The sequence below is a fragment of the Sphingobacterium corticibacterium genome (assembly GCF_004208525.1).
GTDB classification, from domain to species: domain Bacteria; phylum Bacteroidota; class Bacteroidia; order Sphingobacteriales; family Sphingobacteriaceae; genus Sphingobacterium; species Sphingobacterium corticibacterium.
On record NZ_SGIT01000005.1, the window covers coordinates 173,014 to 230,684 of the forward strand.

47 protein-coding genes and 1 other RNA gene (2 of these 48 only partly in view) are annotated in these 57,671 nt (G+C 41.3%); 28 read left to right on the forward strand and 20 right to left on the reverse strand.

Annotation, left to right across the window (positions count from 1 at the left end; translation table 11 throughout):
- Positions 1–360 carry the 5' portion of a hypothetical protein gene (locus tag EWE74_RS19245; RefSeq protein ID WP_130143287.1) on the reverse strand. It extends 1,659 nt beyond the left edge of the window, so 360 of the gene's 2,019 nt are visible here — the first part of the coding sequence; it begins with the start codon at positions 358–360; the stop codon falls past the left edge of the window.
- Between the two features lie 148 nt (positions 361–508).
- Between EWE74_RS19245 and EWE74_RS19250 the strand changes: the two genes are divergently transcribed.
- From EWE74_RS19250 to EWE74_RS19295, 9 genes are all read left to right on the forward strand, one after another.
- Complete coding sequence (locus EWE74_RS19250) at positions 509–3,523, forward strand: ligand-binding sensor domain-containing protein (protein WP_130143288.1); 3,015 nt, start codon at positions 509–511, stop codon at positions 3,521–3,523.
- A gap of 8 nt (positions 3,524–3,531) precedes the next feature.
- Complete coding sequence (locus EWE74_RS19255) at positions 3,532–4,134, forward strand: response regulator transcription factor (RefSeq protein WP_130143289.1); 603 nt, start codon at positions 3,532–3,534, stop codon at positions 4,132–4,134.
- A gap of 48 nt (positions 4,135–4,182) precedes the next feature.
- Positions 4,183–5,085 (forward strand): hypothetical protein, encoded by a 903-nt coding sequence (locus EWE74_RS19260; protein ID WP_130143290.1) that lies wholly within the window; start codon positions 4,183–4,185, stop codon positions 5,083–5,085.
- 230 nt (positions 5,086–5,315) lie between these two features.
- Positions 5,316–6,356, forward strand: coding sequence for an AraC family transcriptional regulator (locus EWE74_RS19265; RefSeq protein ID WP_130143291.1), 1,041 nt, complete (start codon positions 5,316–5,318; stop codon positions 6,354–6,356).
- Positions 6,357–6,955: 599 nt separating this feature from the next.
- Positions 6,956–7,573 (forward strand): hypothetical protein, encoded by a 618-nt coding sequence (locus EWE74_RS19270; RefSeq protein WP_130143292.1) that lies wholly within the window; start codon positions 6,956–6,958, stop codon positions 7,571–7,573.
- A 181-nt stretch (positions 7,574–7,754) separates the two neighbouring features.
- Positions 7,755–8,471, forward strand: coding sequence for a hypothetical protein (locus EWE74_RS19275; RefSeq protein ID WP_130143293.1), 717 nt, complete (start codon positions 7,755–7,757; stop codon positions 8,469–8,471).
- A 134-nt stretch (positions 8,472–8,605) separates the two neighbouring features.
- A complete protein-coding gene (locus tag EWE74_RS19280) occupies positions 8,606–9,310 on the forward strand; it encodes a LuxR family transcriptional regulator (RefSeq protein ID WP_130143294.1) in 705 nt (234 codons plus the stop codon).
- Positions 9,311–9,414: 104 nt separating this feature from the next.
- Positions 9,415–12,393: a WG repeat-containing protein gene (locus EWE74_RS19290; RefSeq protein ID WP_165384772.1), complete on the forward strand. Its 2,979-nt coding sequence runs from the start codon at positions 9,415–9,417 to the stop codon at positions 12,391–12,393.
- Between the two features lie 21 nt (positions 12,394–12,414).
- Positions 12,415–13,215, forward strand: a complete 801-nt coding sequence (locus EWE74_RS19295) for a toxin-antitoxin system YwqK family antitoxin (protein ID WP_130143297.1) — start codon at positions 12,415–12,417, stop codon at positions 13,213–13,215.
- A 189-nt stretch (positions 13,216–13,404) separates the two neighbouring features.
- On the opposite strand, the gene EWE74_RS19300 is transcribed toward EWE74_RS19295, so the two are convergent.
- Complete coding sequence (locus EWE74_RS19300; protein WP_130143298.1) at positions 13,405–13,602, reverse strand: hypothetical protein; 198 nt, start codon at positions 13,600–13,602, stop codon at positions 13,405–13,407.
- Between the two features lie 390 nt (positions 13,603–13,992).
- Here EWE74_RS19300 and EWE74_RS19305 point away from each other — a divergent pair, with 390 nt between their 5' ends.
- Positions 13,993–15,279 carry an ATP-binding protein gene (locus EWE74_RS19305; RefSeq protein ID WP_130143299.1) on the forward strand — a complete coding sequence of 429 codons (1,287 nt, stop codon included), beginning with the start codon at positions 13,993–13,995 and terminating at the stop codon, positions 15,277–15,279.
- An 18-nt stretch (positions 15,280–15,297) separates the two neighbouring features.
- On the opposite strand, the gene EWE74_RS19310 is transcribed toward EWE74_RS19305, so the two are convergent.
- Positions 15,298–15,495, reverse strand: a complete 198-nt coding sequence (locus EWE74_RS19310; RefSeq protein WP_130143300.1) for a hypothetical protein — start codon at positions 15,493–15,495, stop codon at positions 15,298–15,300.
- 176 nt (positions 15,496–15,671) lie between these two features.
- On the opposite strand from EWE74_RS19310, the gene gltB reads away from it, so the two are divergent.
- Entirely contained in the window at positions 15,672–20,186 is a 4,515-nt protein-coding gene (gene gltB / locus EWE74_RS19315; protein ID WP_130143301.1) for a glutamate synthase large subunit, read from the forward strand.
- Positions 20,187–20,206: 20 nt separating this feature from the next.
- Complete coding sequence (locus EWE74_RS19320; RefSeq protein ID WP_130143302.1) at positions 20,207–21,673, forward strand: glutamate synthase subunit beta; 1,467 nt, start codon at positions 20,207–20,209, stop codon at positions 21,671–21,673.
- 52 nt (positions 21,674–21,725) lie between these two features.
- Here EWE74_RS19320 and EWE74_RS19325 read toward each other — a convergent pair whose 3' ends face one another.
- Genes EWE74_RS19325 through tgt form a run of 3 tightly spaced genes read right to left on the reverse strand, consistent with a single transcriptional unit; the run spans position 21,726 to position 24,841 of the window.
- Entirely contained in the window at positions 21,726–22,625 is a 900-nt protein-coding gene (locus EWE74_RS19325; protein WP_317125973.1) for a DMT family transporter, read from the reverse strand.
- A complete protein-coding gene (locus tag EWE74_RS19330; RefSeq protein ID WP_130143304.1) occupies positions 22,625–23,707 on the reverse strand; it encodes an LptF/LptG family permease in 1,083 nt (360 codons plus the stop codon). Before EWE74_RS19330 ends, EWE74_RS19325 begins: the two co-directional genes overlap by 1 nt.
- A gap of 3 nt (positions 23,708–23,710) precedes the next feature.
- Entirely contained in the window at positions 23,711–24,841 is a 1,131-nt protein-coding gene (gene tgt, locus EWE74_RS19335; protein ID WP_130143305.1) for a tRNA guanosine(34) transglycosylase Tgt, read from the reverse strand.
- Between the two features lie 148 nt (positions 24,842–24,989).
- Between tgt and EWE74_RS19340 the strand changes: the two genes are divergently transcribed.
- Both EWE74_RS19340 and rsmG read left to right on the forward strand, forming a co-directional pair.
- Positions 24,990–26,132 (forward strand): glycosyltransferase, encoded by a 1,143-nt coding sequence (locus tag EWE74_RS19340; RefSeq protein WP_130143306.1) that lies wholly within the window; start codon positions 24,990–24,992, stop codon positions 26,130–26,132.
- An 8-nt stretch (positions 26,133–26,140) separates the two neighbouring features.
- Positions 26,141–26,776: a 16S rRNA (guanine(527)-N(7))-methyltransferase RsmG gene (rsmG, locus tag EWE74_RS19345; protein WP_130143354.1), complete on the forward strand. Its 636-nt coding sequence runs from the start codon at positions 26,141–26,143 to the stop codon at positions 26,774–26,776.
- A gap of 13 nt (positions 26,777–26,789) precedes the next feature.
- Here the strand turns inward: rsmG and EWE74_RS19350 are convergent, their stop codons facing one another.
- Positions 26,790–27,032, reverse strand: a complete 243-nt coding sequence (locus EWE74_RS19350) for a hypothetical protein (RefSeq protein ID WP_130143307.1) — start codon at positions 27,030–27,032, stop codon at positions 26,790–26,792.
- A 65-nt stretch (positions 27,033–27,097) separates the two neighbouring features.
- Here EWE74_RS19350 and dprA point away from each other — a divergent pair, with 65 nt between their 5' ends.
- The 3 genes from dprA to accD all read left to right on the forward strand — a co-directional run bounded on the left by dprA (position 27,098) and on the right by accD (position 29,451).
- Positions 27,098–28,195 (forward strand): DNA-processing protein DprA, encoded by a 1,098-nt coding sequence (gene dprA / locus EWE74_RS19355; protein WP_130143308.1) that lies wholly within the window; start codon positions 27,098–27,100, stop codon positions 28,193–28,195.
- A gap of 122 nt (positions 28,196–28,317) precedes the next feature.
- Positions 28,318–28,415: signal recognition particle sRNA small type (gene ffs / locus EWE74_RS19360), an RNA gene on the forward strand.
- A 193-nt stretch (positions 28,416–28,608) separates the two neighbouring features.
- Positions 28,609–29,451, forward strand: coding sequence for an acetyl-CoA carboxylase, carboxyltransferase subunit beta (gene accD / locus EWE74_RS19365; protein ID WP_130143309.1), 843 nt, complete (start codon positions 28,609–28,611; stop codon positions 29,449–29,451).
- Position 29,452: 1 nt separating this feature from the next.
- Here the strand turns inward: accD and EWE74_RS19370 are convergent, their stop codons facing one another.
- Positions 29,453–29,803 carry a hypothetical protein gene (locus EWE74_RS19370; protein ID WP_206365305.1) on the reverse strand — a complete coding sequence of 117 codons (351 nt, stop codon included), beginning with the start codon at positions 29,801–29,803 and terminating at the stop codon, positions 29,453–29,455.
- A 93-nt stretch (positions 29,804–29,896) separates the two neighbouring features.
- Here EWE74_RS19370 and EWE74_RS19375 point away from each other — a divergent pair, with 93 nt between their 5' ends.
- From EWE74_RS19375 to EWE74_RS19385, 3 genes are all read left to right on the forward strand, one after another.
- The gene (locus tag EWE74_RS19375; protein WP_130143310.1) at positions 29,897–31,759 is read left to right on the forward strand and encodes a DNA topoisomerase IV subunit B; all 1,863 of its coding nucleotides are present in this window, start codon (positions 29,897–29,899) and stop codon (positions 31,757–31,759) included.
- A 30-nt stretch (positions 31,760–31,789) separates the two neighbouring features.
- Complete coding sequence (gene purU / locus EWE74_RS19380; RefSeq protein ID WP_130143311.1) at positions 31,790–32,632, forward strand: formyltetrahydrofolate deformylase; 843 nt, start codon at positions 31,790–31,792, stop codon at positions 32,630–32,632.
- A gap of 99 nt (positions 32,633–32,731) precedes the next feature.
- On the forward strand, positions 32,732–34,501 hold the full coding sequence (locus tag EWE74_RS19385; RefSeq protein ID WP_130143312.1) for a hypothetical protein: 1,770 nt from the start codon (positions 32,732–32,734) through the stop codon (positions 34,499–34,501).
- A 10-nt stretch (positions 34,502–34,511) separates the two neighbouring features.
- Here EWE74_RS19385 and EWE74_RS19390 read toward each other — a convergent pair whose 3' ends face one another.
- From EWE74_RS19390 to EWE74_RS19400, 3 genes are all read right to left on the reverse strand, one after another.
- On the reverse strand, positions 34,512–35,411 hold the full coding sequence (locus tag EWE74_RS19390; RefSeq protein ID WP_130143313.1) for a class I SAM-dependent methyltransferase: 900 nt from the start codon (positions 35,409–35,411) through the stop codon (positions 34,512–34,514).
- A 65-nt stretch (positions 35,412–35,476) separates the two neighbouring features.
- Positions 35,477–36,232, reverse strand: coding sequence for an ABC transporter ATP-binding protein (locus tag EWE74_RS19395; RefSeq protein ID WP_130143314.1), 756 nt, complete (start codon positions 36,230–36,232; stop codon positions 35,477–35,479).
- A 10-nt stretch (positions 36,233–36,242) separates the two neighbouring features.
- Complete coding sequence (locus EWE74_RS19400) at positions 36,243–36,977, reverse strand: MlaE family ABC transporter permease (RefSeq protein WP_130143315.1); 735 nt, start codon at positions 36,975–36,977, stop codon at positions 36,243–36,245.
- A gap of 167 nt (positions 36,978–37,144) precedes the next feature.
- Here EWE74_RS19400 and EWE74_RS19405 point away from each other — a divergent pair, with 167 nt between their 5' ends.
- Positions 37,145–38,071: a LiaI-LiaF-like domain-containing protein gene (locus EWE74_RS19405; RefSeq protein WP_130143316.1), complete on the forward strand. Its 927-nt coding sequence runs from the start codon at positions 37,145–37,147 to the stop codon at positions 38,069–38,071.
- Positions 38,072–38,126: 55 nt separating this feature from the next.
- Positions 38,127–40,130, forward strand: a complete 2,004-nt coding sequence (gene ispG, locus EWE74_RS19410; RefSeq protein ID WP_130143317.1) for a (E)-4-hydroxy-3-methylbut-2-enyl-diphosphate synthase — start codon at positions 38,127–38,129, stop codon at positions 40,128–40,130.
- Positions 40,131–40,145: 15 nt separating this feature from the next.
- Here the strand turns inward: ispG and EWE74_RS19415 are convergent, their stop codons facing one another.
- Complete coding sequence (locus tag EWE74_RS19415; RefSeq protein ID WP_130143318.1) at positions 40,146–40,562, reverse strand: T9SS type A sorting domain-containing protein; 417 nt, start codon at positions 40,560–40,562, stop codon at positions 40,146–40,148.
- A 200-nt stretch (positions 40,563–40,762) separates the two neighbouring features.
- Here EWE74_RS19415 and EWE74_RS19420 point away from each other — a divergent pair, with 200 nt between their 5' ends.
- On the forward strand, positions 40,763–42,706 hold the full coding sequence (locus EWE74_RS19420) for a KUP/HAK/KT family potassium transporter (protein WP_130143319.1): 1,944 nt from the start codon (positions 40,763–40,765) through the stop codon (positions 42,704–42,706).
- A gap of 51 nt (positions 42,707–42,757) precedes the next feature.
- Positions 42,758–43,636 (forward strand): GTPase Era, encoded by an 879-nt coding sequence (gene era, locus EWE74_RS19425; RefSeq protein ID WP_130143320.1) that lies wholly within the window; start codon positions 42,758–42,760, stop codon positions 43,634–43,636.
- A 181-nt stretch (positions 43,637–43,817) separates the two neighbouring features.
- Here the strand turns inward: era and uvrC are convergent, their stop codons facing one another.
- Both uvrC and EWE74_RS19435 read right to left on the reverse strand, forming a co-directional pair.
- Positions 43,818–45,614 carry an excinuclease ABC subunit UvrC gene (gene uvrC / locus EWE74_RS19430; protein ID WP_130143321.1) on the reverse strand — a complete coding sequence of 599 codons (1,797 nt, stop codon included), beginning with the start codon at positions 45,612–45,614 and terminating at the stop codon, positions 43,818–43,820.
- Positions 45,615–45,695: 81 nt separating this feature from the next.
- Complete coding sequence (locus EWE74_RS19435; protein ID WP_130143322.1) at positions 45,696–47,945, reverse strand: penicillin-binding protein 1A; 2,250 nt, start codon at positions 47,943–47,945, stop codon at positions 45,696–45,698.
- A gap of 128 nt (positions 47,946–48,073) precedes the next feature.
- Between EWE74_RS19435 and EWE74_RS19440 the strand changes: the two genes are divergently transcribed.
- Positions 48,074–49,297 carry a TCR/Tet family MFS transporter gene (locus EWE74_RS19440; protein WP_130143323.1) on the forward strand — a complete coding sequence of 408 codons (1,224 nt, stop codon included), beginning with the start codon at positions 48,074–48,076 and terminating at the stop codon, positions 49,295–49,297.
- Here EWE74_RS19440 and ispF read toward each other — a convergent pair.
- Positions 49,281–49,760, reverse strand: coding sequence for a 2-C-methyl-D-erythritol 2,4-cyclodiphosphate synthase (gene ispF, locus EWE74_RS19445; RefSeq protein ID WP_130143324.1), 480 nt, complete (start codon positions 49,758–49,760; stop codon positions 49,281–49,283). The genes EWE74_RS19440 and ispF overlap by 17 nt on opposite strands.
- Before the next feature lie 118 nt (positions 49,761–49,878).
- Between ispF and EWE74_RS19450 the strand changes: the two genes are divergently transcribed.
- Together EWE74_RS19450 and EWE74_RS19455 are read left to right on the forward strand one after the other, a co-directional pair.
- Positions 49,879–50,448: an RNA polymerase sigma factor gene (locus EWE74_RS19450; protein ID WP_130143325.1), complete on the forward strand. Its 570-nt coding sequence runs from the start codon at positions 49,879–49,881 to the stop codon at positions 50,446–50,448.
- A 17-nt stretch (positions 50,449–50,465) separates the two neighbouring features.
- Positions 50,466–51,566, forward strand: a complete 1,101-nt coding sequence (locus EWE74_RS19455) for a S1C family serine protease (RefSeq protein WP_130143326.1) — start codon at positions 50,466–50,468, stop codon at positions 51,564–51,566.
- Between the two features lie 38 nt (positions 51,567–51,604).
- Here the strand turns inward: EWE74_RS19455 and EWE74_RS19460 are convergent, their stop codons facing one another.
- The 4 genes from EWE74_RS19460 to proB form a co-directional block, all read right to left on the reverse strand.
- Entirely contained in the window at positions 51,605–52,240 is a 636-nt protein-coding gene (locus EWE74_RS19460; protein ID WP_130143327.1) for a peroxiredoxin, read from the reverse strand.
- 89 nt (positions 52,241–52,329) lie between these two features.
- Positions 52,330–52,734 (reverse strand): hypothetical protein, encoded by a 405-nt coding sequence (locus EWE74_RS19465; protein ID WP_130143328.1) that lies wholly within the window; start codon positions 52,732–52,734, stop codon positions 52,330–52,332.
- Positions 52,734–53,987, reverse strand: coding sequence for a glutamate-5-semialdehyde dehydrogenase (locus tag EWE74_RS19470; RefSeq protein ID WP_239018726.1), 1,254 nt, complete (start codon positions 53,985–53,987; stop codon positions 52,734–52,736). The genes EWE74_RS19465 and EWE74_RS19470 overlap by 1 nt, the downstream gene beginning before the upstream one ends.
- A gap of 50 nt (positions 53,988–54,037) precedes the next feature.
- Positions 54,038–55,072 (reverse strand): glutamate 5-kinase, encoded by a 1,035-nt coding sequence (gene proB / locus EWE74_RS19475; RefSeq protein WP_130143329.1) that lies wholly within the window; start codon positions 55,070–55,072, stop codon positions 54,038–54,040.
- Positions 55,073–55,194: 122 nt separating this feature from the next.
- On the opposite strand from proB, the gene EWE74_RS19480 reads away from it, so the two are divergent.
- Positions 55,195–55,623, forward strand: coding sequence for a hypothetical protein (locus EWE74_RS19480; protein WP_130143330.1), 429 nt, complete (start codon positions 55,195–55,197; stop codon positions 55,621–55,623).
- Positions 55,624–55,633: 10 nt separating this feature from the next.
- On the opposite strand, the gene uvrB is transcribed toward EWE74_RS19480, so the two are convergent.
- A protein-coding gene (gene uvrB, locus EWE74_RS19485; protein ID WP_130143331.1) for an excinuclease ABC subunit UvrB crosses the window boundary here: on the reverse strand, positions 55,634–57,671 show its 3' portion. 5 nt of this gene lie beyond the right edge of the window; 2,038 of the gene's 2,043 nt are visible here — the last part of the coding sequence; its start codon lies off the right edge, out of view — the gene reads right to left on this strand; the stop codon is at positions 55,634–55,636.

Here is a 57,671-nt window from a genome sequence, read left to right on the forward strand (position 1 = left end):
GTTATCCAGGACCTTAAACGTTGTATCCGGCAATTTATCGATCAGCACACCATCCCGGAGTATGGCAATGCGATGGAAGACCATGTGTTCGGATGGATAAAGGACAAACTCATTGACAGACGCAAACTCCAATGTACCCGGTTGTTGCACGCTATATGCCATACAATTGTATTCCGCATTCTGTGTATCGTCTGTATATTGGATTTTACGTAGGAAATAACAATAATCCTTACCTTCATCATATTGTTGTTGGGAAAAGTCATTTTCCACAATATTAGACAACAATTCTTCTTCCGATAATGGGGTAGCCCATGCTGCCGGTGCTCCGATTTTGTATTTTTCTTCTAATTCTTGTTCCATAAGAAACGATTGGTTTTGGATAAAAATAGGAAAAACTTGTCTGAATTCACAACCAAAAAAAATACCCACTAACGGGTATTGGCAACAAGAAATGGTTTCCCTAACTTTGAATAGCATCCGAAAGAATTATTAACCTTTCGCAAAAGAAATGAGAAAACGATTCCTCCTGTATCTTATGGTGATCACAGCATGGTTCTCGGGCAACGCACAAACAGCACCCGGTGACACACTTGCTGTCCTTCAAATTGCACAGGAAGAAGGTCTCTCCCAATTAGGCGCCACATCGCTACAATTTGATAAAAACGGCTATTTGTGGATCGGTACACAAAATGGCCTGAACCGTTTCAACGGTCACCAAATGAAAGTCTGGCTCGCCGAGGAAAAAATCAACGATTTTCCGAACGATCTTATCCGGGCAATGCATTATGAGAACGACACCCTGTGGATGACCACCCATATGAATGCACTCTGTGCCTACCTTCTGGCCGAAAACAGGTTTATTCATTTTTCCGATCAATTAGATTTTGAAAACACACCGTCCCTCAAACATAGCTTGGCACTATATGCCGCGTCGGACAATCAATTGCTAATTGGCACGGCCGGTCATTGTTTACTTTTCAACCGGCATACGTTAACCTATGAAACCTTACAGATCCCACAACTACTTGAACATGATTTCGTCACCTGTATAGAATCGATTGACGAACGTCACTACTTAATAGGCACAAATGCCAGTGGTTTATATCTACTAGACCTCCGATCAAAATCCTTATATGCCACCGATTATTTAAAGGCGCTACAAAGGAGACAGATAAACGTCTTGTATAAACAACCGAGCGGCGATATACTCATCGGGACAGATCGCGGACTATATACATTGGCACCGGATACAAAAGAACTGAAACAAGAAAGTGAGCAGGTTATACGCGGTATTTATCCTTGGGACGATAATTGCCTATTAATGAGCGGTGCCAGCACAAATTTTCTCGTAACGGAAGGCTGGAAATGGCAAAGATTAACGTTCGTCGATCATCGCGGAAAAGAATTGGAAGCCGTTATTTTAGCCTATGAACAAGATGCACAAGGCGGAAAATGGTTGGGTACAGAAACGCGGGGTTTGTTTTATTACCATCCCTATCAAACCAAATTCAGACCGCAGCTTATCCAGGCAAGCAACGCTCCAAAAAAGGATTTTATCAGCATCTTCAATTTTTTACGATCGGCGAACGATTTATGGATGGCCACCGAATTTGGGTTTGTAAAACATCCGTTAAAATCTGCTGATTACAAACTGTACCGAACAGATTTTGTAGGATATACACTCGCCGAGGATGCCGTAGGCAAAATTTGGGCAGGTGGTTATGACCAAGGTCTTTTGCGCTATAACGCACAAACCGATAAATTTGATCGTATCCCTTTACCTATTGTGGATCGTGACGTTATCCAGATAACCCCTATCTCTCCCGACACGATATGGATCCACACGTTGGCCAGCGGTATTTATGCGCTCAACATCCACGATCTAAAAGCAAATCCGGTGGGTCTTTGGGAAAGGCCCATTCTAGGCTCAAGAGCCAGTTATGTAGACCGCAAAGGCAATATATGGATCGGGAGTGAGAATGGTCTCTATTGCGTCAATCGCGATAGAAACATCACGTATTACGATTCGCTATCCAACGGACGGGTGTTTGCGATCACGGAGGATCAACAGCACATCTGGATCGGTACGGCAAAAGGACTAAATAAGCTCCACCCCCGGACCGGAAAAATCACACACTACACGAAACAGACGGGGCTCCCGAACGATTTTATTTACGGCGTGCAAGTGGATGACAACCACAATATTTGGGTATCGACCAATTACGGTATTTCTATGCTGGATCAACGAACCGAAACATTTAAAAACTATACCGAAGATGACGGGTTGCAAAACAACGAGTTTAACGGCAAGGCTGCTTACCGCGACAGTTTAGGCAATCTTTATTTTGGCGGAATGAATGGATTTAACATCTTTCATCCAGACAGCATCCCGATCAACGTTCATACAGGGCGAACACATATTGAGAATGTGCTCCTCTTCGGAAGACCTATTGCACAAAATATCCTCTACACGGACACACTCGTTTTTTCGCACGACCAGAACGTTATTACTTTTGACTATGTGAACCTAAACTATTTATGGAGCAAAAAGAACCGGTATCAATTTATGCTGGAAGGGTTCGATAAAGAATGGCGTCCCGTAACGCGCGACCGCTCCACCACGTATACCAACCTTTCTCCCGGAACCTATACCTTTAAAGTACGTGGAAGCAACAACGAGTTGTTATGGGGTGATATAGATGAAATAACGGTCATTATCCGCTCTCCCTGGTATGCTACCACCATTTTCCGAATCGGATTTATTTTGTTTGTATTAGTACTCATCGCCGGCGGATTTTCCTACAAAACCTATCAGCAACGGCAAACTAACCGCCGGCTGCTCCACATGGTCCAGGAGCGTACCGAAGAACTATCGGAGGCCAACAAAGCGCTCCACCAGTCATTAGAATTGACACAGCATCAAAAAGAAAATATTTCTTTCCTGATGCAAGAACTCAATCATCGTGTCAAGAATAATCTACAGCTGATTACCAGTCTTATCGACATACAAAGTTTTGAAATCAGCGACCAACGTATTCAGGATAAATTGCGCACCCTGCAGTCACGCATTTTTACCGTATCCAAAATACATGATCTCCTCAATGTACGCGATTCAGAACAAGGTGTATATATCAACACCTTTATCGATAACCTTGCACAAGATCTGATTATTTTTTCGGGGCAAGATATCGACTTCCACGCCGACATGGAACAAGTGATACTACCATCAAATAGGTTAACGTATATCGGACTTATCATCAATGAGATGATCACCAACTCCATAAAACACGCCTTTCAAGATCAGCAGACAAATAAAACGATCTATATTCGCCTAGATACCAATGGAGACAACATGATCCTGCGGTATCAGGACAATGGTGTCGGGTTTAACAAAGACAAAATATGGGATGCTGGCCACCAAGGAATGAACCTCATCCATTTACTCATCGCCGAACTAAAAGGTACGATTGATTTAGAAATCAACGGCGGAACCATATTCATTATCGAACTACCTACAAAATAACAAAAGCCATGGAAACCAACATATTAATACTAGAAGATGAAATCATCATTGCGCGGAGCATCAAACTTCATTTGGAGACAAATGGTTACGCTGCCGAAATGGCAACGAGTCCAGAGGAAGCCATGAAGCTATTGGAACAACAATCGTTCGATTTAGTACTCAGCGATATTAACCTCCGCCATGCTATTGATGGTATTAGCTTTGCGAAGCAGTTTATCCCGGAGCGCACACCCGTCGTATTTCTTACGGCCTATTCTGATCTTCAAACGCTACAAAAAGCAGAGCTCGTCATGCCTTATGCCTACCTTCTCAAACCTTTCCACAAGGAACAGCTGCTGCTCACCATTAATCTCTCCATTGCACATGCGCGAAAAAAGGTGCTACCGTCATCGATAGCTATTAACGGCAACAACGAGGAAATTACCTTAAGCGCAAGAGAAATAGAAGTCGTACAACTCGTCGCTCAAGGAAAAACCACGACCGAAATTGCCCATCAACTTTGTATAAGCCCGGAAACGGTTGCTACCCATCGCAAAAAAATTACGCGGAAAACAAAATGCAAAAACGTCGTCGAGCTGATTGCACTCGCCGTGGATAAAGGTTGGTTGTAACTTATTGTATTTTTTATTACTTTTGAGAAGTATCAACGTAAAACCATTATGACAAATTTGCTCAACAACTACAAACTTTTACCTAGAAGAGTAATGATCAGTGTATTCACCGATCTCTTTAAAATCTTACCTGAACTAATTGAGGAGTTAACACCACAAGGATGGGAAAAAAGTGTATATCATGCATTATTCCATCTCAACGCGAGAGAATATTTTTTTGAGAAGCTCTATTACAAGGTTATCGACCATAACTTTGAAGTGCAGTTCGGAACAGACTCCCGCATTCAAAAAACAGGCGTTCTTTCGGATAATCCATCCGAGGAAGAAATCTGGGAGTGGTTAAATGCGATTGGCCCTATCAAAGCGCATTACAAGAAGGAACCCTATAGCCCTGAACTGGAACTGGCCTCTTTACTTTCGGAAACGCTCGTTTTTATATCGAGTTGCCTTTATTTTCAATCCAAGGATTCCGATCTTTGGTTAGAAGTACATCCGGAAGTTGCCGGTAATGCTGCTGCGATCGTTGCCCGTGATTTAGAAATATTTGAAGGATCCTCTTATATGCAGTTCCCAAAGATATATTGGTATAAACGGATGTTGATTCACAATGTGAAATGGCTTCCTCTTATGAAAATAATTATACGGGCATTCCAAAAAACCGAATATTCCCTCGTATATGTTGACACAGAACTTTTACACATTATAGATGAACACCTCCATGCGGATCATGAAGCACCCAACAAGATTCCTAACTACAAAAATAAGGAGCACTACCGGCTGGGTATAACCAGTGACCCCGATATAGATGAGGTGTTTGATAACACCGCGAGAGAATTGCCATCGGAAGCTGTTGTGGCGTATTTCGATGTGTATGGCGATTGGCCTCCGGGCTACCCGCCCACCAAGGAAGAATATTTTGCCTTGTATAACAAATTGGAGGGTAAGGGGTAGACGGTCGCGAGAAGTGGAATATAGCACAAATCGGACATTTTCAACGAATTACGTTTTATTTTGTCCGATTTGTATTATAATCCGTGCCGAACTTTGATTAAGGCTATCATTACCTACAATAATAAGCAGATGGGAATCGTAAACTATTTCATTACCTTTAAAGAAACAATATAACAAATTATGAAAAGCCAGATTCTACTAACTAGAGATATGGGCACTAACAAGAAGAGATGACATCTATTTATAATGACAGTATCCGAATTCCACCCCTTCAATCTAACACCGCAAGCGACGGCAATCTGCCAACCCTTAATCTAAATTTTCTTACAGAAGCAGATATTGCCCTTTGGGACGGCAAGCAGTATATGGCTTTCAAACAGCTGGAAGGACTCCACGTAATCGAAGTCAAGGGAACATACCAAACAGATTGGCATTTTGATCTGCTCTTACCAGACTGCTTTTGGCTGTTCTTCCAGTTTACCGGGCATTCTAAACGGGATGCCTTATCGCATACAGCTTTGTCTGCCGGTGAATATAGAGGCTTTTACAGCATACGCGATACACACAACATACAGATAAAGGCCGGCAAGACGTGGATGGTGCTTCTGGGCGTAAAAATCAACGATACAGCAACCTTTACATCGGAATGGCCGCAGCTCGTAAAACCTGCAACAATAGATCAGCCTTATTTTTCCAGTATAAACATCGGTTACCGCATCAGGCAGATCTTTGAAAAAATCCAGCAAAATACGGCTACCCCCTATTCCCTGCGTAGCAATATCCATTACCATCTTTGTCAGTTGATAGAGGTATATCATCAAGACCTGAAAGACAAAGCCCGTTCGCTTCACAAAGAAGATATTGTCATCTATAACGAGGCTATTGATTATATCGTAGAACATTATATGGACGAGGATATTAATAAAAATACCATTGCTGAAAAATTGCAAGTCAGCTCCCGCAAACTATATCGCGTCTTTGAAGGTAAACATACGACAATCCACAGCGCCATACAGACCATACGCTTATATAAGGGAAGGGAGATGCTGCGTGAAACGGATATGTCTGTAGACGGCATTGCCTTCAGCTTAATTTTTCGACAGCCCATTATTTTTACAAGCAATATGTGCAGCGCTTTGGCCATTCACCATCCAAAGAAAGGGAGCTCCACCGTAAAAAGAAAAAGAAAAAGAAAAACACGGGTGTGTCTGCAAAAAACGGGAAGAGAAAATAACGCGACCGTCGTGCTTTTCTATCAGGCATCCAGATAAACCGGAAATACACAGATGCTATGTGCTTTTCCCCCTGCTATATATAAAAGCACCTTTCGGATATGTTGTTTCGTACGACCGGAAAACTTACAGACACTTCTGCAAGGCAACATAGCATTCCAATAAAGAGAAAAAGAAATCCTGCAAAAAAGAGTTGCGCGACAGCCAAAAGAATGAACACGCGTGTTTCACGGAAATATACCTTTGTCAAAAAATAATACAGCGGTGTATAAAGAAGATACAACGGTGTAAAACAAAAAGACGACACAATAGCACCACCATACACAACTGTTTTTTCGTTTTTCCGTCGTACTTTTCCTTTTACCCTCTTGGTTTTTAGTTTTACGTCTATGTTTAAAGTTTACGTTTTTTCATCACGATCTTCACAAAAAACACCATTCATATATCAATAAAACCACTTTTATATAAAAAACAGGTTCCAAACGACTTTTTTCATATGGTAAAATAGTGCCAAAAGTTTTTGGAGACACCCCTATTTTTGGCACTATTTTACCATATCGGCGCCAAACCGGTGTCGTATGTTTGTATCGTTGCAACAAGGATCAATAAACAAATGTTAAATTTTAATTTTCAAAATCATGAAAAAACCAACAAAACTATTCAGAAGCATGAACAACGAGGAGTTGATGCAGTATGCGGAACAGATTATCACGAAAATGAGAGCATCCGAAGCGGTATTCCCAGAGCCGGTGCCGGGTTTAGGTAGTATCGAAACGGCATTAATCGCCTTCCGTCTATCGGCTACAGAAGCCGCGCATCGAGACAGCCGGGCGATCCGTATCAGGCGGGAAAAGAGAAACGAGCTAGAATACTTGCTCAGCGAACTCGCAAAATATGTCGACACGATTGCCAACAAGGATGCGGTTATCATCCAAACCGCTGGCTTTACACTCTCTAAAGATGCCGAATCATTTACGGGCGTCGTCCCCAAAGCGAAAGGTGTGGTAGCCGAACCGCAACAGGTTGGATCCCGCCGCATTAAGATCAAGGTAGCTCGTTGGAAAGGTGCCCGCATGTATCGCTATCAATTCCGAAAAAAAGGTATCGAAACCGAATGGTCTGAACTACTCAGCTCAAAATCGACCTTTGTCATCGAGGGCTTGGAGAGATTTCAGGAGTATGAGTTCCGCGCCAGCTATCTGGGTATTAACCCCGAACCAAACTATAGCGACATTGTAGCGAGCTACGTGGTTTAAGACCGTTCTTCGGAACAACATTTTCTGGGATTAATAACATGGACTTCTAAGATATAGAAGTATTAAAAAAAATGCAGAAGCATCACAAACACAAGGAAAGGCGCCGTTATTTCTGATCATCACAGCAAGATTGGAATAACGGCAGCCATTTTTCAAGAATTAAATGTATATTGTAAGAAAAATGAAAGAGATCGTAAAAGAACACCCATTACGTCCTATTATACTCCAGTTTGACCTAAAAAAGAAAGCACTGGATTTTGAGGTGAAGGCACTTGCAGCTTACTACCGTATGCACGACAGATCGTGGGAAACCAAACAAAATCTCTCGCAACATAAAAATACGCTTACAGAAATTGATATCAAGACAATAGAACTGGAATACCGGCTAGCCCCCATCGAACTGCAATTAGATTTTATGGAAGCGGCCTTTAAGCTTGCTGACAACGTGGAACTCCCCGAGATAGCGGAACCATTTACGATTGATATCGCAGATTTCTACGAAGAGGTGGAAAGCCATAATAAAGATCTTATCGCGCTGCACAAAGACATCACGGTGGAAATGCAATGGTTCAACGACTGGGCAGACTATATTTATGAAAATGAAGATTGGTTTGATGAACAGGACAATGAGGGGGATAAATTGATTCATCAGGTGTTCAAGCATTACGATGAGGTGTCGGTAGATATCATCTCCTTAGACCGGGATCAACAGGAGTTTTTCGGTGTCCTTGGTCATATACGTAAACTCCAACAGGAATATTTTGATTATGGTGAAGAGGTCTCTGCACAATACGCACGTGTGCATCATGAATCTGAAGCTGTATATCAAAGGGCGTTACGTATAAAGGCATACGTCGATAAGCACTTTCCGCTGGATAAGGAATCGTCGGGTGGGTAAGTTTAGCAATAAGGGTTATAAAACGGCGTTTATATCAGCTTCCCGTAATTTAACTTCCCGCAAAAATTTGGAAACCCCATAAATAATCGTTAATTTCAGCATACTGACTTACAATCACTGTTATTACACCATTTATGGAAACACTTGACGCGCAACTATTCGGTATCGCCAAAGGTATTAAATCTGGGGATTTCAATATACCCGATATAGGCGACATTGTACCGGCATCGTTAATGCTTCAGGAACTTGACGGAATACAGCCTATTGGTTGCAGCTATATGAACAAATGGGGTTGTGAACATCTGGGCACTTGCGTTGAAGAGATAAATGAGCTCGGCGAGGCGTACTACGACCGCTACTTCGTTCCAGAGGAGATCGTGGATAACTTCGAAGGAATAGGACATTATCTCGCCGCAGGTGATTTCGATAAGCAATACAATTTCTTTCAACGCGTAAAGTTATATGGCGACAACGACTGCACTTGGTTTTATACAGTCTGCAAATTATTAAAGGTAAAAAACAACACGGGGACTAACAACAAACTGGTGTTGCTTTCTTCCCCCGTTATGGGAATGGACAACTTGATTACACGCGTTAATAAGACGCTGGATCAAGACGCTTATATTCGTACCCATTATCGAAAATTCGCGACATTGACCAATCGGGAGAAAGAAATCATCTCTTTGCTTGCCACTGGAAAATCGACCAAAGAAATCGCCGAGCAACTTTTTTTATCTCCTCATACAATTTCCACACACCGCAAAAACTTGATATATAAAATCGAGTGCCATTCTTTCGCTGAATTATTACGGTTTGCTATGGCGTTTGATTTGATTTAATGCTAAAATACCCATTAGTGGGTATTGTCCTGGAAATCGATGAGCAGTAGTTTTACCTTATTCTTTGGGGCAACTTATCATCTTGAAAAAATGAACGACATATTATGAAGAAAATCATTTTATTTTTAGTACTAGCTTTAGGTTTGAACTTAGCCCTTGGACAGCGCATGCATGATCAGACCGTATATTTCAATAATGTAGATGGTTTTAGCGGTTACGTAAAATTTACCACAACCTACGAAGGAGGTGCAGATATGACGAGGCTGAAAGCAATCCGTGGATCTGTAATAACATTGACCGCATACAGCAATGTCTCTAACGAGGAGCTTGAGGAACTGAGCAAAAATGGTATCGATCTGCGGCTCGGCGGCAAAAACCATGTACCGGATAAAGGACAAATAGCTGTTACAGGGAGCGCGCGTCTTATTACTGACTGGCCGACACAGGCATCTCTATCACTTAACCAACATGGAACGGGCGACTTTACTTCCGTCCCATTTTCAGAAATTGCCAGAAAGCAAATGAAAGAGTGGAGAAAGGCACATAGCGAGAGCAAGGAAAGCCAGTGGGAAAAATATGGTGTTTATCGCGATATTTCCGTGACGGAGCTTCTTCTTCCTGACTTAAAAAACGAAATCAACCGTATCCTTGGTGACTACAAAAGACAACAAGAGGGTTTTGCCAATGCCGTCGTTAATAGTATACAACAAGCCAATGTGTTTAGCTTCGATGCAGCGGAAAGTTATTTAAATAATGCTAAATCTTTTTCTAACAATAGCAACGAGCAACGCAGCAAAATCAGTGAATTGGAAAAACTGATAGCCGAAAAGAAGAAAGAACAAGCAGAAGCAGAAAAAGAGAAACAAGAACTCGCCCAAAAAGAAGCCGAAGAAAAGGAGAAGGAAGCGGAGGAAAAAAAGACTGCACAAACATCCGTTTCTTCAAGCAGTTCGTCGGAAAAAAGTGAAGATGAGGATGAAGACGAAAAAGAATCTAAATCTACAACGAAAAGATACATTCCCAAGACCGCTACACAAATGCATAGCGAACTTAAAGCGATGGCAGCACAAAACCCCGGAATGATGAATGATCCTAACTTTCGTCAACGCCTGCGCCATCTGGAAGTGGATGCCAATAGGGAGCAGCAGACATTAAGGGATTACCGATCAGGCGTACATAATGCTAATCGCCAAACCCTAGCGCAATATGCTGCCAGTAACCAAAGGATAGATACATATACCAAGGCTACAGGGGATGTCACGGATGCGGTAGCAGGCATGGTGACCGGCCTGCTAGCTGAACGCGATCGTAAAAATGAACAACGTAGGCTGCAAATACAAGCTGATATCAATAACTATAATGCGAAAAGAGATGCTTTGAGATCCTATCATGACGAAATGACCAGTGAAAGAACAACCTATACAAACGGTATAGAGCAAGATTTAGAAGCTAAATATGATGAGGTCTGGAAGATTATGTTATCTCCCCTTATGTATGATACAGAAATAGAAGACGATAATAGCTCGAATGTCCACGCTTTTAAAAAAGCAAAACTTACATATGGATTTCTTAACGCGTACGTCATTGGACATAAAGGAGAGTACGGTCTTGCGGCCGATAACGGTACAGTGATATACCCTCCCCAATTCGAAAGTATAAAATCTTATGATTATGATAAAGAAAATGTTCGTTTTATTGTGAACATATATGATAAATGGGGTGAATTAGATGCTAATGGAAGAATAGTCGAAGAAGTAAAATATGATGGGTTATGGTATACAGTTGATGGACAGAAAATTGCACTAATGGATAATCAGTGGGTTATTACGGATAAGAGTGGTCAAGTAAATAAGTATCCTAAAAATGATCTAAAAGGCAAACAGGTGCTTTTAAGCAACCTTAACGACAAAGGGTTTAATTATACCAATAACTTTTATTCCTACCTTTATGTATTAGATTTTGAAAAGGGTATTTATTCCAGCCATATTCAATCCAGAGGAAAAAATCTCACGAAGTTAACTACTTATGGATTGAACACAAAAGAATCTGAATATATTAACGGCGTATATAAAAACCACTACGCATATTTATTTAAAAAAGATAACGATTGGTATAAAGCGGAAATTCATCGATATACAACAAATACTTACACTTTGACTAAAATGCCTAACATCTTTGTTATAGCTGTGAATAATAGATATATCGAGGAAAATACAGGTCCAGCACAATGGGGTGCGATTAATCAAAATAATGAAGTTATTATTCCCTTTGAACATAAACAATTAAATGATTTTGTGAATGGAAGGGCCTTATCTGAAAAAGGAATATATAATGAATCCGGAAGTTTAATTGTTTCCGATAAATACTCCTACCTTTCTGATTTCGATCAGGGGCATGCATTGTTTCATGATAAAAAATCTACCGGGGGCATTGGATACGGTCTTATTGACGACGAGGGGAACGAGGTTGTCCGACTTTCTGAAAACCGTCTCAGCAGTGCCCCAAAATCAATATGGTATAATTTAGGCAGTGAACTATCAAAGGAGAGTAATCCGAATAAAAACCTCGAACTTGCCATATATTGTTATGGTAAAGACGATAATCCGAATTCATCCGGGATGTCTTATTATAATGCCGGGAAAATATATTATCACGAGGCGGGAAAGAACTATTACCCACAGGCCCTGGATTATTTCTTAAAAGCTTCGAAAAGCGTAATTTGGAACTCTATCGGCAACAATACACAACACGAACCACAAGGTAGGTTCAGCATAAAAATGTCTGAGTTATATAATCTGAGATACATTGGTTTTATGTACTATCGCGGACAAGGTACCGCTGAGTCGCAAACATATGCAAATGAATATTTCGAAAAACTGATACGCAAAGGAGAGCAGATTATCAAAGATTTTAGCAAGAAAGGAAGTACGGTGGATGTGTCGTCGGTATATTATCCTATAGGGGAGGCATACGAACATCTAGGCAACAAAAAACAGGCAATAAAATACTACAAACGCTCGAAGAGCAGCTCGGCGAACGATCGCCTGCAAGCAATCGAGGATGGGAGAATGTACTCTTTTTAATATTTTATCTAAAAATCAAGAATGATGAATAGCAGCACGATTCTTTATCTAATTATATTTCTATGCTGTATCGGCAACAAAGCAAACGCTCAGAATTTTTACGAAAATGGCAAGGGAAAGACCCTGAATTTCAAGAAGCATGGCGAGTGGAAATATTATCATGATAATGGTACGCTTTCTGCCGAAGGTACTTTTAATGACGAAGGTGAACAGACAGGTCTATGGACGCTATATCATAAAAACGGCACGGAATATTCCAGCAGGATGTTTAGCAACGGTCTAGTTATAGATGGAGAAGCAAAATTCTATCACGATAACGGAGAATTAGAATCGGTTGGAGAATATGGATATGGAACAGGTACGAAAAATGGTCCTTGGAAAGAATACCATAAAAACGGTAAGCTTAAAGCTGAAGGGTTATATGCACTCGATGAAAAGTTTGGCGAATGGAAATTCTATAACGAAAATGGACTGCTCAAGGAGAGCTATTTTATAAAGGACGGCAAGTTGCAAGGAGAATGGAAGCGGTATTATGAGAATGGACAACTTCGTCTCTTTGTGGTTAATCTGGTAGACGGTCAAGCAGAGGGAGAGGCAAGGCACTATTACGAGAGTGGAAAGCTTAAAGCAATATATAATTTTGTAAAAGGAGTAGGTCATGGTGAGGCACAAGAATATCATGAAAACGGACAACTTAGTCTGATCGGCAACGTGGCAAATAGAAAAAAAGAAAATGAATGGAAATATTTCGATGAGTCCGGCAGGCTAACCAAAACTGAAATATACAAAAATGATGAACTGATAGAAACTAGGGAGCATTAAACAACTAAATAAGCCGCCAATTCGCATTGAATCGACGGCTTATTTGTTACACTCAACTATTCCTCCAATCGAATAATGAGCAATTTATCCTTTGTTGTGACCGTTACTCGTTTTTGCGGAGAAAACCCCAATCTTTCGAGCCCTCGCCCACTTAATTTGATTACGGGAACTGTAGTTTCGCTGAAACGATTAGACTTGATGGTTGGTTGGATTTTTAAGCTTCTGACCTCCGGTCGCTTGCTTATTCTCTTCTTGGTTGTACGCATAATTTTTTGAAGATTTTAAATAAGTAGCCCGACAGTGCTGCGTACAACCAATAAATATTGAAGTGTACAGGACTCGCACCTGCTCTCCGCCGGGCATATTGTTAAACATTGATGTCTTCATCTTGAAAATTTATTAGTATTGTACGCATCACAAATATACTATCCTGTATTCATTAATACAAGAATGGATTACTTTAAACCGTTGTCTTTTCGTTCATTCAGGCCTTGTAATTGTGAATGACAGTAGATTATGCTGAAGAATCGGATGGAAAAATTACGGGATTTGAATTCAAATGGAACCCAAAAGCAAAAGCCAATATTCCTTTCCCATTTGTGAATGCCTATAATGCCTGAGTTCCCATTATTACGAGAGATAATTCCGATCTTTTGTAAGATTGACGTAATTTGAAGAAACAAAACTCCTACATAAAAATGTGCCACAGAACAAAAACTCGTACATAAAAATGTCAAAAAAAACAAAAACTCATACATATTTTTGTATTTTCGCACTATGAAACGGGATTTATATCAGAAACTGCTATCTTGGAAATCGAGGAAAGACCATAAGCCACTAATTGTAAGAGGAGCCCGTCAAGTAGGTAAAACATGGCTCATGCGTACCTTTGGTGAAGCATCCTACCAACAGGTCGCTTACATCAATATGGAAAGCAATCCATTAATAAAAAACTTATTTACCGCTGATTTTAATGTTGACCGCATCTTACTGGGGCTACAAATTGAGACCGGCATTTCGATCGACACGGATACTCTTCTTATTTTCGATGAGATACAAGAGGTCCCCGAAGCCATAACAGCCTTAAAATACTTTCATGAAAATGCCCCACAATATGATATCATTTGCGCAGGTTCTCTTTTAGGTGTGGCGTTACATAGTCACACTTCATTCCCAGTTGGAAAGGTAGAGTTTTTGGATCTTCATCCCTTGTCCTTTATGGAATTCCTCTCTGCCGTTGGAGAAGATGCATTGGTGGAATTGCTCTATAGTAAAGATTGGGCAATGGTAAATAGTTTTTCATCAAAATTAAGCGAGTGGCTACGTCACTATTACTATGTCGGTGGTATGCCCGACGCCGTAAACACGTTTATACAAACGAAAAATCATGACGAAGTCCGATCCGTACAAAAACGTATATTAATGGCCTACGAACAGGATTTTTCAAAGCACGCTCCCCACGATATTGTTCCGCGCATTCGCATGCTTTGGAATTCTATACCCGCTCAACTGGCAAAGGAAAATAGAAAATTTATTTATGGAATCATACGGCAAGGCGCTCGGGCAAAAGATTATGAGTTGGCGATGGCCTGGCTGAAAGATTGCGGGCTGATTCACAAAATCCACAATGTTACCAAACCCGCTATTCCTTTAAAAGCTTACGAAGATTTCAACACCTTCAAGCTTTTTTTAGTCGATGTGGGCTTACTCGCTGCATTGACCGATTTAGATGTGCGTAGTTTATTGGAGGGCAATGCTGTTTTCCAAGAATTTAAAGGAGCTCTTACCGAACAATATGTTCTCCAGCAGTTCATGACACGGGAAGATTTTAGTACCTATTATTGGTCTCCGGCCAACTCGCGAGCTGAAATTGACTTTCTCATACAACATCAGGGCGAGGTGATTCCGATCGAGGTAAAAGCCGAAGAAAACCTACAGGCAAAAAGTTTACGCGTTTATGCAGACAAATACAAACCCCGAAAAGCGATCCGTACTTCCATGAGCAATTATAGAGAAGAAAATTGGATGGTTAATATACCGCTATTCGCCATTTCGGTGATTTAATGCCGCCTTTTAAGATACTTAATACAAAAAACCAAAAAGCCACAACGGAATCTTTTCCGCAACACCATACTCCAAATCATCTACAGCTAGATATGCCTGCGTATCTCCCGCAATCTGCTTTTTACCCTTATTTTTTTCTCCCACTTCAAAAGTATACAATACACCAAGAACTATTAACAATTCCACCAACTTTCCCTCTCCACCATTACCTGTCAACTATTAACTACGCACTATTAACTCGAATAGAAAGAATCTAAATAACAAATACGATTTCCGCAATAAAAGCACATTAAATTACAAATAACTCAACGTTGAATCATTTTTTTTAAAAAATTTATAACGAAAAACATTTTTTATTCATATATTAGCAAACAAATATTTTGAGGAGAGAAATGACAAACGAAAGATTACCGGAACAAGGACTGTATAATCCTGACTTTGAGCATGATGCATGTGGTGTTGGTTTCGTCGCCCACATCAAAGGTAAAAAGTCGCATCAGCAAGTAAAGGATGCCTTGACAATGTTGGAAAACATGGAGCACCGGGGGGCATGTGGCTGTGACCCTGAAAGTGGAGACGGAGCGGGAATTATGATTCAATTACCCCATGAATTTTTATGGGAAGAGTGCATAAGCCTGGGTATTCAACTAGAAGAACCGGGGTATTATGGCACAGGAATGGTCTTCCTTCCTAAAGAGGAGGAATTAAATCAACTATGCCGCAATGCGATTATAGAAGCAACCGAAGAGCGCGGCATGCGGTTCTTAGGTTTCCGCGGTGTACCGGTTAACCGTGAAGGTATCGGTCCAACGGCATTGAGCGCAGAACCCGAGATCGTTCAGTTTTTTGTCTCTCGCCCAGATGGGGTATCCAGCACAACGGATTTCGAACGGAAACTCTTTGTGCTGAGACGTCTTATCATCCAAAAAATAAAACAACAACAAACCTATCCATTACCTTTATACATCGCTTCATTATCTTGTAAGACGATTGTATATAAAGGACAATTAACGACCTATCAAGTCGGTACATATTTCGAAGATCTGAGAGACCCACGCGTTGTATCCGCATTCGGATTAGTACACTCGCGTTTTTCTACAAACACTTTTCCTTCTTGGTCGTTGGCGCAACCGTTCCGCAATATCGCGCACAATGGGGAGATCAATACGTTGACTGGAAACCTAAACTGGTTTTATGCCGGCGCAAGAGCACTTTCTTCTCCTTATTTTACCGAAGAAGAAATGCAGATATTGCTTCCTGTAGTTGATCGCGGGCAATCGGATTCAGCTTGTTTAGATAACGTCGTGGAATTGCTATTACATAGCGGAAGAAGTTTGCCGCATGTGATGCTGATGCTCGTACCGGAAGCTTGGGATGGCAATACCCAAATGGACCCGTTGAAGAGAGCATTCTATGAATACCACGCAACATTAATGGAACCATGGGATGGCCCTGCTGCCTTGTGTTTTACCGACGGGAATACCATTGGTGCCACGCTAGACCGAAACGGTTTGAGACCGCTACGCTTTGCCGTGACATCCGATGACCGCGTGGTTGTCGCTTCGGAAGCGGGTGCATTACCTGTACCGGAAAGCTTGATCATTAAGAAAGGTCGTCAACAGCCCGGTAAAATATTCGTCGTGGATATGGAGAAAGGTTGTATTCGTTCTGATGAGGAAGTCAAAGGCGAACTTATCCGCCAACAACCTTATGGCGAATGGTTAGATAATTACAAAATCCGCATGGCGGAATTGGAAGCACCTCGTGTTACCTATACTTACCTTAAAAAAGAATCGGTATTCAAATACCAACAAGCATTCGGTTATTCACGTGAAGATTTAGAAAGTATCATCACACCGATGGCTATGACCGGCTATGAGCCTATTGGCTCGATGGGTACAGATGTTCCGTTGGCGATTCTATCAGACCAGCCACAACACCTGTCTAGCTATTTCAAACAATTCTTTGCACAGGTTACCAACCCACCAATCGATCCGATTCGGGAACGTATGGTGATGAGCTTAGCGACATTCATCGGCAATGCCGGCAATATTCTCGTAGAAGATAAAAAATTCTGTCACTGCGTAACCTTGGAGCATCCGATATTGACCTCGAGCGAATTAGAGAAACTTCGCTCCATCGACACCGGTATATTCCAAGCGAAAACATTGCAGCTTTACTTTAAAGCAGATGGTAAACCGGGGTCATTGGAAGCTGGTCTGGAAAGACTATGTCGATACGCCGATGATGCGGTTCGCGATGGTTTTGAGGTGATCATTCTTTCTGATCGCGCGATTGACTCCCAACACTGTGCGATTCCATCGATCTTGGCGATATCTGCTGTACATCACCATCTTATTAAAACAGGGAACAGAGGTGCGGTAGGCTTAGTGGTAGAAGCTGGCGATATATGGGAAGTACACCACGTTGCTTGTCTATTGGCATTCGGCGCGACAGCCATCAACCCTTATATGGCATTGGCTTCGATCCGCACGATGAAAGAATTAGGACAGATCGAAACGGAACTGACTTGGGAAGAATTGCGTAAAAATTACGTAAAAGCTATCTGTGCAGGTCTGTTAAAGATATTCTCGAAAATGGGTATCTCTACCCTACAATCATACCACGGAGCACAGATTTTCGAAGTCTTAGGTATCGACAAATCTGTTGTAGACAACTATTTCTGCGGTTCGGTTTCCCGGATCGGTGGATTGACCTTAGACGATATTGCAACAGAAGCTTTATCTAAACATTGGCGAGCTTTTGGACAATCACGCGTAGAACAGAAACTATTGCCAGAAGGTGGTATTTATCAATGGAAACGTCGTGGAGAACGTCATTTGTGGAACCCTGAAACGGTACACCTTTTACAAAAGGCTTGCCGCACAGGCGATTTTGAATCCTACAAACAATACGCAGCGTTCATCAATAATCAAAAAGAACGCATGTACACGCTACGCGGATTACTCGATTTTGCGAAGCATAGAACTCCTGTTCCGTTGGAAGAGGTCGAACCTGCAGAAAACATCATGAAACGTTTTGCTACAGGCGCCATGTCTATGGGTTCGATTTCTACGGAAGCTCACAGTACCCTAGCCATCGCGATGAACCGTATCGGTGCGAAAAGCAACACCGGCGAAGGGGGCGAGGATGCTGCGCGTTTTAACCGATTGCCTAACGGCGATTCGATGCGCTCTGCTATCAAACAGGTAGCATCTGCACGTTTTGGTGTGACATCACATTACCTAACCGAAGCGGATGAAATCCAAATCAAGATGGCTCAAGGTGCAAAACCAGGTGAAGGTGGTCAGCTACCGGGACATAAAGTAGATGAGTTTATTGCGCGCTTGCGCCACGCAACACCGGGCGTAGGATTGATTTCTCCTCCACCGCATCACGATATTTACTCTATTGAGGACTTGGCGCAATTGATTTTCGACCTGAAAAATGCGAACCGTCAAGCCAGAATCAACGTTAAACTGGTTTCTAAAGCTGGTGTGGGCACCATCGCCGCGGGGGTAGCAAAAGCGCATGCAGATGTGATCCTCATCGCCGGATTTGACGGCGGTACAGGTGCATCACCATTGAGTTCTGTTAAACACGCCGGCTTACCTTGGGAGCTTGGACTAGCCGAAGCACACCAGACACTTGTACAGAATAAGTTACGTAGCCGCGTGGTATTGCAGGCCGACGGGCAAATGAAAACTGGCCGTGACATCGTAATCGCTACCTTATTGGGTGCAGAAGAATGGGGTGTCGCGACAGCAGCGTTGGTTGCTGGTGGTTGTATCATGATGCGCAAATGCCATCTGAATACTTGTCCGGTGGGAGTTGCTACACAAGATCCAGAATTGCGGAAGCTATTCTCCGGAAAACCAGAGGATATCGTCAACCTATTCCGTTTCCTTGCGGAAGAAATACGGGAGACAATGGCACAACTTGGTTTCCGTACCATCAACGAAATGGTAGGTCGTGCACAGTTCTTGAAGAAACGTGAAAATATAGACCACTGGAAAGCCGCGAAAATAGATTTCTCACAGATATTGCATGTTGCGCGAAACGAGCCATCTGAAAGCCTGTATAACACGCAAGAGCAGGATCACGGTATGAGTATGATTTTAGACTGGGGATTATTGAACCAAGCGAGATCTGCTATCGATACAAAAACACCAGTATTTGGCACATTTAAAGTGAAAAATACAGATCGTACCATAGGTACACTGTTATCGAATGAGGTATCAAAAGTACATGGTGCAGATGGATTACCGGACAACACCGTTAACTTTAAGTTTGAAGGCTCAGCCGGCCAATCGTTTGGGGCATTTGCTGTCAAAGGACTTTCGTTTGAATTGGAAGGTGAAGCCAATGACTATGTGGGTAAGGGGCTTTCGGGCGCACAGCTTGCTATTTACCCGACAGATGACAGTCCGCTGGTAGCACATGAGAATATCATCATCGGTAACGTTGCATTGTATGGCGCAACATCCGGTCATCTCTTTATCAACGGCATGGCAGGCGAACGTTTTGCGGTAAGAAACTCCGGAGCTACGGCCGTTGTGGAAGGTATCGGTGACCACGGTTGTGAATACATGACTGGAGGACGTGCACTGATTTTAGGGGAAACAGGGCGTAACTTTGCCGCGGGTATGAGTGGTGGCATCGCTTGGATTTACGATATAGCGGGCAACTTCCGCGACAATTGCAATCAGGAAATGGTAGACCTTGATCCGTTAGACACAGAAGATGAAAACAACATCATAGCGCTGTTGAAACGCCATATACACCTCACGAACAGTGAGCGGGCGAACCTCATCTTGCAAAATTGGGCAAGCGAAAAAAGTAAGTTTATCAAAGTATTCCCACGTGAATACAAAAATGTGTTACGTAAAAAATTAGTGGAAGCTTAATTAGCGGAGGAAAAGTAGTCATGGGAAAACCAACAGGATTTTTAGAATTTGAAAGAGCGCTTCCGCAGAAAGAATCTGTAGAAAGCAGAAGACAAAATTATCAGGAATTTGTACACAGCTATACCGATGATCAATTGAATCATCAAGCAGCACGCTGTATGAATTGTGGCATTCCTTTTTGCCACTCGGGGTGTCCATTGGGAAATGTAATCCCCGAATTCAACGACGCCGTTTACGATGCCCGCTGGGAAGAAGCGTATAACATCTTGGTGTCAACCAACAACTTCCCGGAGTTTACGGGAAGAATTTGTCCGGCACCCTGCGAAGCCGCTTGTGTGCTAGGTATTAACAAACCACCGGTTGCTATCGAAGAAATCGAAAAACATATCATCGAAATTGCGTATAAGAAAAACTACGTACAGCCAAATAAAAGCTATATCAAAACCGGCAAACGCGTGGCAGTAGTGGGCTCCGGTCCTGCTGGATTGGCTGCGGCGGCACAATTGAACAAAGCGGGACATGATGTCGTGGTATACGAGCGTGATGATAAAGTGGGTGGTTTGCTTCGTTACGGTATTCCGGATTTCAAACTGGATAAATCCGTGATCGACCGTCGGGTGGAAGTAATGGAACAATCGGGTGTCGTATTTAAAACAAATGCGGAAGTAGGCGTGAATGTTCCTGCCAGCGAATTGCAGGATTATGATGCAGTGGTATTGGCTGGAGGATCAACAATTCCACGTAACTTGCCGATTCCGGGACGCGAACTGAAAGGTGTGCATTACGCGATGGAATTTTTGAAGCAGCAAAACAAACGAGTCGGCAACTCCCCTATTGAAGTGGAAGAAATTTTAGCAACGGATAAAAATGTATTGGTTATCGGTGGTGGTGATACCGGTTCCGACTGTGTGGGAACATCTAATCGGCACGGAGCAAAAAGTGTTACACAATTTGAATTGATGCCACAACCACCGCAAGAGCGTACCTCTGCGATGCCTTGGCCAACTTATCCAATGCTGTTAAAAACAACCACATCGCATGAGGAAGGTTGTCAGCGTAATTGGAGTGTGAGTACCAAAGCATTCTTGGGAGACGAAAAAGGACATCTACGTGCCGCATTGATTGTTGACTTAGAATGGGAAACCGATGCATTGGGCAGACCTACCAAATTTAAAGAAATAGAAGGTTCCGAGCGTGAAATCCCTTGCGAATTGGTGACGTTGGCGATGGGCTTCCTACATCCGCAACACGAAGGGCTATTGCAACAACTCGGCGTGAAACTTGACGGACGTGGCAATGTTGAAGCACGAGAAGGCGAATACAAATCGTCTGCTGATAAGGTGTTTGTCGCTGGCGATATGCGTCGCGGTCAATCTCTCGTCGTTTGGGCGATCTCTGAAGGTCGTGAATGCGCTAGAAAAGTAGATGAGTTCCTGATGGGATACTCCGAACTGGAATGTAAAGATAAAGCTGTTTCATACGCTTAGTTTTATATAAAAAGAGAAAAAGCCGGACGATGTCCGGCTTTTTCTCTTTTTATCAATGCAGCTTCCGGTTAATCAACTTTCTTTCCCTATTTTCTATTTTCACTTTCACATAAGGATATAGGAATACCGCTCCTAAAATAATAACAGCTCCCATATAAAAGCCTAAGCTCATCGTTTCCTGCTGTCCAAAAATGAGCATAGCCAGAAGAATACCATATATAGGTTCCATATTCGTCGTCAATGCAACCGTAAAAGCACTTAATTCCTTCATCACTGCAACACCAAGTACGTAAGCTATCGCCGTACAGACCACCCCTAACAACAATATATAAGCCCAATCGGCATCCTTCAACCACATTTCTGCGTTGAAATCTCCCCTAAGCAGCATGATGACGGATACCCAGAAAAAAGCACCTAACATTTCATAAAACGTAATCACGGTAGGACTCGTCATTTTCACCATCCGGGCATTGAGAATAGAAAAGATACTGGCACACAAAGCTGCGCCTAGTCCAAATACAATACCCCATACATATTGAAACTCAAATTTAAAAATGAGATAGATACCTAATATGATAATCAGACCTATGCCCACATCGGCCTTGGATATCTTCGTTTTATTGATAATAGGTTCTAAAATAGAGGTAAAAAGTGTCAGCGAAGACAATGTTACCAACGTTACAGATACCGTGGAAATCTTGATGGAATGGAAAAACAACACCCAGTGAACGCCGACAACCCCGCCCACCATAAAAAACTGTATGAGCTTTTCTTTATCGACGTGTATGGATTTGCCTGTAAAGATAAAATAAATAAAAAGGGAAAGAGCTGCAATCAGCACGCGGTACCAGACTAAATGGATGGCAGATATGGATAATAAGCCTCCTAATACCCCCGTAAATCCCCAAATCAACACCGTGAAATGCAGGATCAGGACATTTTTATTCTTCACTATTTCGGTGCTTTATATTTTAGCCAGAACGCCAGTACTAAAAATAGCACATTCGGAATCAGAATTGCAATTAACGGCGGCAGGCCTCCTTTTAAGGAGAACATCGTCGAGAACTGAACCAGGACGAGGAATGTAAAACTCAATGCTATACCAATCCCCAGGCTCAAACCAATACCTCCACGAACTTTCTTAGAAGACAACGACACGCCCATTAATGTTAAGATATAAGCTGAAAAAGGCCCGATATAGCGTTTATATTTTTCCAACAGCAAATCGGTCATCATACCTGTTCCACGAGTTTCCTCTTTTGCAATCCGTTGGTTCAATTCTTTGGTATCCATGGCGGTAAAGACGTTGTCGTAAGTTTCGAAGTCCCTCGGCAACATATCCAATGTCGTATCCCGATCTGCACCTTTATCCATCGTTTCGCGTAGGCCATCAATCGTTCGCACCGTATAATCTTTGATTTTCCATTTTGTAGCGACGGAATCCCAGGTGATACTTTGTGCCATCAGCTTCTCCGTCAATTGGTCGCCATCAAATTTCTCCAATGAAAAATTATAACCTATATTTCGTTTCGTATCAAAATTGTCGATGTACACGTAGGTATTGGAATCGATCTGCATGTGCGTCGACATCGTAGAAGTGCTGATCTTATGTGGCTTTACATAAACATTTTCGAAGTTCACCTTAATCTTATTGGTATAAGGAATAATCCAAATATTCGATACCAACGTAAATAAAAAGATAACACTCGCCGCGATCATATAAGGCCGCAGAAAACGGTTAAAGCTCATTCCACCACTCAAAATAGGCACAACTTCCGTCTGATCAGCCATCTTGGAGGTAAAGAAAATAACCGCTATGAAATTGATCAGGGGCGTCAACATATTCAGAAAAAAAGGTATACTGCCCAGCGCATAATATTCCAGGAATACCTTAGACATCGGCGCTTTATATTTAAGGAAGTCATCCAATTTTTCTGAAACATCAAAAACAACAATCACGACAATAAAAATACCAACCGTGAACACAAAGGTGCTCAGGTATTTTTTAATGATATAGCGATCAATGATGTTCATTTTCTACAACCTTTGTCCTAAAACCTTTACCATCTTCTCTTTCCAGTCATAAAACATACCCTCGACAATTTTCTCCCTAGCTTGTTTTACCAGCCATAAGTAAAAGTGAAGGTTATGCAGTGATGCAATCTGAGCGCCTAAAATCTCTTGTGATCTAATTAAATGACGAAGATAAGCTTTGGTATGTATTTGATCGACCAGCAAATCGCTTTCGGCTTCAATAGGCGAAAAGTCGGCCTTCCATTTTTCATTCTTAATATTGATAATACCATTCTGCGTGAACAACATGCCGTTGCGCGCATTCCGTGTCGGCATGACGCAATCGAACATATCGATACCCAGCGCAATATTTTCGAGAATATTAATCGGCGTGCCAACTCCCATAAGGTAACGGGGTTTATCCTGTGGTAATATGTTGGTCACGACTTCTGTCATAGCGTACATCTCCTCTGCTGGTTCGCCGACGGAAAGCCCACCGATAGCGTTACCATCTCGATTGAAGGACGCTATCACTTCTGCCGATTTCTCCCGTAAGTCTTTATAGACCGACCCCTGAACGATTGGAAAGAGCGTTTGTTCATATCCATACAACGACTCGGTACTGTCGAACCGATCTACACAGCGTTTTAACCAACGATGGGTCATGTCCAACGATTTCCGAGCATAGCTGTATTCACAGGGATAAGGTGTGCATTCGTCAAAAGCCATGATAATATCAGCTCCGATGATGCGTTGCGTATCCATCACATTTTCCGGTGTAAAAAGGTGCTTCGATCCATCGATATGTGAACGGAAAGTTACCCCTTCTTCTCTGATCTTACGTACTTCTGTCAATGAATACACTTGATATCCGCCGGAATCCGTCAATATGGGGCCGTCCCAATGATTAAATTTATGCAGACCACCTGCTTTATGAAGAACATCCAAACCCGGACGTAAGTACAAGTGGTACGTATTGCCTAGAATAATCTGCGCTTGGATATCCTGTACTAATTCGTGCTGATGGACAGCCTTGACTGTTCCTGCTGTACCAACAGGCATAAAAATTGGCGTTTGAATGTCTCCGTGTGCAGTCTCCAGAACGCCGGCACGCGCCTTAGAATCCTTGTCCTGTGCCTGAAGCGTAAATTTCATATATCTAATATCCCTCTTATCCTTTTGAATAAAATCAATGCAAAAATAGAATAAAAATCGTGAGGAAACGAGTGTGTGCCAAAATCTTAATAAAACTTAACTTTTACGCCCGTTTATCAAAGCAGACACTGTATCTTTGCTGTTTCATATGACACTATTGGAACAACCCTTATCTTATCTTCCATATGTACCGTTAGGCGTGCTGGGTATTTTGCTGCTTATCCAACTCTACTATATCTATTTTGTTTACGGAAAATTAACCTTTTATCCGATAAAATCTTTCCGGGAAACTCCGCTGCAGCCTCCAGTAAGTGTTATTATATGTGCACACAATGAGGAGGAAAACTTAAAATCGTTCCTTCCCCAGATATTAGAGCAGGATTACCCGCTATTCGAAGTAGTATTGGTCGATGATTGTTCGGACGATGAGAGTAAATGGATACTGAAAGAGTTTTCATCCAGATATCCTGAACGGTTAAAGATCGTAGAAATCAAAGAACATATTCGTTTAAAACACACCAAAAAATTTGCGCTCACCATGGGTATCAAGGCGGCGAAATATGAACATCTTGTTTTCACAGATGCCGACTGCCAACCTGCGGGTGCTTTCTGGTTGGCGGAAATGGCAGGCGCCTTCTCCCCGGAAAAAGAAATTGTTCTGGGGTACTCGCCTTATTTCAAACAAAATGGGTTTCTGAATAAATTAATCCGATTTGAAACAACCCACACGGCGATGAGCTATTTAGCCTATGCTTTAAAGGGAAATGCTTATATGGGTGTCGGTCGCAACTTGGCTTATACGAAATCCCTTTTTTATAAGGGCAAAGGCTTTAATAAACACATGCATATCAAATCCGGCGATGACGACTTGTTTGTAAACCACAATGCAACGAACACAAACGTCAATATCGCTATACACCCAGACGCACATATATGCTCTGTTCCTAAAACAACTTGGAAAAGTTATTATAAACAGAAAGCACGGCATTCCGGTGCTTCTACATTGTATAAGCGCAAACATAAACGCATGCTTGCTACACAATTGTTATCTGCTTTATTGTTTTATCTGATGCTGTTCGTATGCTTCGTACTCTACCCCAGTTTATGGTACATTCCGCTAGGAATATATAGTATACGCTTGCTTAGCCAACTCTTAATTTTTAACCGTATTTATGCAAAACTGGCTATCCGGGATCTGTTTATTTGGCTTCCAATACTGGACGTTTTGTATTATTTTTATATTTGCATCAACGGTCTGTTTAACCGTCGAAAAAAACAAACATCATGGTGATGAATAGCATGAACCCTACAGTCGATATTATCTACAAATATTTTCCAACGTTAACGGAAAAACAAAAACAACAATTTGCGCAATTGGGGGAGGTGTACCCATTCTGGAATGACCAAATTAATGTCATTTCCAGAAAAGATATTGATAGCCTTTATTTGAAACATGTACTACATTCACTCGGTGTCGCCAAATTTATGCCGGAGTTCACACCCGGCACCAGGATATTGGACGTTGGAACTGGGGGTGGTTTTCCCGGTATACCTTTAGCGATCCTTTTTCCGGAAACACAATTTCATTTAGTCGATTCTATTGGAAAAAAAATTAAAGTGGTGCGTGAAGTGGCACTGGCTCTCGGTTTAGAAAATGTAGAGGCCGACCATATCCGTGCAGAGCAGTTGGATTATAAATATGATTTTGTAATATCGCGCGCAGTAACGCGTTTAGGCGAATTTGCTTCCTGGATTCGAAATAAATTTGAAAAACAAGATCGAAATGGTATTCCAAACGGCATTATTTATTTAAAAGGGGGCGATCTTCGGGATGAAATCAAAGAATCACGGCTCAAAGCAGAGCTACATCCACTATCCTCCTATTTTAAAGAGGATTTCTTTGACACAAAATACGTGGTATATGTGCCGATGTAGTAGGTTTACTTCATTACTGGCCTAATTCTTCGTCTATCTTTTTCCCGATAAGATTCACTTCCTCGTCCATGCCAAACATAGGTAATTCCGTTTCGGGGTTCAGCTTTAGCCAAGAGGTATCCGTATCTTTTACAATCTTAACATATTCTTTACCTTCTTTGAAAACAAGGTAAACATCTTTTTCTTCAGGGAAAACGGCATATACGATCTCACCGATTGCTATATCAAATGGTTCTTGGGCTCCTTGTAATTCCATTACGCTTTATTTTCAATCAAAGTTAGGATTTTTATACAAATTTCTTAACTTTAGATCTCTGAATTATGGCCATGCTCAAACAAATTGCACTTACAAAGATTAAAGGTGTAGGCTCCAAGACGGCGCGTACCTTATTAGCTTACTGCGGTTCAGTCGATGATATTTTTGACGCGAGTAAAAAGCAGCTGCTATCCATTCCAAATATCGGGAAAGCAACCGTGGAATCTATTCTCTCGAAAAACTATCTGTATGAAGCGGAACAAGAAATGGCTTTTGTCGAGAAGCACCGCATCGAAACACTTTGGATTGAAGACATAAATTATCCGCGTCGTTTAAGACAATGCGAAGATGCCCCACTTTTACTTTATTATAAAGGAGCAGCAGCTAAAAATCCTGATCGTTGTATCAGCATTGTGGGTACTAGGAATGCAACAGCATATGGAAAACGTCTTTGTGAAGAGCTGATTTCAACACTACGGGAATATGACATACAGATTGTAAGTGGCCTGGCGTATGGAATTGATGTACAAGCACATCGGCTAGCCCTTCGACATAAGATCCCCACTATTGGTGTCTTGGGCCATGGACTGGATAGGATATACCCCGCCGCACATCGGGATGTTGCTTCCCGTATGTTGGAGAATGGCGGTTTGCTTACGGAATACCCCTCGAACACCGTTCCCGATCGCAACAACTTTCCGGCAAGAAACCGCATTATTGCCGGGCTAGCCGACGTCACCATTGTAGTGGAAGCGGCAAAGAAAGGCGGTGCACTGATTACAGCTGAAATAGCCAACAGCTATAACAGAGACGTATGCGCTTTTCCAGGGGGGATAGATCAGGAATACTCCGCCGGCTGTAATTATTTGATTAAAACGCATCGGGCACATCTTATCCGCCATGCGGACGATCTGATATACCTCATGGGGTGGGAACGTCCAGCGCAAAAAAAAGAAGGGTTACAACTTCCGTTATTAACAAACAACTTGAGCAAGGATGAGCAACGGGTGTACAATTTTTTACGAGAAAGGGAACACGCGCAGGTTGATGAAATTGCCTCTCACCTGGATTGGCCTACGAGTAAATTGGCAATGATACTCTTAGAAATGGAGATGAACGGTATACTCCTCTCTTTACCTGGGAAAATTTACAAGATCTTGTAAAAACGTATGCCAAACAAACGTGCATACTTTTAAACGTGATTATTTGTAACTGACAATCAATCCTCTAAGCAAAGTCGTATAAAAAGTTTTTCAAAGAACTATTTTTTTACTATTTTTGTCGCAGGCAAGTCTCCTACGACCAGCTCCCTTTGACTCCCCCAGGTTGGGAACAAAGCAAGGGTATTAGGTTGAGCGGTGCGATAGGAGTAGCTTGCCTATTTTTATTTTATAAACCCCACAGTCCTCCACTACTTTCGTAACCTGCATCGCTCCTTCCGTCTTTTTTATACTATTTTTTTAGCTAATAACTTGTTCTTGAAAGGTGATGAAGCTATCAGATGTATTCATTCTCGCATGGGTTTGCATAAATCAGGAGGGTTTCGTTTATTTGTAGTCCGAATTATCGTGAACTTATGAGTTGGTTTAAAAGAAACAAGGCAGGGATCAGTACTGCAACTGAAAATAAAAAGGAAGCGCCTGACGGCATGTGGAATAAGTGTCCTAATTGCAAAAAGCCGCTACTTAACAGCGAACAAATTGAAAATCAATACGTTTGTCAATATTGTGATTACCATATCCGGATCGGTTCTGCTGCCTATTTCTCGATACTCTTCGATAACAACAACTACACGGAGTTATTTGAAAACTTAACATCCGGTGATCCGCTTCAGTTTTCTGACACAAAACCTTATCCTGTTCGTTTGGCCGACAGCCAGGCAAAAACCGGATTAAAAGATGCTATTCGCTGTGCACACGGTAAAATGGAAGATCAAGATATTGTGATTGCCTGCATGGATTTCACGTTTATCGGAGGCTCCATGGGATCCGTAGTTGGTGAAAAAATTGCACGTTCCATCGACTATTGTATAGCACATAAAACCCCCTTCATGTTGATTTCCAAATCGGGTGGAGCACGTATGATGGAAGCTGCTTTCTCCTTGATGCAGATGGCAAAGACGTCTGCAAAATTAGCGCTGTTAGCACAGGCTAAAATACCGTATATATGTTTGTTAACCGATCCAACGACAGGTGGTGTAACGGCTTCCTACGCGATGTTAGGAGACATTAATATTGCTGAGCCAGGTGCATTGATTGGGTTTGCCGGCCCACGTGTTATTAAAGAAACGATCAAAAAGGATTTACCGAAAGGATTTCAGACATCTGAATTTGTTTTGGAGCACGGCTTCCTAGATTTTATTGTAGATCGCCGGAATCTTAAACATAAAGTGGCCAATTATTTGCGATTGGTAAAATAAGCTATAATTGAAGATATTTTCTAAAAGCCCATAACTTACGGCTCTTTAAATATTGTAAATTTTGTTCATTTCGGTAGGCTTCCCGCTCGAAAGAGATATTAAAATAAGCCTCCCGAAATTTTCTATATTGTAGATAGCGTATGAAAAATTCGACAGCATACCATATATAGAAAGGAACAACCAACATCTCTGCTGCCTGCTTGATATGTATATTTTCGTGGTTTAATAAATATCTATCTTCTTTATAACGTTTGTCCAACAAAAAGATAAAAGGGAAAATAACGATGGCAATCGCTTTTCTTCCCGAAAAGATATTTGTCAAAAACCTATTTACAACGACTTTTCCTTTCATAGCTTTTTCTACAATAGGTTTAGGCAAAGAGCTTGCCGAAATTATCTAATCTTTTTCCTATTTTTGTTAGCAAAGAAAACTTGAACAAACCGTATGACAACATATAACGAAGACAGTATACGTTCCTTAGATTGGAAAGAACACATCCGTCTGCGTCCGGGTATGTATATCGGGAAATTGGGAGATGGTTCTGCTTATGACGATGGAATCTACGTATTGTTAAAGGAGATTGTTGACAACTCCATAGATGAATTCGTGATGGGAGCCGGCAAAACGATTGACATCACCGTCCACGATAATAAAGTAGCGGTGCGTGATTATGGTCGTGGAATTCCTATTGGATCCGTAGTGGATGTGGTTTCTAAAATCAATACCGGTGGTAAATATGACAGCAAAGCATTCCAAAAATCTGTAGGCCTAAACGGTGTGGGAACGAAAGCGGTAAATGCGCTTTCTGATCAGTTTACCGTACAGTCGTATCGTCAAGGGGTGACGCGTATCGCACAGTTTCAACGCGGCGAATTAGTGACTGACGAGCAAAAAGAAACCACACAACGCAATGGTACCGCAACAAGCTTTTATCCCGATGAAACGATTTTCCGGAACTACAAGTTCCGTATGGAGTTTGTCGAAAACATGATATGGAACTACGTGTTTCTTAATGCCGGACTGACAATCAATTTCAACGGACAAAAGTTTGTTTCTGAACATGGGCTCAAAGACTTGCTCGAACGCAATATTGACGCCGAATCCATGCGCTATCCTATTATTCATTTAAGAGGTGAGGATATTGAAATAGCGTTGACCCACGGTCAGCAATATGGTGAGGAATACTATTCGTTTGTAAATGGCCAACACACGACGCAAGGTGGCACGCACCAAGCAGCATTCCGCGAAGCCGTTGTAAAAACCGTTCGGGAATTTTATAAAAAGGAATTTGATGCTTCCGATATCCGGTCGTCTATTATTGGAGCAATTGCGATCAAAGTACAAGAACCGGTATTTGAGTCGCAAACAAAAACAAAACTTGGATCACAAAGCATCGGTCCTGAAGGTCCGACGGTCCGTACGTTTATCAACGATTTTGTCAAAAAGGCACTAGACGATTACCTGCACAAAAATTCGACGACGGCTGACGCCCTGCTCAAACGTATCTTGCAATCAGAACGTGAGCGAAAAGATATTGCAGGTATTAAGAAGCTTGCTAATGAACGCGCCAAGAAAGCGTCTTTGCACAATCGAAAACTACGTGACTGCAAGATTCACTTTAACGATAAAAACGAACGCAACCTAGAAACAACTTTGTTTATCACAGAGGGGGATTCGGCAAGTGGCTCCATTACCAAATCGCGTGATGTACAAACCCAAGCGGTATTCAGTCTGAAAGGGAAACCCTTGAACTCTTATGGCATGTCGAAGAAAATCGTCTATGAGAATGAGGAGTTTAATTTATTGCAACATGCCTTGAATATTGAAGACGGACTGGACGGACTGCGTTATAACAATATCGTTATCGCGACAGATGCGGACGTGGATGGTATGCACATCCGTTTGCTGTTACTCACTTTCTTTTTGCAATTTTTTCCGGATTTGGTCAAAGCTGGACATGTATCTATTTTGCAAACGCCACTATTCCGTGTACGAAATAAAAAGGAAACCATCTATTGCTATTCGGATGAGGAACGTCAACGTGCTATTTCCAAATTAGGTGGTAAACCGGAGATAACCCGGTTCAAGGGTTTAGGTGAGATTTCCCCATCCGAATTCGGACTTTTCATTGGCAAAGACATACGTTTGGACCCCGTGATTCTTTCAAAGGACAACAAACTTCCGCAATTGTTGGAATATTATATGGGCAAAAATACACCCGATAGGCAAAAACATATTGTGGAAAACCTACGCATTGAAATCGATCTAGAAGAAGAACTTGCTAAAGCTGCTGCCGTTGCCTCCTAAAAAGGCAATGGTATTTACTACAACTAAATAATGAACAATCAAACCTTAATACTGATCCAGTGCCAAGATGCGGTGGGCCTGGTTGCCAGTGTCGCTCATATCATCGCCAAACATCATTTGAACATCGTAACCATGCGGGAATTTGTAGATGAAGAAAATCACAAATTCTTCGTCCGTGTAGTGTGCAGTGGCGTACCAGCGGCTACGGCACTATTGCAACAGGATTTGGAAGAGAACCTACCTGCCCGGGCACAAGTGTCCATCAATCCTGCTCGCGAAAAGAAACTCGTTATATTAGTCACGAAAGAACATCATTGTCTTGCGGACATCCTGGTCCGTCATTTCTTCAAGACACTGAATGCTTCTATAAAAGCAGTCGTTGGGAATTACGACACGCTGCAAGAATTCACCGAAAAATTCGATATTCCTTATCACTGTGTATCGCATGAGAACAAAAGCAAGGAAGAATTTGAACAGGAACTGGCAGACACCATTATGCCATACCAACCAGATTATATTGTATTAGCAAAGTTTATGCGGATTCTCTCACCAGCTTTCGTCGCAAAATTTGAGAATAAGCTTATTAATATCCACCATTCTTTCCTTCCCGCTTTTATTGGTGCAAACCCCTATCGACAGGCTTACAAACGAGGGGTAAAAATTATCGGTGCAACAGCACATTACGTCACCAACGACTTGGATGAAGGCCCTATTATTGTGCAACGTACCAAATCAATCAACCATAGCTATGATGTTCCCAATTTGGTTACCGCAGGAAAGGAAATCGAAAAGGCGGTATTAAGCCATGCCATCCATTTGTTAACGGAAGACCGGGTAATGTTGCAGGGCAACAAGACGATTGTTTTTGAGTAGAGATCCTATAGAAAAATGATTTGAATCATTTTTTAAAGGCGTATGCGTTATTTTATACCTGCGTGAAATTACTGTATTTTGTAATGACACACATTATATATGAAACACGCATTCCACATCCCTGTATTAGGGTTAGCTTTCTCCATTGACTCTCCATTAAAAGTTGCAAAATTTGGTATCTCTTCGGTTATGTCTATTGTAGACGATGAGCTTATCGAGCGTATGCGAGCGTTCCATGCACAAGAAAACCAGCTTTATTACGTTTCCATAAAGAAAACCGAGAAAGATTATCGTGCCAAGCGAATTACGGCTTATCTCAATTTAGTACAACAAATTATTGATATGCAGATTTTCCATATCAAGAACGAGGAATTCTCACCAGATTCTGACTTAACAAAATATTTTGAACTATTGCCGGATAGTGACTTCAGCAAGCGACGTTACAAAACAATGTTAGAAACGGAGGGGGTAGCTCAAAAAACGGCTCTACAAGAAGAATTAAAAACAATGGTGGTGCCGGGAGAAATCGATGTCAATATTATGGCAAAAGTCGATAAACTCAACGTGGATGCAAAGGGAAATAAGTTAGACGAAAAATATTCGGATGCTTTGGCAGCATTACGAGGTTTCGCGCAATCTAACTTACGGTCTTCCGTTGTGTTGTCAGCCGGTATGAATCCCCGTTTATACAATTACCTTACCGAATTGCCGCCCTTCTTCCCAAACCGATATGGGGTATTGGAAAAGAAAATTATATTGAAAGTATCCGACTATCGATCTGCCTATATTCAAGCGAAATATCTTGCTAAAAAAGGATTGTGGGTTTCTGAGTTCCGTATAGAGTCTGGCTTAAATTGTGGTGGACACGCGTTTGCAACAGAGGGTTATTTACTCGGTCCTATTCTGGAAGAGTTTAAACAAAAGAAAGAAGAGCTTGTTCAAGAGCTTTCCAGTATATACAGAGCAGCTCTACTTGAAAAGGGCACATCGAATGTCCATACGCTCCCCATTAAATTTGCTGTACAGGGAGGAATAGGAACGGCTGAAGAACAGGTATTTCTTTTAACTTATTATGGTTTTGATAGCGCAGGGTGGGGATCTCCGTTTTTATTAGTTCCCGAAGCGACGACAGTGGATGACGATACATTAACGCAATTAATACGGGCGGATAAATCGGATTTCTATCTAAGTGACTCTTCTCCACTCGGTGTTCCTTTCAATAATTTTAAGGGAAGTACAGCGGAACAAAGACGAATGGAACGTATAGCTAAAGGTGTTCCGGGAAGTCCTTGTACAAAAAAATATTTGGTATCCAACACCGAGTTTTCAGAAGAACCTATATGTACGGCTTCCCGTGTTTATCAACATGCTAAAATTAACGAATTAAAAAGTCGCACGCTTCCCGATGCTGAATTTCAGTCGCAGTTTGATAAAATTACAGCGAAAACCTGCTTATGTGAGGGACTTGCCGCGTCTGCCTATTTAAAATATAACATACAGAAGCCAAAAGAGAGCACGGCAGTTTCTATCTGTCCTGGTCCAAATACGGCATACTTTGAAGACACCTACACACTAAAAGAAATGGTAGACCATATATATGGCCGTCGTCCTTTAGCTTTGAAAGAAAGACCGTCTATTTTTCTAAACGAATTGCACCTTTATGTAGAATATCTCAAAAATATGGCAAAAAACAGCTTCGACGATGTAAAAAAGCTGAAAGTTATCCAGAAATTCAAAGATCAACTGCTACGGGGAGTAGCTTATTACCGCACAATAACCAATGAAATGGAGAAGTTTGGGTTTAAAGAAACACGAAGTTTTTTATCGATGCTAAGTAATTACGAGGAGGAATTGAAAGGTCAGGGATAAGAAAAGCCCGCTATGTTATCTTTCTAAATTTTCCAAAAACGCCTAACGGGAGTTTGGAACCTGCAGTTGCTTGTAAATAAAGTTCTCCGATCTCTAGGTTTTCCACTTGTGGGAAAGCCGTTCGTATTAGGTTCTCCACGATGACGGAAGAAAAACCCAAAGAATAGGTATTCAAAATGAGAAAATGTTCTTTTGGATCGAGGAGTTGTACGACATCACGCATCATCTCCATAATATGATCTTCGAGTTTCCATTTTTCGCCTTTGGGTCCATGGCCGTATGCGGGAGGATCCAATATAATACCGTGGTATTTATTGCCACGCTTTAATTCTCGTTTTACAAATTTAAGCGCATCCTCTACTACCCAACGGATATTATCTAGGCCTGATAGTTCTTGGTTTTCGTTCGCCCAGGTAACAACCTGTTTAATAGAATCAACATGGGTCGTGTCTGCCCCTGCAGCTTTTGCGATCAACGAGGCCCCACCGGTGTAAGCGAATAAATTAAGTACTTTAGGATGAGGTGCACTAAACGACTTGACAGATTCGGAAATATAGTCCCAGTTCACAGCTTGCTCCGGAAATATGCCCACGTGCTTGAATGATGTCAACCCTAACCGAAATTTAATCGCTACATCGTTATTTTTGTATTCGATATGCCAACGATCCCGGATGCTGGGGCTCTTCTTTAGCCAATCTCCGGACGTCGCAGAACGTCCTTTAAACCGGATATGATGTCTTTTCGTCCATTCGGCTTCCGATAAAGTTTTCGGCCACACCGCTTGTGGTTCCGGACGGATCAAGAGCACATCACCGAAACGCTCCAGCTTTTCAAAATCACCGCAATCGATAAGTTCATAATCCTCCCAGTGGTGTGGTGTAAGAAGTTGTATATTTGTTGTAGAAGTCAATTTTAGATATTTTGATGTCAAATATTAGACGCCACAAAGATAGACATTCGCTTGGAGATGTTGCACTATTTTATGGAATCTCTCGCAGCCTTCATGAGCGGACTGGCAAAGACAAAATCATTCAATTCCTGCACATCCGAACGCAACATTTCCTCATTGGATCCTTCCCAGAATTTTTGGCCGTTATATAAAAACAAAATATAATCGCCTATGCCCATCACCGAGTTCATGTCATGTGTTACTACTAACGTCGTACATTGATATTCCTCCGTTAACTCTTGGATTAACTCATCAATCAATATCGAGGTGGCAGGATCGAGACCAGAATTCGGCTCATCACAAAATAAATATTTAGGACTCATGCTAATAGCTCGTGCAATACCGACCCTTTTTTTCATCCCTCCTGAAAGTTCGGATGGATATAATTTATTAACGTTTTTCAGATTTACACGGTCTAGACAGAAATTAGCACGTTCTGTTTTTTCCGCTTGGCTCATATCCGTAAACATGCTCAATGCAAAAATAATATTCTGTTCGACCGTCATAGAGTCGAACAAAGCGGAGTTTTGAAACAACATTCCTAGATTCTTTCGGATAGGAATGCGTTCTTCAAAATCCATTCCGGTAAACTCTTGCTGATCAAAAAATACTTTCCCCTGGTCGGGCTCGTGGAGACCAACAATACACTTCAGTAAGGTACTCTTACCGGAACCCGATCCCCCGATAATCAAGTTCACTTTGCCGGGTTCAAAAATGGCATCGATTCCTTTCAATACCTCGTTGTCACCAAATGACTTGTATATATTTTGAATCTCAATCATAAATTTATTACTACAACATTAATGCGGTAATGATATAATCGCAGGCCAAAATCGCGATACAACCAATGACCACGGCTTGCGTACCGGCCTGTCCGACCTCCAATGCACCACCTCTAACATAAAACCCTTTATATGCAGGAACCGAGGTAATGATAAAACCATAAATGATGGCTTTAACAATGGCAACGGTCACTGTAAAGCCATTGAAACCTTCTTGTATACCTTGTATATAATCCGATGGTGCGACTGCTCCTGATAAACTACCTCCTATTAAACCACCGGCGATAGCACAGAAAATAGCGATTATAACCAATACGGGAACCATAATCACACCCGCAAGAATCTTCGGGAGGATTAAGAAACCAGGTGCATTTATCCCCATAATCTCCAACGCATCTATTTGCTCCGTTACACGCATCGAACCAATCTGAGAGGAAATAGCGGAGCCCACCTTCCCCATCAATACCAAACCCGAAATGGTAGGACCCAATTCTAAAATATTAGAATCCCGGTTGATCTGTCCGATAACGGTGCTTGGAATAAGATCAGAGACCAACTGAAAGGCAATTTGCAGTGTCATAACCGCTCCGATGAATGTAGAAATAATCAAAATTAAGCTTAATGAGCCTATCCCTATTTCGTTCATTTCATGAAAAATCTCTTTTAAATATATTTTCCATTTCTCAGGTTTTTTGAAAACCTTCCTCAACAACAAGATATAAGAACCAAAATGATGAAATATCATAGAATAATCGACCTTTCGTTAAATACTATTGCAATATACACATTTGCATGGAAGATATTTCACCGATAGAATGGTTTATTTCACCGAAAGTATTTATCATATAACCTAAAAGGGATTTTATAGAAAAATCGTAACTTGTAGCTTTGAGCTGTTATATTTACAGAAGTATGGAAAATAAGATAACATCCGGAATTTGGTTTGTCTTTATAGGTGTGGTGCTTTTATTACACAACCTCGACATTATACATTTTAATTTTTGGGCAATAATCAAATACTGGCCGTTGCTCATTGTTATCGCCGGAGTCAACCTAATCGCCCAAGACAAACTGTATGGAAACTATATTAAAATTGGCTGTAACCTACTATTTTTAGGGTGGATTTTGTATGTGGGCATGTCGGCGTCTAAAGCGGATTGGACAGAACCCCTGTATAACAACAAATACATTAATATCGATAATACGGACAAGGATGCTACGCTATCCGATCTGGTTCAGATCCCGTTTGATTCGGCAATGAAAGAGTCGGCCCTAGAGTTTAATGGAGGAGCGGGGAAATTTGAGATGAAGGTTGAAGAAAAGAACAACCTCGTATCGGCTAGGTCTAAGGCCAACGACATGGGTATGAGTATGAAAACAGCACTAGAAGACGGTAAACAAAAAGTCGTTATCAATGCGAAACCTACCTCAAAAGGCAAAAAGTCAGACGCAGTTCTTCTAAATCTTCATGCCGATGTGCGCTGGAACCTAAATTTAAATTATGGCGCAGCTAATATCAACGGCGATTTGTCTACGCTAAAATTCGGACACCTTGAGATCAACACCGGGGCAAGCAACATGAACCTAACATTAGGGCTCCCACAAGTACATAATTCAAAAATTGACATCGCTACCGCCGCTTCAAAAATCCATTTCCGCATTCCAAAAGAGGCCGCCATTAAAGTAGAATATACATCGATCTTATCGAAAAACTCATTCGAAGGTTTTGAAACCAACGAAAGTGGTATTGCAAAAACAGCAAATTACGACGAAGCGGAGAATAAATTTAATATTGAGCTGGAAGGAGCTGCCAATAATTTCACCATAACCCGATATTGATATAGCATATTGCAAAAAGTAAAATGAGAAAAAAACGCTAACTTTGTACCTACGCATGGACACAACGAACGCAATCATTTTACCTGGGGGATATTGTAATTCCAAAACATCTTATAGTCGATTTTTGACGCGGGAAGTAAACGTGGGCGATATTCCTATGGGAGGAGATCATCCTATTCGTATTCAGAGTATGACGACGGTCGACACCATGGATACCTTAGGATCAATAGAACAAACTATCCGCATGGTAGATGCCGGATGTGAATATGTGCGAATTACCGCACCAAGCATCAAAGAGGCAGAAAATCTGGCCAATATTAAGAAAGAACTAAAAATACGGGGCTATAATGTCCCCTTGGTAGCCGACATCCATTTCACACCAAACGCCGCTGAGGTAGCTGCACGTATCGTGGAAAAAGTGCGTATCAACCCGGGCAATTATGCTGACAAAAAGAAATTTGACCAGATAGAATATACCGATGCGGCCTATCAAGGTGAATTGGAACGTATCTATAAAAAATTTGCGCCTTTAGTTAAGATATGCCAGGAATATGGCACTGCTATGCGCATTGGTACTAACCATGGGTCGCTTTCTGACCGTATTATGAGCCGATACGGAGATACGCCTGAGGGTATGGTAGAATCCGCTTTAGAATTTATACGGATTTGTGAAGATTTACGATATTATAACCTCGTCGTGTCGATGAAATCATCCAACCCGCAAGTAATGGTACGTGCTTATCGCCTACTAGTCGAAAAAATGGTGGCGGAAAATATGAATTATCCCCTTCATTTAGGGGTTACAGAAGCGGGAGATGGTGAAGATGGACGGGTAAAATCCGCCGTTGGCATTGGTACATTATTGGAAGATGGGTTGGGTGACACTATTCGAGTTTCGCTAACCGAAGAGCCTGAATATGAAATCCCTGTTGCGCGGGCCTTAGTTAATCGATATACTGACCGCAAGACACAACAGGAACAGACACCTCCGCGCGAAATTGTCAACCTATCCGGCCATACGGACACCATGCCTTATGAAACAATGGAAGTCAATGCATTTATTGGTGGCTCTTTGGTTCCCAGGGTGGTTGCCGATATCTCCCGCGAAAATTTGAAAGCCCCATTCGTACTGACTGCTGTCGGTTATCGATACGATGTATTGAATGATAAATACCATATGGGTGACCAATCGGTAGACTTTGTTTATCTCGGTTCGCAATTGCCTTCGTTTACATTGCCCGGAAACCTCAAGGTGCTATACGATTATGATACTTGGCAAAATTTAGCTGACAAAGCTAATAAACATCCTGTCTATTCGTTAAAAAGCTTTCAGGAGGCTTCGGTACATGACCCTTCCTTAAATTTGATAACGTTGTCGAATGATGATCTGGAGGGGGATTTTTTCGCGAATTTACAGATAAATAACACGGTTGTGTTCGTTTTAGAGACTAATCACTTGCATGGCATGGCAGATCAGCGCCAGTTTTTTAACAACTTGCAAACTATCGGTGTAAATAACCCGGTTATCATAAAACGAAGTTACCCCGTAGCAGAATTTTTAGGCCCTGTCGGAGATATCATGCATCCGGAAGAACCGATCTCCAAAATACAGCTATACGCTGCAACGGATATGGGGGCTTTACTTGTTGACGGATTGGGATCCGGCATTTGGATCGACTCTCCTGCGACCCCGTTGGATAAACTTGCTTCATTATCTTTCGGGATTTTACAAGCTACCCGCTCCCGTATCTCAAAAACAGAATATATATCCTGCCCAAGCTGTGGACGGACACTCTTTGATCTACAGGAAACAACGCAAATGATCAGAAGCCGTACCAATCATTTAAAAGGTCTAAAAATCGGCATTATGGGTTGTATCGTGAATGGACCTGGCGAAATGGCAGACGCAGATTATGGGTATGTAGGTGCTGGCCCAGATAAAATAACGCTTTATAGAGGCAAAGAAGTCGTCAAAAGAAACGTTAGCTCGGTCAATGCTTTAGATGAATTGATAGAGATTATAAAAAATGATGGATTATGGATAGATGCGGATGCGTAATCCTATCCGCTAAGACTATCTTACAGAAATACGTTTGACTACAGTCTCTGTTCCGGAGGACACCCGTACAAAATAGAAGCCTGCTGTAAGCTTTCCGTCGGTATCAAAGGATAAACTCTGCAAACCAGCATCTAAACGCCCGTTCATTAAATTTAGAACCTCATTTCCTAACGCGTCCATGACCTTAATAACAACAGTATTTTGTTGACTTAACGTGAAGTTTAGGGTAATTTGTTCTGCTACGGGATTATAAAACACTTTTACATTATTGATCAACTTTTCGCTGTCTTGATCACTATTAGGCATAGAAAAAGCGTGAAATGTCATATTTGCTTTTTCCAAGACAGTGTGGATAGGCATAGCTTTTCCTACACCAAGCATGGTTATGCTTGCGAGTGTAAATAATGCTATCTTTTTCCTTAATCCTGTCATGTTAAAATTTCATCAGTAAGTAGATTAGAGTATTAGTGTAATTGATACTAACAAAGTTACCTTTTTTGACTTACGGTTGGACACTTTTTTTTATTTTTTTTCACCCTTTAACAATTTTTAACAAGATTATACGTTGTCCTTTTTGTCATTATAAAAATACACGTATTTTTAATGTATGTTTGCTTCCTAATTTTTAAAGAATGAAACCCAATAAGCATTCCGATGCGAATAAGCTAAGCGTTGCCGGCTTATTAATTAGCTTAGGCATCATTTTCGGGGATATCGGTACCTCTCCTCTTTATGTTGTAAAAGCAATTTTCAACAAGGGCACTATAGAAGAAAATCTTATTTTAGGTAGTTTATCCTGTGTCTTTTGGACGCTGACTTTACAGACTACGATAAAATACGTCTGGATTACGCTGCAGGCCGATAATAAAGGCGAGGGAGGCATTCTTTCTCTTTATTCCTTGGTTCGCAAAAAGGCAAAATGGCTTATTATTCCCGCCATTATCGGTGCCAGCGCTTTGCTAGCGGATGGCATGATTACGCCAGCAATCACTATTTCATCTGCCATTGAGGGATTAGCCATACGAAACCCGGAAATACCGACCGTACCTATTGTCATCGCGATTATAAGTTTATTATTCTTTATCCAACGATTTGGCACCTCCATCGTAGGGCGTATTTTTGGTCCCTTGATGTTTATATGGTTTAGTATGATCGGAATTTTAGGGTTATTATATATCGTACGCGCCCCAGAAGTATTTTACGCTTTAAACCCTTACTACGCTGTTGTAACGATTATCAACCATCCAAATTCTCTTTTCTTAATCGGCGCGATATTCCTATGTACCACGGGAGCGGAAGCTTTATATTCTGATATGGGACATTGTGGAAAATCCAATATCCGCATGAGTTGGATATTTGTTAAACTCATGCTCATTTTCAATTATTTCGGACAGGGTTCGTGGCTCCTGGAACACGCGGGTACATCCATTGGAGATACGAATCCCTTTTATGCTATTATGCCCAATGCATTTGTCGGTTATGGTGTTATTATCGCCACTATAGCCGCAATCATTGCAAGTCAAGCTATGATATCCGGATCTTTCACCTTAATTTCCGAAGCTGTACGTTTAAATATATGGCCAAAAGTCTCTATTCGCTATCCCAGTGATCATAAAGGACAGTTATACGTGCCATCCATAAACTTTATTCTATATATCGGTTGTATGTTGATAATAGCTGTATTTCAACATTCCTCCAATATGGAGGCCGCTTACGGGTTGGCTATAAACCTAACATTTATTGCCACGACAATTTTGATGTGCGTCTTCTTATCGAGGGTACATGTATCCAACGTATGGATTGTGATTTTTGCTTTATTCTATTTTACTATAGAAATCGGGTTTCTTGCCGGAAACCTTGTAAAATTGACACATGGAGGATGGCTCACATTACTGCTAGCCAGCACCTTATTTGTGGTCATGTTTGCCTGGTATGGTGCACGTAAAATCAAAAATAGTTTTGTTCGCTTTAACGACATCCGTCCATATTTCTCGATTATTGGAGAGTTAAGCGAGGACAAGTCGGTTCCAGTGTTCGCGTCACATCTCGTGTATCTGACAAGTGCAAATAACAAAAACGAAATCGAGTCCAAAATCATTTATTCTATCTTGAACAAAAAACCCAAACGGGCGGATGTATATTGGCTTGTACATGTTGATGTAATGGATAATCCGCATACAAGGGAGTATTTCGTGGAACAACTTATACCTCAAAAATTAATCCGCATCGACTTTAAACTAGGATTTAGAGAAGAACAGCGCATTAGTTTATTATTCCGAAAAGTTGTAGAAGATATGGTAGAAAAAGGGGAAATTGACATTACCAGCAACTATGATACTTTGCGAAAACACGGTATAGCAGGCGATTTTAATTTCGTCGTACTTGAAAAGATAATCGCCAAAACACATGATCTGAAATGGCATGAAAAAATCATTTTAGAAATATATAAAGCGTTAAAAAAATTCAGTTTGTCAGAAGAAAAAAGTTTTGGCTTGGATAGTAGCTTTGTAACACTTGAACGTGTTCCACTAAACATCCCCAACACCAAGGAAGTTTCGCTCCGAAGACTCCCATAGTGGCTATCTTCTTAAATTTTGTATCTTTACACGTCAAATAAAACAACATTCATGTCGCATAAAGCAGGATTCGTCAGTATCATCGGAAAGCCCAATGCCGGGAAATCTACCTTAATGAACGCATTGGTAGGGGAGAAAATGTCCATCATTACACCGAAAGCACAAACTACCAGACATCGGATCATGGGGATTGTTAACGATGAAGATCACCAGATCATATTCTCGGACACACCCGGCGTCATAAAGCCAAATTATTCCTTGCAGGAATCGATGATGAATTTTGTACAGGGCTCGCTTATTGACGCTGACGTCATTTTATTTGTAACAGACATTCACGAAAAATTCGATGAGAGTGATGTCATTGAAAGGCTGCAGAAGACAAATTCCCCTGTAGCTGTTCTTATTAATAAGATAGATAAATCGTCAGAAGAAGAAGTGAAGAGTAAAATAGCATTCTGGCAAGAAAAACTAAATCCGGACGCTGTTTTTGCTATTTCTGCGTTACTTAACCATGGTGTCGCAGGCATCATGGAATATATTAAAGAGAAACTTCCTATTCATCCGCCTTACTACGAAAAAGACGAGTTAACGGATAAAAGTATGCGTTTCTTTGTATCGGAAATGATTCGAGAAAAAATCTTCAAGTTATACGATAAAGAGATTCCATACAGTACCGAAGTAATCGTAACTTCTTATAAGGAGGAAGAAAATATCACTCGGATAGCGGCGGAAATCATCGTAGAGCGCGATTCCCAAAAAAATATTCTTATTGGAAAAGCTGGCTCCATGATAAAAAAAGTCGGCACATACGCTCGACAGGATATCGAAGAGTTTATTGGCGGAAAAGTGTTTTTGGAGCTTTTTGTCAAGGTAATTCCCGATTGGCGCCGCAAGAAAAATTACTTGAAAAAGTTCGGTTACGAAGATTAGGGTTGTTGTGTTCTTTTTTCCCGCAAAAAAGAACCAAAACCGGAACGAAGTGGAGCTCACCGAAGGTAAATCTCGTCGCTTCGGATATTTGACAGGATGGGATAGTACTAAGGATGGGTTTCTACAGTCGTCAAACACCCGGATGCGACATTAAATATTAATTAAGGGATCGTGTATCTTTCTAAGCAAAGTATTCGCGGAGCGCCATAACCTGTTTGCGGGTAAGCACTTTACTCAATTCTTCGTCGGATGCTTCTTTTACTTTTTTAGCTGATTTAAAGGTTTTCAATAGCTTTTCTACAGAAGTTTTTCCTATTCCCGGAATATTTTCCAGCTCAGAGACAAATGTTTTCCGGCTGCGCTGGTTACGGTGAAACGTAATACCAAAACGATGTGCTTCATCGCGCAGATGCTGGATAATTTTTAAGGTTTCCGATTTTTTGTCTAGATACAGCGGGTACTGATCACCAGGATAATAGATTTCTTCCAAACGCTTAGCGATACCGATAACCGTCACCTTTTTTTCAATCCCTAATAGCTTTAAACTTTTCATCGCCGCTCCTAGCTGTCCTTTCCCACCGTCAATCACAATTAATTGAGGGAGTGGCTGGTCTTCGTCCAATATTCTTCTATAACGCCGAAAAACGGCTTCTTCCATCGTGGCAAAATCATTGGGCCCGACGACAGTCTTTACGTTAAAATGTCTATAATCTTTTTTAGAAGGTTTCGCGTCTTTGAAAACCACGATAGCTGATACGGGATAGCTACCTTGAATATTGGAGTTATCAAAACATTCGATATATCGTGGAAGCACATTCAAACGCAGATCCTTTTGCATCTGCTTTAGGATGCGTTCTGTTTTCACTTCAGGATTCAACTTCTCGTACTGCAGCATACGCTCTTTCTTAAAATAAGCCACATTTTTACGAGACAATTCCAATAAGTTTTTCTTCTCCCCTACTTTGGGCACGGTAAACTTTATGGTTGTATTTTCTTCGATATGAATGTCAAAAGGAACAATAATTTCTTTAGACGTACTTTTGAAACGTTCTCTAAACTCCGGAATCGCTAACGCCAGTAACTCCTCTTCGGATTCATCTAAACGTTTCTTCATTTCCAACGTCTGGGTCTGGATAACAACGCCATGCACGACTTTCAGGTAGTTTACAAAAGCATAATTATCTTCCGAAGCAATGTTAAATACATCCACATTTGTAATCGACGAGCTAACAACAGTAGATTTACTTTGATAATTAGCAAGTTTTTCCAACTTCGCTTTTACTTTGTGTGCAGCCTCAAAATCTAATGCGGCCACGGCATCGTTCATTTGATTTTTTAGACGGTTGGTAACTACTGCAATCTTGCCATTCAATATATCTTTTATATCCGCGAGGTTTTGGTCATAATCTTCTTCAGATTGATATCCTTCACACGGACCTTTACAATTGCCAATCTGATATTCCAAACAAATCCTATATTTGCCTTTGGCGATATTTTCGGGAGAGAGATTCAGATTGCAGGTGCGTAAAGGAAAAAGTTCCCGGATCATATCCAAGATAATGTGCATCATACCCACAGAAGCATAAGGCCCATAATAGCGGGATCCATCCCGAATGTATTTTCGTGTCCAGAAAACGCGCGGAAAATGTTCGTTTTTAATGACAATCCAAGGGTAGGTTTTGTCGTCTTTCAACATGACATTATAACGAGGCTTATGTTTCTTGATCAGGTTATTCTCCAAAAGCCACGCATCAATTTCCGTATCGACAATAGTAAACGCAATACGGTTTATTTTTCGCACAAGTACACGCGTTTTACTATTGAGTTGATGTTCGTTTACGAAATACGAGCCTACCCGATTACGCAAATCTTTAGCCTTTCCCACATAAATGAGTTCATTATTTTTATCAAAATATTGATAAACACCCGGTTTATGGGGAATTTTCTTTAATTCTTCTCTGTAATCAAATGCACTCATGTCATAAAAACGCCGAACAACAAATTTCGTCAAAATCTGCTGTTCGGCATTTATAAATTCTATCTAAATTACGTAAAATTACTAGAATCCCAATCGATCGTCGTCCAAAACTTCCTCATTGGAGGGTGTTCCATAAAACTCCTGATATTGACTACAATCTATTTCGCGCGTCAAACCACCTGGTGGAAGTGGGAAATCTTCTTGTGTATAAGGCAGGTTTTTATCGGCATAGACCTTCTTCATATAGAAGCCAAATATCGGAAGTGCAGCTTGCGCCCCCTGGCCTGACGCCATGCTATGGAAACGAATACCGCGGTCTTCCGCCCCCGTCCATACACCAGTTACTAAATCTGGCGTAACACCGATAAACCAGGCGTCAGAATTATCATTTGTGGTACCTGTTTTTCCACCCATTGGATTTTTAAACCCGCCAAATTCCGCCGACCACCGCAAACGAGAACCAGTACCGCCGTCCACAACACCTTTCAACATATCGATCATAATATAAGCCGATTCGCTGTTTAAAGCCTTAACCACCGTTGGTGTTTTCTCATAAATAGGTGTACCATTTTTGTCTTCGACACGCAAAATCATAGTTGGTTCAATCCACGTACCGTGATTAACAAATGCGGCATAAGCACCGACCATATCGAACACAGAAGCCTCATAGGCGCCCAACGCAATAGACGGATAATTCGGCACGTTGGACGTAATGCCCATGCGTTTAGTCAAGGAAGCAACTGTTGTAGCGGTTACTTCGTTTATGACATAAGCAGAAGCGAAGTTCTGTGAATATTTTAACGCATTTTTCAATGTAATAGGATCGCCTCCTTGCACGGTTCCACGAGGTGTCCAATTACCATAGGTCCGAGAATGATTGGGTACCGGAAAACAAGGTGAATATCCGTTATCTATTGCGGCAGCATAGGTGAATGGTTTCGCTGTGGATCCCACCTGTCTTTGCGCCAGCTTTACATGATCGAATTTAAAATGTTCAAAACTAATACCTCCAACCCACGCCTTAATATAACCTGTTTTAGGTTCCATAGACATCACCGCATTTTGGAGAAAAAGCTTGTTGTAACGGATAGAATCCATTGGCGTCATGACGGTGTCGACATTCCCTTTATAGGTAAACAAGGTCATCGGCGCTTTTTTATTAAATTCCTGTTTGATCTCCTCTTCTGACATACCCGCTTCTTTTAATATGCGATAACGGTCGGAGCGGCGCATGCCAGAAACCAATAATTTTGCATTTTCTCCCTTAAATGGATCTGTATTCCGATACTGACGATCAAAATCCCGCTGTAGCTTTTCCATCCATTCCCGTTGAGCCTCTTCCGCATATTGCTGCATAGCATAGTTGATCGGTGTATACACTTTCAATCCATCACGATCCAAGTCATAAGGTGTACCATCGGCTTTCGTGATGGATAGACGTTTGAATTCTTTTTTTAATTCTTCTTTCAATACCGCGCGAAAATACGGAGCCATACCTTCTCCGTAATTCGCTATTCGGAGCTTTAAACCCAATTCCTGCTCTTTCGCTTTTTGCCCCTCCTCCTTTGTCAGAAAATTCTGGTCGATCATATTATTCAAAACAGTGTTCCGGCGCTTCATCGAATTCTCCGGAAATCTGACGGGCGAATAAATATATGTCCCTTTCAACATGCCCACAAGCATAGCAGCCTGTTCTGGCGTCAATTTATCAGGAGTAGTATCAAAATACGTTCGGGCTGCTGACTTTATCCCAAAAGTATTGTAGGCACCAAAATCGACCGTATTGAAATACATCGTGATGATCTCCTCTTTGGTATAACTTCTCTCCAAGCGAACAGCCGTAATCCATTCTTGGAATTTTTGCATCATACGCTTAAACGTATTGCGTTCCCTCCGTTCGGAGAAGAGGTTTAAGGCCAATTGCTGCGTAATTGTACTTCCACCTTGTTTTCTATTCAACAACGTAGTGTATATCGCAGAAGTTATCGTTCGGGAATAATCGATACCGGCATGATCATAAAACCGCTTATCTTCTGTTGACACTAGGGCATGTACCAAGTAAGGAGATAATTCACTGTATTTTACATTAGAGCGGTTATGTTTATAATATCTACCCAATACCTGAAGGTCATCGGTCAATATTTCTGAAGCTAAATTACTCTTTGGGTTCTCCAATTCTTCAAAAGATGGCAATTTGCCAAATACGCCTAAACGTACACTCACAAGGAAAAGTGCACCAAGAATAACAATACTACACAATATCATCCAAAAATTCCGGGTATATCGTTTGATATCTACTTCTGTCAACTTCTGCTTTGATTCTCTCTTCATAGCATCTATGATACGATTTTAGTACAAAGTTAACATTCTCACCTTAATAAGTTTTAAAAAAGTTTAGAACGATACCATATTAAAATTCTACTTTAGCCAAACTATTTGATCCGTTTGAATCATATTCTATGCATAGAAAAAATAATGCGGGGTTATTTTTCATCTTCCTGACCGTCGTTATCGATACCATTGGCTTAGGTATTATCATCCCGGTATTACCGTCTCTGATTAGGGAGCTGATACATGGTAATCTTAGCGAAGCTTCTCACTACGGGGGATGGCTTATGTTTTCTTATGCTTTTACACAGTTTATATTTGCCTCGATACTGGGAAATTTAAGCGATTGCTATGGTAGACGTCCCGTACTATTGATTTCGTTGTTAGGCTTTTGTATCAATTACATATTGATGGGTTTTGCCCCGAGTATTGTGTGGTTATTTATAGGACGTCTCGTCGCAGGTATTACAGGAGCTAGCCATACCGTTGCTGCCGCTTATATCGCAGATATTAGCACGCCTGAAAAAAAAGCACAGAATTTCGGACTGCTGGGAGCGGCTTTCGGACTGGGGTTTATCATCGGGCCTGTTATCGGTGGGCTTTTAGGACATTATGGCCCGCGTATTCCATTTTTTGCGGCAGGCGCACTAAGCTTCTTTAATTTCATATACGGTTATTTCATCGTGCCAGAATCGTTATCAAAAGAGAACAGACGTTCTTTTTCCTGGCGAAATGCGAATCCTATTGGGGCATTCAAGCATATGAAAAAATATCCACAGATATATGCGCTTATTCTTTGTATTTTTTTAGTTAACCTAGCTGCTCACGCGGTTCAAAGTACCTGGTCGTATTACACAATGGAAAAATTCGCCTGGGATGAAAAAATGGTAGGGATATCACTTGGTTTCATTGGAACACTACTTACTATCGTTCAAGCGGGCTTGCTGCGTATAGTCATACCTAAACTTGGCCTACCCAACTCCATTTTAACGGGATTATTTTTCTTAACACTAGCGCTGCCGTTAATAGGCTTGGTATCTTCTAGTTGGATGCTTTTTACAGCAAGTGTTCTTTACGTATGCGGAGGGATTGGTGGCCCTGCGATCCAAAGCCTTATCTCTAATCTCACACCGCTTAACGAGCAAGGTCAAATTCAAGGCGGGATCGCTTCTGTTATCAGCTTAACGGCTATATTCGGCCCCTTAATGATGAGCAACCTCTTCTCCTTTTTCACAAAAGAGAACACACCTGTTTATTTCCCGGGAGCGCCTTTTATTATGGGCGGCATGTTAACACTCGCAGCATTCTTTACCGCTTATATTTATTTTCAACGAAAACCTAGGACTTCTCAATAAGACATACGGCGTACGCCACAACACCTTCTTGACGACCTATAAAACCCATCGTTTCATTGGTGGTAGCCTTGATGGATATGTCCTCTATATCAATCCCAGCAGCTTTCGCAATATTTTCTTTCATGGCAGGGATATAGGGTTTAATCTTCGGGGCTTCCAAACATAGCATACCATCAATATTGCCCAACCTGAACCCCTTTTCTTTCAAGAGCTTTACACATTCTTCTAGCAAAACGAGACTGCTAATTCCTTTCCATTTAGGATCGGTATTCGGAAAATGAAATCCGATATCTTCTAAGTTTGCTGCTCCTAAAATAGCATCGCAAATCGCATGTACCAAGACGTCGGCATCCGAATGTCCAAACGCCCCTGCATAGTGTTCTAATTGTACCCCCCCTACGACAAACGGATGTCCTTCTTTCATTTGATGGACATCAAAACCAAAACCTACTTTTATCTTCATAACAACGCGAACATACAAAAATTTATTTGCTACTTTTGATTTCTCATCTACCGGATGAAAAAAATAAAAATTAATGCGGCGTAAATAGGTTACTATTTGACTAAAAAGGTATTAATAAGTGAGTAAGGAAAAAAGCGATATACAGATTGATTGCAAAATCATTGACGGCATCAGGGAGGGAGACAACCTTGCTATCCAGCAATTATATCAAATACATTTCCCGCCTATTGCCCAGATGATCATCAACAATCGTGGTAGCAGAGAGGAAGCACAGGATATTTTCCAAGAAACCGTGATGGTGCTGTATAATAAAATCAGTGATGGTGATTTTATGTTGAGCAGCAGATTACAAACATTCTTATATGCGATTTCCAAGCGGCTATGGCTTAAACACCTTACTCGTGGCGAAGCGAAATATCGTAAGGATTCAATAGACGATTACGGAGAGTCGCTAGCTGCTGAAGAAGTGATCGAAGATCATGAGCTTAAGGAAACTAATCTCGTCCAGATGGAAGATGCATTAAACGGATTAGGAGAACCTTGTAAAACGATCTTGTATGATTTTTATATACAAGGGCAATCGATGGCAGCAATTTGTGAAAAGTTTGGTTACACAAACGCTGATAATGCGAAGACGCAAAAATACAAGTGTCTTCAGCGTTTAAAAAAGATATTTTTCAAAAAGTAAGTTACAATTCAATGGGCATGAAAAGCTTAAATCAACAGGCGTTTATATCGTGGGCAGATGCGTATCTTCGGGAAGAACTTTCCCTAGAAGATAGATTGAGGTTTGAGACATATTGTACAGAAAACCCTGTTCATGCAGAAATTTTTGCGCAACATAAAGCTTTTTTAACGACTATGGTCAAAGCTGAGGCGCGGTCAAATTTCAAGCGAAATTTACAACACGTTGCGCAAGACTATCACGAGGCGCACAGCCCAAAACCGACGACTAAAGTTATCCGTTTGTGGGATAGATTAAAACTCAATGCTGCGGTGGCCGCTGCGATCGCTATTGTATCCGTGTTCTCGACACTATGGCTGACAGGATATTATAAAAATCTTAAAAAAACCACATCCGACTACAGTGCGTTACGCCGGGATATGAATACCGTAAAACGTAATGTAAACGCACAGAACGCAGCTATTCAAAACATCCATAACACCAAAGACAATGTAAAGGAAACAATGCATTACGGTGCTACGGGATTCATGATTACGAAAAATGGATATGTCGTCACGAACTATCATGTTATCACCGGCGCCGATTCAGTACATTTACAAAATCACAAAGGCGAATCTTTCAAAGCAGAGATTATTTTCACGAATCCGGAGAAAGATTTGGCCATCCTACATATCAACGATTCCACTTTTAAATCGATAAGGAGTATACCATATACCTTTAAAAGACAAGATTCTGATATGGGAGAAGATGTTTATACAATTGGCTTTCCTAGAGATGAAGCCGTATATGGACAAGGTTATCTGAGCTCATCTACTGGTTATGCCGGCGACACACTCGCCTATCAAATATCAATTCCGGTAAACCCCGGTAATAGTGGTGGACCGTTATTGGATAAGGAAGGGAATGTCATTGGGATTATCAGTGGAAAACAAAAAGGGATAGATGGTGCAGCATTTGCAATCAAAACGAAAGCTTTAATGGAAACACTGAATAGTATCCCGGCGGACTCACTTAATGGAAAAAATGTCGTGCTGAATAATAAAAACTTATTACATAATCTATCACGGACTGACCAGATTAAAAAATTACAGGATTACATTTATATCGTGAAAGTTTATTAAAAAAGAAACGGGCAAAGTTATATTTGCCCGTTTCTTTTTTACTTATTCGGTTGCGGCGTAACACGCAAATACGGTTTTATTTCCGTGTAACCTTTTGGAAATTTAGCTGGAATGTCTTCTGTCTTTATCGCAGGAACCACGATAACATCTTCGCCGTCTTTCCAGTCGGCAGGTGTTGCAACAGAATACTCATCTGTCAATTGAAGTGAGTCAATCACCCGTAAAATCTCAAAGAAATTTCGACCTGTAGAAGCTGGATAAGTTAGCGTTAGCTTAACTTTCTTATCTGGACCGATAACAAATACGGAGCGGACCGTAGCCGTAGCAGAAGCATTAGGGTGAATCATGTCGTATAATTCCGCCACCTTACGGTCTTTGTCCGCAATAATCGGAAAATCTACGGTTGTGTTTTGCGTCTCGTTGATGTCCTTAATCCAACCGAGGTGGTCTTCCACTGAATCGACACTTAATGCTAATACTTTCGTATTTCTTTTTTCAAACTCTGATTTAAGCTGCGCAGTACGTCCAAGTTCTGTTGTACATACAGGCGTGTAATCTGAGGGGTGTGAATACAAAACTGCCCAGCCCCCATCGATATACTCGTAAAAGTCAATTTTTCCTATGGATGTTTCCGCTTGGAAGTTCGGAGCAACATCACCTAATCGTAAACTCATATCTTACTCTTTTTAAAGGTTTTTAAATAAACAACTACAATATCTACAAATTTAGTGGATTATTTTGTTTTTCAAAATGAAACGACCGCTCATTTTTGTAATCTTTTGTCTATAAGTGTCAGATTCCCGTAATCTTCAAAGGAAAAGCTCCCCAATTTCTGTGACACGTGTTCCAAGAGAAACTTTGAATAACGTAGAAGCTGCTGTTGTGTTTCATCCACAGGATCCCGTAATGCATCTTGCAAGAAAAGTAAAGCTAATGGACGAATCTGTTCTGTCTCCAACTCTTGCTCCACATAAGTCAAAAGTTCGCCTTGGGAGAGTCCCAACATCCAACTCCGCTCCTTTCCAAAAAAATGATGATAGCCTTCCTCAATAATAGTGGGTTCCACCGGTTCATCAAAAGCCTCATATTTATCAACGAGCAAGCGCAAAAATTTACCCATCTCATTAATCCAGTTCAGGATCGTATCTTTCTCATATCGAATACCCATTATCTCGTCTGTCCGTCACCCGTAATATACCACTTCTCTGTTACCAATTTCTCTAAAGCGAAAGGTCCTCTAGCGTGGAGCTTTTGTGTAGAGATACCTATTTCAGCTCCAAGTCCAAAAGCACCACCGTCTGTGAATCGTGTAGATGCATTCGTATAAACCGCGGCTGCATCCACCGTATCCATGTAGGTATTGATGCGTTCCGTATCTGTTGAGACAATACATTCCGAATGTTTAGAGGAATGCTCTGCTATATGTGCTAAGGCCTCATCGAAATCTTCTACCACCTTGACAGAACATTGCAGCGATAGGAACTCTCGTCCAAAATCTTCTTCTTTAGCTAATTCCAACAGCGGATAACCGAGTTCTTGTAAAATGGAATACGCCGTTTTATCTGCATAAATTTTCACGCTACTATCTTTAAAATAGGGAACAACCTTGCCAAGAAGGTCGTTCGCTACTTCACGATCGACCAAAACCGTATCCAACGCATTACATACCGATGGTCGCTGTATTTTAGCATTCGCAATAATTTTTGCAGCCTTTTCCAGATCACCCGAACGTTCCACATAGGTATGACATACGCCCGCTCCCGTTTCAATAACGGGCACTTTCGCTTGTTCACGGACCAAATCTATAAGCGCTTGCGACCCTCGAGGGATAATGATATCCACATACTGCGTAGCAGAAAGCAATTCACTTACAAATGCTCTGTCCGTCGGCAATAATTGTACAATATGTATATTTAATTGATGCCGACGCAGCTCCTCTTGTATAATTTCTACCAGCACACTGTTTGTATACCAAGCATCTGACCCTCCACGTAATACACACACATTTCCCGATCGTATACATAATGCGGCCACATCTACTGTGACGTTTGGTCTAGATTCATAAATAACACCAACCACACCTAGAGGAACAGTTTTCTTTTCTACTAACAATCCGTTTTCGAGTTCTTTTCGAGAAATCAATAATCCTGTTGGATCAGGTAGATTTGCAACATCGATCAGGCTAGCCGATAACGCCAAAATCCGATGGCTATCCAACAATAATCGATCGTATCGCGGATCTTCCTTATCCATACGCTCCAAGTCTTTCTTATTCTCCCGGATAATGTCTTCTACCCGCTGCTCCAAGGAACCAGCTATATCTTGCAACAACTGTTGCTTTGCATTATCAGTCAAACGCTTAACGGCTATAGTAGCTTCATGAGCTGCCTTTAATTCTTCTTGTATACTTTCCTTCATCATCTAAAAAATCCCTTTCCTTTTTATTTTATATATTACAAACTAAGTACAAATCACAACAGCACAATATCATCGGCATGTGCTATTGCTACATTCTTTTTCTTGCGAATTGATTCCACATCTAAGACATCAATTTTTGATTTTGCCACGGCAAACACCTCTCCATTTTCGTTAGCTATCTGAAAAACCTCTCCTGTTTCCAAGGCTTGATTGATAGTTAATACCCCTACAGCCAATAGGCTTTTACGATTTTGAATGGCAGTCGCTGCCCCTTCATCCACATGCACCAATGCTTTGATAAGACTACCCGTTGCAAGCCACTTGTTCCTCGAAGATACCTTTTTTTTCTGTGGTAAACAAACCGTACCGGTCTCGCCCTTTACTGCTTTTAAGATTCCATCTTCCGTTTGCATACTGAAGATAACGGTCTGTATACCCATTTGATTTGCCAGTCTTGCGAAATTAAGCTTTGATGTCATTCCTCCTAAACCAACAGCCGATTTTTCTTTTTTCACGACGGAGAATATGTCTTTATCAACAGAGGATATTTGTGCTATAACCTTTCCTTTCGCATCCAATACCCCCGGAACCGACGTACTAAATAGCAATTGTTCCGCACCAAATCCGACCGCTATTAAGGTTGCCAGTTCATCATTGTCGGAGAATTTGAGTTCTTTATTACTCACCACATCATTTTCGTTGGCGATAGGAATGATATTATTCTTCCAAAGTTCCTGATATGTATCCTTAAGTTGAAGAAACTGTGCTCTATTCGCAAAATGTTGCCTTTCACACAGACTTTGCGCTAACGCAATATTAAAAGGTTTAAAATACGTACCATAGGTACGAACAAGTAGCGGATTTCCGATAGCCGCAGCGGCCTTTCGCGCCGACAAGCTACCATCATAATTCTTTAAGTATTTTTTTCCAGCTGCAACCGCACCTGACGATACCAGAACGATATTATATTTCGACTGCAGTTGCGCTGTCTGTCGAGCAATTTCCAATACAATGCGTTCGTCCACATCCCCCTCTTTGGTTGTAATTGCAGCGGAACCAAATTTTATAACCAGTACAGGCTTCTTCATTTATTTAGCAATTTGAAAAACAAAATAATTTGTTTAAAGAAATGTAAATGTAGCAAATTATCCATTATTTAAATCAGACTTTGGTATGGTTTATGAACATCTATTCGTAAAAAGACACCACCATGAAGCATATCACATTCATATTGATTTCAGTTGTACTTTTCTCTTGTCAGGGTTCTGTTCAGAAAGACACATCAAATGATAGTTCGTCCTCACTCCCTCCGATTGGTGGGGTTAAAGACAAACACGGTTGCCTCGTTTCCGCGGGCTATACTTGGTCGAAAATTAAAGAAGAATGTATCCGTCCGTGGGAAGGTACCATCACTATGAACGTCACAGACACGTCGACCAATTTTGAAACTGCAGCTTTCGTTTTAATGGATTCCTTGAAGCAGAAGGCAGAGCTATTCATAAATGAAGAAGAGGAGAGTATTTTATTGGACAGCATCGCTCCTCATTTATACGCTAATAATAATTATAAGTTGATAGAAGAAAACCATTGTTGGTCATTGATTCATCAAGAGGAGGTACTTTATGAAGAGAAGAAATAACGTAAAATCGTTACTTTATTTCTTCTCCAAATCGTTCCTTATATAATTTCTCCATAGCGAACATTTCGTCACGCAGCTTTGCGGCTTCCAGAAAATCCAAATCTTTCGCCGCTCTTTCCATTTTTTTCCGGACGTTTTCGACTGCCTTTTTCATCTCTTTATGACCTAAATATTCCATTACGGGGTCAGCCGCTAGAAGTGTTGCCGGATCAGGCTCTACATAAGCTTTAGCCTCGCCCGGTTTAAAGTCAGCCACAGAAGTCTGCTCTAAAATCTCATCCCGCGTTTTGCCTATTGTTCGTGGCACGATTCCATGTTCCTCGTTATAAGCAATTTGTTTTTCTCGCCGTCGGTTGGTCTCCTCGATAGTCACCCGCATACTCTCCGTCATTTGATCGGCATACATAATAACGCGCCCTTTATCGTTACGAGCCGCCCGACCGATAGTTTGGATCAATGAGCGCTCGGATCGTAGAAATCCTTCTTTATCCGCATCTAAAATAGCCACTAAGGTTACCTCCGGCAGATCCAGTCCTTCACGCAGAAGGTTCACGCCTACTAATACATCAAATTCGCCCAATCGCAGCCCACGCAAGATTTCTACGCGTTCTAATGTCTTTATTTCGGAGTGGATATAACGCACCTTAATATGCAATCGGCTCATATATTTGGTCAATTCTTCCGCCATGCGCTTGGTCAATGTAGTTGCCAACACACGTCCGCCCTCTTTGATTGTCTTATCTACTTCTTCCAGAAAATCATCCACCTGATTAATCGCGGGGTGTACTTCAATAATGGGATCCAACAAACCAGTAGGGCGAATAACCTGCTCTACCACCACACCCTCGGTTTGTTGCAATTCATAATCGCCCGGCGTTGCCGAAACATAAATCGTTTGATTTGTTAACGATTCAAATTCCGGAAAGTTAAGGGGCCGATTATCTAATGCTGCAGGTAATCGAAATCCGTGCTCAACTAATGAAATTTTTCGCGAACGGTCACCACCATACATAGCCCGCAGTTGAGGCAAGGTAACATGACTTTCATCTATCACTAAAAGATAGTCGTCTGGAAAATAATCTAATAGACAGAATGGTCGCATACCTGCTTGGCGTCCATCAAAAAAGCGAGAATAATTCTCAATACCGGAACAGTAGCCCAGTTCCCGCATCATCTCTAAATCGTAATTCACACGCTCTTCTAGGCGTTTAGCTTCCAACAATTTCCCGTCTCCTTCCAACTGCGCCTTACGCTGTTCGAGTTCCTCTTGTATAGCCCAAATAGATTGGGTAAATTTCTCCTTGGGAGTTACAAACAAATTTGCAGGAAATAAGGCGACGTCTTCCATTTTGGAAATTGTTTGTCCCGAAACAGGATCAATTTCGCTTAGCTCGTCAATTTCGTCTCCAAAAAAAGAAATCCGAAAAGCATGGTCCAAATAAGCCGGAAACACGTCCACAACATCCCCTTTCACTCGAAAGGTTCCACGTTTAAAATCACTCGTTGTCCGCGCATAGAGTATTTCGACCAATCGATGCAGAAATGCATTTCTACTGATAGTTACCCCTACCGAAAAACGAAAAATGGAACGTGAAAAATCATCCGGATTCCCCATACCATATATACAAGATACGGAAGACACGACAATGACGTCTCGGCGTCCCGACATTAACGCTGAAGTCGTTGCCAAACGTAGTTTTTCAATCTCTTCGTTTATGGCCAAATCTTTCTCGATATAGGTATTCGAAGACGCTATAAAAGCTTCCGGTTGATAGTAATCGTAATAAGACACAAAATAGTTGACCGAATTTTCAGGAAAAAACTGCTTAAATTCTCCATAAAGCTGCGCAGCCAAGGTTTTATTATGGCTTAAAATAAGTGTCGGACGTTGCGTCTCCTGTATAACATTAGCAATCGTAAATGTTTTTCCCGAACCCGTTACACCTAGTAAAGTCTGATACTGATCCTGCTGCGCTATCCCTAATACTAATTCCTTGATAGCTTGTGGCTGGTCTCCCGTAGGTCTGTATTCTGATGTTAATTTGAAT

Coding starts and splice junctions, on each gene's coding strand:
- dprA (WP_130143308.1), top strand. CDS start 27,098: ATGGCCATGCTCAAACAAATTGCACTTACAAAGATTAAAGGTGTAGGC.
- EWE74_RS19340 (WP_130143306.1), top strand. CDS start 24,990: ATGACACTATTGGAACAACCCTTATCTTATCTTCCATATGTACCGTTA.
- EWE74_RS19330 (WP_130143304.1), bottom strand. CDS start 23,707: ATGAACATCATTGATCGCTATATCATTAAAAAATACCTGAGCACCTTT.
- EWE74_RS19280 (WP_130143294.1), top strand. CDS start 8,606: ATGGAAACACTTGACGCGCAACTATTCGGTATCGCCAAAGGTATTAAA.
- rsmG (WP_130143354.1), top strand. CDS start 26,141: ATGAACCCTACAGTCGATATTATCTACAAATATTTTCCAACGTTAACG.
- EWE74_RS19400 (WP_130143315.1), bottom strand. CDS start 36,977: ATGATATTTCATCATTTTGGTTCTTATATCTTGTTGTTGAGGAAGGTT.
- EWE74_RS19440 (WP_130143323.1), top strand. CDS start 48,074: ATGCATAGAAAAAATAATGCGGGGTTATTTTTCATCTTCCTGACCGTC.
- proB (WP_130143329.1), bottom strand. CDS start 55,072: ATGAAGAAGCCTGTACTGGTTATAAAATTTGGTTCCGCTGCAATTACA.
- EWE74_RS19305 (WP_130143299.1), top strand. CDS start 13,993: ATGAAACGGGATTTATATCAGAAACTGCTATCTTGGAAATCGAGGAAA.
- EWE74_RS19385 (WP_130143312.1), top strand. CDS start 32,732: ATGAAACACGCATTCCACATCCCTGTATTAGGGTTAGCTTTCTCCATT.
- EWE74_RS19320 (WP_130143302.1), top strand. CDS start 20,207: ATGGGAAAACCAACAGGATTTTTAGAATTTGAAAGAGCGCTTCCGCAG.
- EWE74_RS19470 (WP_239018726.1), bottom strand. CDS start 53,987: ATGATGAAGGAAAGTATACAAGAAGAATTAAAGGCAGCTCATGAAGCT.
- EWE74_RS19465 (WP_130143328.1), bottom strand. CDS start 52,734: ATGGGTATTCGATATGAGAAAGATACGATCCTGAACTGGATTAATGAG.
- EWE74_RS19435 (WP_130143322.1), bottom strand. CDS start 47,945: ATGAAGAGAGAATCAAAGCAGAAGTTGACAGAAGTAGATATCAAACGA.
- EWE74_RS19295 (WP_130143297.1), top strand. CDS start 12,415: ATGATGAATAGCAGCACGATTCTTTATCTAATTATATTTCTATGCTGT.
- EWE74_RS19275 (WP_130143293.1), top strand. CDS start 7,755: ATGAAAGAGATCGTAAAAGAACACCCATTACGTCCTATTATACTCCAG.
- EWE74_RS19270 (WP_130143292.1), top strand. CDS start 6,956: ATGAAAAAACCAACAAAACTATTCAGAAGCATGAACAACGAGGAGTTG.
- era (WP_130143320.1), top strand. CDS start 42,758: ATGTCGCATAAAGCAGGATTCGTCAGTATCATCGGAAAGCCCAATGCC.
- EWE74_RS19300 (WP_130143298.1), bottom strand. CDS start 13,602: ATGAAGACATCAATGTTTAACAATATGCCCGGCGGAGAGCAGGTGCGA.
- ispG (WP_130143317.1), top strand. CDS start 38,127: ATGGACACAACGAACGCAATCATTTTACCTGGGGGATATTGTAATTCC.
- EWE74_RS19420 (WP_130143319.1), top strand. CDS start 40,763: ATGAAACCCAATAAGCATTCCGATGCGAATAAGCTAAGCGTTGCCGGC.
- EWE74_RS19415 (WP_130143318.1), bottom strand. CDS start 40,562: ATGACAGGATTAAGGAAAAAGATAGCATTATTTACACTCGCAAGCATA.
- EWE74_RS19455 (WP_130143326.1), top strand. CDS start 50,466: ATGAAAAGCTTAAATCAACAGGCGTTTATATCGTGGGCAGATGCGTAT.
- EWE74_RS19370 (WP_206365305.1), bottom strand. CDS start 29,803: ATGAAAGGAAAAGTCGTTGTAAATAGGTTTTTGACAAATATCTTTTCG.
- purU (WP_130143311.1), top strand. CDS start 31,790: ATGAACAATCAAACCTTAATACTGATCCAGTGCCAAGATGCGGTGGGC.
- EWE74_RS19480 (WP_130143330.1), top strand. CDS start 55,195: ATGAAGCATATCACATTCATATTGATTTCAGTTGTACTTTTCTCTTGT.
- EWE74_RS19350 (WP_130143307.1), bottom strand. CDS start 27,032: ATGGAATTACAAGGAGCCCAAGAACCATTTGATATAGCAATCGGTGAG.
- tgt (WP_130143305.1), bottom strand. CDS start 24,841: ATGAAATTTACGCTTCAGGCACAGGACAAGGATTCTAAGGCGCGTGCC.
- EWE74_RS19290 (WP_165384772.1), top strand. CDS start 9,415: ATGAAGAAAATCATTTTATTTTTAGTACTAGCTTTAGGTTTGAACTTA.
- EWE74_RS19460 (WP_130143327.1), bottom strand. CDS start 52,240: ATGAGTTTACGATTAGGTGATGTTGCTCCGAACTTCCAAGCGGAAACA.
- EWE74_RS19260 (WP_130143290.1), top strand. CDS start 4,183: ATGACAAATTTGCTCAACAACTACAAACTTTTACCTAGAAGAGTAATG.
- uvrC (WP_130143321.1), bottom strand. CDS start 45,614: ATGAGTGCATTTGATTACAGAGAAGAATTAAAGAAAATTCCCCATAAA.
- EWE74_RS19265 (WP_130143291.1), top strand. CDS start 5,316: ATGACATCTATTTATAATGACAGTATCCGAATTCCACCCCTTCAATCT.
- accD (WP_130143309.1), top strand. CDS start 28,609: ATGAGTTGGTTTAAAAGAAACAAGGCAGGGATCAGTACTGCAACTGAA.
- EWE74_RS19395 (WP_130143314.1), bottom strand. CDS start 36,232: ATGATTGAGATTCAAAATATATACAAGTCATTTGGTGACAACGAGGTA.
- EWE74_RS19375 (WP_130143310.1), top strand. CDS start 29,897: ATGACAACATATAACGAAGACAGTATACGTTCCTTAGATTGGAAAGAA.
- EWE74_RS19405 (WP_130143316.1), top strand. CDS start 37,145: ATGGAAAATAAGATAACATCCGGAATTTGGTTTGTCTTTATAGGTGTG.
- gltB (WP_130143301.1), top strand. CDS start 15,672: ATGACAAACGAAAGATTACCGGAACAAGGACTGTATAATCCTGACTTT.
- ispF (WP_130143324.1), bottom strand. CDS start 49,760: ATGAAGATAAAAGTAGGTTTTGGTTTTGATGTCCATCAAATGAAAGAA.
- EWE74_RS19250 (WP_130143288.1), top strand. CDS start 509: ATGAGAAAACGATTCCTCCTGTATCTTATGGTGATCACAGCATGGTTC.
- EWE74_RS19255 (WP_130143289.1), top strand. CDS start 3,532: ATGGAAACCAACATATTAATACTAGAAGATGAAATCATCATTGCGCGG.